This is a genomic window from Lutispora saccharofermentans, from assembly GCF_024363565.1.
Taxonomy (GTDB): Bacteria; Bacillota; Clostridia; order Lutisporales; family Lutisporaceae; genus Lutispora; species Lutispora saccharofermentans.
The window spans coordinates 1-57671 of record NZ_JAJEKE010000007.1; the positions used below are offsets into that span (position 1 = coordinate 1).

General features: G+C 37.5%; 57 protein-coding genes and 1 other annotated feature (1 of these 58 running past the window's edge). Of the genes, 49 read left to right on the forward strand and 8 right to left on the reverse strand.

Annotated features, from left to right (window positions below; all coding sequences use genetic code 11):
• Positions 1-324: 324 nt before the first annotated feature.
• Both hflC and hflK read right to left on the reverse strand, forming a co-directional pair.
• Positions 325-1239, reverse strand: coding sequence for a protease modulator HflC (gene hflC, locus LJD61_RS09240; RefSeq protein ID WP_255227247.1), 915 nt, complete (start codon positions 1237-1239; stop codon positions 325-327).
• Complete coding sequence (gene hflK / locus LJD61_RS09245) at positions 1239-2183, reverse strand: FtsH protease activity modulator HflK (RefSeq protein ID WP_255227248.1); 945 nt, start codon at positions 2181-2183, stop codon at positions 1239-1241. Before hflK ends, hflC begins: the two co-directional genes overlap by 1 nt.
• Positions 2184-2513: 330 nt before the next feature.
• Here hflK and hflX point away from each other — a divergent pair, with 330 nt between their 5' ends.
• Positions 2514-4274, forward strand: coding sequence for a GTPase HflX (gene hflX, locus LJD61_RS09250; RefSeq protein WP_255227249.1), 1761 nt, complete (start codon positions 2514-2516; stop codon positions 4272-4274).
• Between the two features lie 81 nt (positions 4275-4355).
• Here the strand turns inward: hflX and LJD61_RS09255 are convergent, their stop codons facing one another.
• Positions 4356-4706: a sulfite exporter TauE/SafE family protein gene (locus LJD61_RS09255; protein ID WP_255227250.1), complete on the reverse strand. Its 351-nt coding sequence runs from the start codon at positions 4704-4706 to the stop codon at positions 4356-4358.
• On the reverse strand, positions 4706-5065 hold the full coding sequence (locus LJD61_RS09260; RefSeq protein ID WP_255227251.1) for a sulfite exporter TauE/SafE family protein: 360 nt from the start codon (positions 5063-5065) through the stop codon (positions 4706-4708). The genes LJD61_RS09255 and LJD61_RS09260 overlap by 1 nt, the downstream gene beginning before the upstream one ends.
• 195 nt (positions 5066-5260) lie before the next feature.
• On the opposite strand from LJD61_RS09260, the gene nadE reads away from it, so the two are divergent.
• The 24 genes from nadE (at position 5261) to aspS (ending at position 28779) form a co-directional block, all read left to right on the forward strand.
• Entirely contained in the window at positions 5261-5992 is a 732-nt protein-coding gene (gene nadE / locus LJD61_RS09265; RefSeq protein ID WP_255227252.1) for an NAD(+) synthase, read from the forward strand.
• A gap of 64 nt (positions 5993-6056) precedes the next feature.
• Positions 6057-6791, forward strand: coding sequence for a YebC/PmpR family DNA-binding transcriptional regulator (locus LJD61_RS09270; protein WP_255227253.1), 735 nt, complete (start codon positions 6057-6059; stop codon positions 6789-6791).
• A 75-nt stretch (positions 6792-6866) separates the two neighbouring features.
• Positions 6867-7499, forward strand: a complete 633-nt coding sequence (locus LJD61_RS09275; protein ID WP_255227254.1) for a BofC C-terminal domain-containing protein — start codon at positions 6867-6869, stop codon at positions 7497-7499.
• A 133-nt stretch (positions 7500-7632) separates the two neighbouring features.
• The gene (gene ruvC / locus LJD61_RS09280) at positions 7633-8124 is read left to right on the forward strand and encodes a crossover junction endodeoxyribonuclease RuvC (RefSeq protein ID WP_255227410.1); all 492 of its coding nucleotides are present in this window, start codon (positions 7633-7635) and stop codon (positions 8122-8124) included.
• Positions 8125-8136: 12 nt separating this feature from the next.
• The gene (gene ruvA / locus LJD61_RS09285) at positions 8137-8721 is read left to right on the forward strand and encodes a Holliday junction branch migration protein RuvA (protein ID WP_255227255.1); all 585 of its coding nucleotides are present in this window, start codon (positions 8137-8139) and stop codon (positions 8719-8721) included.
• Between the two features lie 12 nt (positions 8722-8733).
• A complete protein-coding gene (ruvB, locus tag LJD61_RS09290; protein WP_255227256.1) occupies positions 8734-9726 on the forward strand; it encodes a Holliday junction branch migration DNA helicase RuvB in 993 nt (330 codons plus the stop codon).
• A gap of 128 nt (positions 9727-9854) precedes the next feature.
• A complete protein-coding gene (locus LJD61_RS09295; RefSeq protein WP_255227257.1) occupies positions 9855-11504 on the forward strand; it encodes a SpoIID/LytB domain-containing protein in 1650 nt (549 codons plus the stop codon).
• Between the two features lie 10 nt (positions 11505-11514).
• Positions 11515-12540 carry a tRNA preQ1(34) S-adenosylmethionine ribosyltransferase-isomerase QueA gene (gene queA, locus LJD61_RS09300; protein ID WP_255227258.1) on the forward strand — a complete coding sequence of 342 codons (1026 nt, stop codon included), beginning with the start codon at positions 11515-11517 and terminating at the stop codon, positions 12538-12540.
• Positions 12541-12560: 20 nt separating this feature from the next.
• Complete coding sequence (locus tag LJD61_RS20525; protein ID WP_255227259.1) at positions 12561-13196, forward strand: transporter associated domain-containing protein; 636 nt, start codon at positions 12561-12563, stop codon at positions 13194-13196.
• Between the two features lie 15 nt (positions 13197-13211).
• A complete protein-coding gene (gene tgt / locus LJD61_RS09310) occupies positions 13212-14330 on the forward strand; it encodes a tRNA guanosine(34) transglycosylase Tgt (RefSeq protein WP_255227260.1) in 1119 nt (372 codons plus the stop codon).
• Positions 14331-14389: 59 nt separating this feature from the next.
• Positions 14390-14656, forward strand: coding sequence for a preprotein translocase subunit YajC (gene yajC / locus LJD61_RS09315; protein WP_255227261.1), 267 nt, complete (start codon positions 14390-14392; stop codon positions 14654-14656).
• Positions 14657-14762: 106 nt separating this feature from the next.
• Positions 14763-15173 (forward strand): TIGR04086 family membrane protein, encoded by a 411-nt coding sequence (locus LJD61_RS09320; protein ID WP_255227262.1) that lies wholly within the window; start codon positions 14763-14765, stop codon positions 15171-15173.
• Between the two features lie 65 nt (positions 15174-15238).
• Entirely contained in the window at positions 15239-15421 is a 183-nt protein-coding gene (gene scfA / locus LJD61_RS09325; protein ID WP_255227263.1) for a six-cysteine ranthipeptide SCIFF, read from the forward strand.
• Positions 15422-15580: 159 nt separating this feature from the next.
• Positions 15581-16831: a protein translocase subunit SecD gene (secD, locus tag LJD61_RS09330; protein WP_255227264.1), complete on the forward strand. Its 1251-nt coding sequence runs from the start codon at positions 15581-15583 to the stop codon at positions 16829-16831.
• A gap of 12 nt (positions 16832-16843) precedes the next feature.
• Positions 16844-17725, forward strand: a complete 882-nt coding sequence (gene secF, locus LJD61_RS09335; protein WP_255227265.1) for a protein translocase subunit SecF — start codon at positions 16844-16846, stop codon at positions 17723-17725.
• 179 nt (positions 17726-17904) lie between these two features.
• A complete protein-coding gene (locus LJD61_RS09340) occupies positions 17905-18237 on the forward strand; it encodes a LapA family protein (RefSeq protein WP_255227266.1) in 333 nt (110 codons plus the stop codon).
• A 17-nt stretch (positions 18238-18254) separates the two neighbouring features.
• Positions 18255-19952, forward strand: coding sequence for a single-stranded-DNA-specific exonuclease RecJ (gene recJ / locus LJD61_RS09345; RefSeq protein ID WP_255227267.1), 1698 nt, complete (start codon positions 18255-18257; stop codon positions 19950-19952).
• A gap of 23 nt (positions 19953-19975) precedes the next feature.
• Entirely contained in the window at positions 19976-20488 is a 513-nt protein-coding gene (locus tag LJD61_RS09350; RefSeq protein WP_255227268.1) for an adenine phosphoribosyltransferase, read from the forward strand.
• Positions 20489-20626: 138 nt separating this feature from the next.
• Positions 20627-22792, forward strand: a complete 2166-nt coding sequence (locus tag LJD61_RS09355; RefSeq protein WP_255227269.1) for a RelA/SpoT family protein — start codon at positions 20627-20629, stop codon at positions 22790-22792.
• An 11-nt stretch (positions 22793-22803) separates the two neighbouring features.
• On the forward strand, positions 22804-23253 hold the full coding sequence (gene dtd / locus LJD61_RS09360) for a D-aminoacyl-tRNA deacylase (protein ID WP_255227270.1): 450 nt from the start codon (positions 22804-22806) through the stop codon (positions 23251-23253).
• Positions 23254-23268: 15 nt separating this feature from the next.
• Positions 23269-23892: an MBL fold metallo-hydrolase gene (locus tag LJD61_RS09365; RefSeq protein ID WP_255227271.1), complete on the forward strand. Its 624-nt coding sequence runs from the start codon at positions 23269-23271 to the stop codon at positions 23890-23892.
• Between the two features lie 21 nt (positions 23893-23913).
• On the forward strand, positions 23914-25392 hold the full coding sequence (gene hemZ, locus LJD61_RS09370; protein ID WP_255227272.1) for a coproporphyrinogen dehydrogenase HemZ: 1479 nt from the start codon (positions 23914-23916) through the stop codon (positions 25390-25392).
• A gap of 68 nt (positions 25393-25460) precedes the next feature.
• Positions 25461-25669, forward strand: a binding site (T-box leader).
• Between the two features lie 52 nt (positions 25670-25721).
• The gene (gene hisS / locus LJD61_RS09375) at positions 25722-26984 is read left to right on the forward strand and encodes a histidine--tRNA ligase (RefSeq protein WP_255227273.1); all 1263 of its coding nucleotides are present in this window, start codon (positions 25722-25724) and stop codon (positions 26982-26984) included.
• 4 nt (positions 26985-26988) lie between these two features.
• The gene (gene aspS / locus LJD61_RS09380) at positions 26989-28779 is read left to right on the forward strand and encodes an aspartate--tRNA ligase (protein ID WP_255227274.1); all 1791 of its coding nucleotides are present in this window, start codon (positions 26989-26991) and stop codon (positions 28777-28779) included.
• A gap of 114 nt (positions 28780-28893) precedes the next feature.
• Here the strand turns inward: aspS and LJD61_RS09385 are convergent, their stop codons facing one another.
• Both LJD61_RS09385 and LJD61_RS09390 read right to left on the reverse strand, forming a co-directional pair.
• A complete protein-coding gene (locus LJD61_RS09385) occupies positions 28894-29769 on the reverse strand; it encodes a methionyl aminopeptidase (protein WP_255227275.1) in 876 nt (291 codons plus the stop codon).
• 42 nt (positions 29770-29811) lie between these two features.
• A complete protein-coding gene (locus LJD61_RS09390; protein ID WP_255227276.1) occupies positions 29812-30159 on the reverse strand; it encodes a helix-turn-helix domain-containing protein in 348 nt (115 codons plus the stop codon).
• A 419-nt stretch (positions 30160-30578) separates the two neighbouring features.
• On the opposite strand from LJD61_RS09390, the gene LJD61_RS09395 reads away from it, so the two are divergent.
• From LJD61_RS09395 to LJD61_RS09415, 5 genes are all read left to right on the forward strand, one after another.
• A complete protein-coding gene (locus LJD61_RS09395) occupies positions 30579-30854 on the forward strand; it encodes a metal-sensitive transcriptional regulator (protein ID WP_255227277.1) in 276 nt (91 codons plus the stop codon).
• A gap of 10 nt (positions 30855-30864) precedes the next feature.
• Positions 30865-31296: a SoxR reducing system RseC family protein gene (locus LJD61_RS09400; protein WP_255227278.1), complete on the forward strand. Its 432-nt coding sequence runs from the start codon at positions 30865-30867 to the stop codon at positions 31294-31296.
• Between the two features lie 32 nt (positions 31297-31328).
• On the forward strand, positions 31329-31655 hold the full coding sequence (gene trxA / locus LJD61_RS09405; RefSeq protein ID WP_255227279.1) for a thioredoxin: 327 nt from the start codon (positions 31329-31331) through the stop codon (positions 31653-31655).
• A 122-nt stretch (positions 31656-31777) separates the two neighbouring features.
• Positions 31778-33007, forward strand: a complete 1230-nt coding sequence (locus tag LJD61_RS09410; protein WP_255227280.1) for a serine hydroxymethyltransferase — start codon at positions 31778-31780, stop codon at positions 33005-33007.
• 75 nt (positions 33008-33082) lie between these two features.
• Positions 33083-34495: a sigma-54 interaction domain-containing protein gene (locus LJD61_RS09415; RefSeq protein WP_255227281.1), complete on the forward strand. Its 1413-nt coding sequence runs from the start codon at positions 33083-33085 to the stop codon at positions 34493-34495.
• 6 nt (positions 34496-34501) lie between these two features.
• On the opposite strand, the gene LJD61_RS09420 is transcribed toward LJD61_RS09415, so the two are convergent.
• The gene (locus LJD61_RS09420) at positions 34502-35302 is read right to left on the reverse strand and encodes a histidinol-phosphatase HisJ family protein (RefSeq protein ID WP_255227282.1); all 801 of its coding nucleotides are present in this window, start codon (positions 35300-35302) and stop codon (positions 34502-34504) included.
• Positions 35303-35621: 319 nt separating this feature from the next.
• Between LJD61_RS09420 and ord the strand changes: the two genes are divergently transcribed.
• The 10 genes from ord (at position 35622) to LJD61_RS09470 (ending at position 47525) form a co-directional block, all read left to right on the forward strand.
• Positions 35622-36671, forward strand: coding sequence for a 2,4-diaminopentanoate dehydrogenase (gene ord / locus LJD61_RS09425; protein WP_255227283.1), 1050 nt, complete (start codon positions 35622-35624; stop codon positions 36669-36671).
• Between the two features lie 61 nt (positions 36672-36732).
• Positions 36733-37038, forward strand: coding sequence for a 2-amino-4-oxopentanoate thiolase subunit OrtA (ortA, locus tag LJD61_RS09430; protein WP_255227411.1), 306 nt, complete (start codon positions 36733-36735; stop codon positions 37036-37038).
• Positions 37031-38452, forward strand: coding sequence for a 2-amino-4-oxopentanoate thiolase subunit OrtB (ortB, locus tag LJD61_RS09435; protein WP_255227284.1), 1422 nt, complete (start codon positions 37031-37033; stop codon positions 38450-38452). Before ortA ends, ortB begins: the two co-directional genes overlap by 8 nt.
• Before the next feature lie 168 nt (positions 38453-38620).
• Complete coding sequence (locus LJD61_RS09440; RefSeq protein WP_255227285.1) at positions 38621-38986, forward strand: ornithine aminomutase subunit alpha; 366 nt, start codon at positions 38621-38623, stop codon at positions 38984-38986.
• Entirely contained in the window at positions 38986-41178 is a 2193-nt protein-coding gene (gene oraE / locus LJD61_RS09445; RefSeq protein ID WP_255227286.1) for a D-ornithine 4,5-aminomutase subunit OraE, read from the forward strand. Before LJD61_RS09440 ends, oraE begins: the two co-directional genes overlap by 1 nt.
• A 4-nt stretch (positions 41179-41182) precedes the next feature.
• Entirely contained in the window at positions 41183-42538 is a 1356-nt protein-coding gene (locus LJD61_RS09450; protein ID WP_255227287.1) for a GlmL-related ornithine degradation protein, read from the forward strand.
• A gap of 19 nt (positions 42539-42557) precedes the next feature.
• Entirely contained in the window at positions 42558-43619 is a 1062-nt protein-coding gene (gene orr / locus LJD61_RS09455) for an ornithine racemase Orr (protein WP_255227288.1), read from the forward strand.
• A 112-nt stretch (positions 43620-43731) separates the two neighbouring features.
• Complete coding sequence (locus LJD61_RS09460) at positions 43732-45567, forward strand: DUF2207 domain-containing protein (protein WP_255227289.1); 1836 nt, start codon at positions 43732-43734, stop codon at positions 45565-45567.
• A 23-nt stretch (positions 45568-45590) separates the two neighbouring features.
• On the forward strand, positions 45591-46136 hold the full coding sequence (locus tag LJD61_RS09465) for a LemA family protein (protein ID WP_255227290.1): 546 nt from the start codon (positions 45591-45593) through the stop codon (positions 46134-46136).
• A gap of 69 nt (positions 46137-46205) precedes the next feature.
• Positions 46206-47525: a replication-associated recombination protein A gene (locus LJD61_RS09470; RefSeq protein ID WP_255227412.1), complete on the forward strand. Its 1320-nt coding sequence runs from the start codon at positions 46206-46208 to the stop codon at positions 47523-47525.
• Between the two features lie 10 nt (positions 47526-47535).
• Here the strand turns inward: LJD61_RS09470 and LJD61_RS09475 are convergent, their stop codons facing one another.
• Positions 47536-48954: a hypothetical protein gene (locus LJD61_RS09475; RefSeq protein WP_255227291.1), complete on the reverse strand. Its 1419-nt coding sequence runs from the start codon at positions 48952-48954 to the stop codon at positions 47536-47538.
• A gap of 152 nt (positions 48955-49106) precedes the next feature.
• Here LJD61_RS09475 and LJD61_RS09480 point away from each other — a divergent pair, with 152 nt between their 5' ends.
• From LJD61_RS09480 to alaS, 9 genes are all read left to right on the forward strand, one after another.
• Positions 49107-49826, forward strand: coding sequence for a hypothetical protein (locus tag LJD61_RS09480; protein WP_255227292.1), 720 nt, complete (start codon positions 49107-49109; stop codon positions 49824-49826).
• A 457-nt stretch (positions 49827-50283) separates the two neighbouring features.
• Positions 50284-50739 carry an RrF2 family transcriptional regulator gene (locus LJD61_RS09485; RefSeq protein ID WP_255227293.1) on the forward strand — a complete coding sequence of 152 codons (456 nt, stop codon included), beginning with the start codon at positions 50284-50286 and terminating at the stop codon, positions 50737-50739.
• Positions 50726-51910 carry a cysteine desulfurase NifS gene (nifS, locus tag LJD61_RS09490; RefSeq protein ID WP_255227294.1) on the forward strand — a complete coding sequence of 395 codons (1185 nt, stop codon included), beginning with the start codon at positions 50726-50728 and terminating at the stop codon, positions 51908-51910. The genes LJD61_RS09485 and nifS overlap by 14 nt, the downstream gene beginning before the upstream one ends.
• A gap of 2 nt (positions 51911-51912) precedes the next feature.
• A complete protein-coding gene (gene nifU / locus LJD61_RS09495; protein WP_255227295.1) occupies positions 51913-52284 on the forward strand; it encodes a Fe-S cluster assembly scaffold protein NifU in 372 nt (123 codons plus the stop codon).
• A gap of 30 nt (positions 52285-52314) precedes the next feature.
• Entirely contained in the window at positions 52315-53394 is a 1080-nt protein-coding gene (mnmA, locus tag LJD61_RS09500) for a tRNA 2-thiouridine(34) synthase MnmA (protein ID WP_255227296.1), read from the forward strand.
• Positions 53395-53487: 93 nt separating this feature from the next.
• Positions 53488-53691: a rubrerythrin gene (locus LJD61_RS09505; RefSeq protein WP_255227297.1), complete on the forward strand. Its 204-nt coding sequence runs from the start codon at positions 53488-53490 to the stop codon at positions 53689-53691.
• Between the two features lie 184 nt (positions 53692-53875).
• Positions 53876-54406, forward strand: coding sequence for a PRC-barrel domain-containing protein (locus LJD61_RS09510; protein WP_255227298.1), 531 nt, complete (start codon positions 53876-53878; stop codon positions 54404-54406).
• 22 nt (positions 54407-54428) lie between these two features.
• A complete protein-coding gene (locus LJD61_RS09515) occupies positions 54429-55484 on the forward strand; it encodes an AI-2E family transporter (RefSeq protein WP_255227299.1) in 1056 nt (351 codons plus the stop codon).
• Between the two features lie 251 nt (positions 55485-55735).
• On the forward strand, positions 55736-57671 hold the 5' portion of the coding sequence (gene alaS / locus LJD61_RS09520; RefSeq protein ID WP_255227300.1) for an alanine--tRNA ligase. Its footprint extends 695 nt past the window's final position; 1936 of the gene's 2631 nt are visible here — the first part of the coding sequence; its start codon is at positions 55736-55738; its stop codon lies off the right edge, out of view.

Below are 57671 nucleotides of genomic sequence, written 5' to 3' on the forward strand. Positions count from 1 at the left end.
CCCCGGGAGAGTAGGTCGTCGCCGGGTCTTTTTTTATTTTTTGAAAAAGACGGGAACCACGAAAAGACACTGAAATTACACTAAAAAACACTGAAGGGGATGGAAATATCCGTAAAAATCAGTGTTTCTGTATTCTAGGTTTCAAAGGCATACTAAAGAGGGTATCGTATAGCAAGCAATAACTACTAAAGAATCAATCGCACAAAAAACATTTCGTGAAGTTTCGTGAACCCTTTAGTGTCTTTTCGTGGTTTCCGTATCCTCTGACTCCAGCCCTAACCCCCTGAGCTCTGAGTTCTTAATCCTGAGTCCTAAGTAAGAGATTTATTTATATTTTCCGATCAGGTATTTAGCAAAGGGCGAATCAATAGGTATTATTATTGTCGGCTTATTTATCAAAGTTTTTTTATAAGACTCTAACGTCCGCATGAATTTATAAAATTCGGGGTCTTTATTATAGCTATTGGCATATATTTTTGCAGCCTCTGCATCGGCTGAGCCCCTTATTCTTTCAGATTCAGACTGGGCTTTAGAAATAATAATTTTTACTTCCTTATCTGCTTCGGCTCTTATCTGGGTTGCTTCTTTTTCACCTAAGCTTAAATGTTGTGCTGCAATTTTTTCTTTTTCAGATTTCATTCTTGAATATACTGCGTCTTGGCTTTCCTGAGGCAAATATATATTTTTTGACCTGATGTCGATTATTTCTATCCCGTAAGGCTTCAATTCATCTTTAACATTTTCCAGTATTGCTTGGCTAACGCTGTTGATATTGCTATTCTTAATGATATCAGCATAATCAATGTTTATTAGCTTCGCTCGCATAGATGTGTAGACAGAATTTTCAATTTTGGCTTCTGCATATCCAATTGATTGCAATGTGTCTATGAAAGTTTTTGCATCATTTATCTTCCATAGAGTATAACTATCAAATAAAAGGTTCTTATTATCCTTGGTCACAAATTTTGAGCTTTGGGAATCATAACAAAATATTTTTTTTGAAATGGTGGATGTGCTATTTACAAAAGGTATTTTAAAATACAAACCAGGCTTATCAATTATTCTGATTGTTTTACCGAAGCTTCTTACAAAAACAATTTCATCCTCTTGCACTATGAGTGCGTTGAAAAAAACAGTAAGAACAACTGCTACCATGGCAATCAATATAGATACCTTCTTTAGCAACGCAACTAATTTAGTGTCTTTTTTCTTTACATTTAGGCTATTAAACTGACTCATCATTTTTCTCCTTTTATTTCTCCGGTAGGGATATTATTTAAAGTTCCGTTTTTTGTATCCATTATATATATATTCGCCCCTGGTAATATCTCTTCAAGGGCTTCTATAAGCATACGGGATTTTGTTACTTCTTTGCTCATTTTATATTCTTTATATATGGAATTGAAGCTATCTGTTTCGGCTTTAGCTTTATTTATTCTTTCCTCTTTATAGGCTTCGGCCTCTTTTATCATTTTATTTGCTTCACCTTCAGCTGCCGGCACTTTTTGATTTCTATATTCTTCAGCTTTATTGATCAGAATATTTTTCTGTTCAATGGCATCGGAAACAGCGTCAAAGGCAGGTTTAATCTCTTCTGGAGGCTTTGCATCAAGGATTTTTACACTTAGTAATTCAACGCCCAAATTATAACCGGATATATTCTTCTCAATATCTTTTTTTATATCATTCTGTACAATTGTTTTTCCATCGGATAGTATTGAATCTGCTGTGGATTTACTTGCTGCAGACTGTAAAGAAGAAAGAATGGAGTTTTTTAATATGCTTTCAGGGTCTTTAGCATTAAAAAGATAAGCATATGGGTCACTTATTCTCCATTCCACAAGCAAATCTACTAGAATAATTCCATCATCACCGGTAACTAATTGAGATTCATGGTTTTGAGGATTGCGCTTTGTATTCTCGACATCTTTAAAGCCTACTTCAATTAGGTTTGATCTGCTCACATTCATTACATCTATATCTTGAACCGGATATGGAAATTTTAAATGTAATCCGGGCTTAGTAAAGTCGGTTACTTTTCCAAAGGTCCTTAAAACGCCTACTTCCCCCTCTTTTACTGTATATATGGACGAAAAAATAAAAAATGTTATCATTATTATTAACAAAATTGCTAATAATTTTGTATAGCTGAACATCTTATATACTTCAGAAAATTTTATCATAGTGTCACTCCCTATTTAAAGCTTCGAATAATTTTATTATGGCAGAAAAGTTGTCTTTTTTCAAATAGCTGTATTCAGTAAGTTTTAGTCCTTTTAATATTAGTCAAATCATTGAAATTTTATACTATAAAGACTTATACTTGACAAAGCTAATCATATTAAATAATATTTGGATTATCAGAGATTATAAAAAAGGCTTCTAAAGAAGCATTATAAGGAAGTCTTTCTTGAAATGCATTTAACGAAAAGTGTAGATTAAGGAAATTTATACTTTCCTATGCATTATAAAATATTGTATTATTGATGAAATTGCAAAGGTGGAGATAAGCTTTGGATAGAAATTATATAAGAAAGACCATTCTAAATAGGCTGGACTCTATTAAAGGAGAGATCATTGAGAACAGCCTAATAATATCAAGTGATATATTGAACATCATATGTGAAATAACCGGAGAGACGCAGAGGGAAGTCGCTATTTACGTAAATAGAAAGGGCGAGATTATAGATGCGGTAATTGGGGATTATAACTCAGCAGCATTGAAAGAGTATACAGAAAGAAGATCTAAGGAAAGTTTAAGCGGAATAAGATGTATACATACTCATCCAAATGGACATGGTATTCTGTCTGATATGGATACTTCAGCCCTTAAAGCAATAAAACTGGATTTGATTGTAGGCATAGGTGTGTCAGATGGCTGCCCCAAGGATGCTTATATTGCATATCTGGCAGGAGAGGGTTCGAATTATAATATAATACAGATAGGACCATATTCTATAAATAAGCTTCTTTCTATTAATGCAGTAGAATTGATAAGAGGAATAGAATCAGATTTCAAAGAAGAAAAGAATACAACGGTAGACATATGTTCAGATGAGGAGAGGGCCATTCTTGTCGGAATAAGTGGCATAGAGGATTTAGATGAACTAGAGGAGCTTTTGAATACAGCAGGCGGCATTCAGGTTTGTAGGATTGCACAAAATAGGACTAACATTGACAGTGCCTTTCTGATTGGAAAGGGCAAGCTTGAAGAAATAAAAATGGAAATTCAGAAGAGAGAAGCAAATTTGGTAGTTTTTGATGAAGAGTTGTCAGGAGCTCAAATTAGAAATTTAGAGCGAGAGCTTGGAGTAAGAGTTATAGATAGAACACAAATAATATTAGATATATTTGCAAAAAGAGCAAGATCAAAAGAAGGAAAGCTGCAAGTAGAACTTGCTCAGCTTAAATATATGATGCCAAGATTAATAGGATTCGGCGTACAGATGTCCAGAACGGGAGGCGGTATTGGTACAAGAGGACCGGGTGAAAAAAAGCTTGAGATAGACAGGAGAAGAATACGAGAAAGAGTGCGCGAGCTTGAGAATGAAGTAGCCGAGATTAAAAAGCATAGAGATTTACGGAGAATAAACAGGGCAGGCAATATATTTCATGTATGTCTGGTCGGCTATACTAATGCAGGTAAATCCACTCTATTAAACTCTTTATCCAATTCAGAGGTTTATGTTGAGGATCAATTATTTGCAACCTTAGACCCTACAGTCAAAAGAGTGTGTCTTAATAGCGGGCAGGAAATAGTTATATCAGATACCGTAGGTTTTATTAAAAAGCTGCCTCATGAGCTTGTGGTAGCATTTAAATCAACTTTAGAGGAAGTTACTTATGCAGATTTACTTGTTCATGTGGTAGATGGAAGCAATGAAAACTACGAAGAACAGATTGATATTGTAAATGGTGTAATGAAAGATTTGAAGGCGGATAGTAAACCTGCTATATTAGCGATAAATAAATTGGATAAAATCATATCCGGCAGTGAAGCATACAATAGGGATGCTATGCTTGAGTCTGATGTGATATATATTTCCGCCAAAAACAAAATCAATTTAGAAAAGCTCTTGGATAGAATTGAATACTATGTAAATAAAAATTCTCAAACTCTGGAATTGTTGGTGCCTTATAATGAAGGCTCCCTGATAGCTTATTTGCATGATAACGGTAAAATATTGCATAAAGAATATAAGGACAATGGCATATACATTAAAGGAGAATTTGATGCTGTTGCATCAGCAAAGGTTAAAGATTATGTGCTTTAAGGAATAAGCAGCTACAGAAAGGTACATTTAATCGAAGATTAAAGTCCATGATTGCTGCTAATGGGGGTAGTTGAGGCACTTTTAATGCTTCTTTGAAAATATTTCATATAAGCCCATAATGAATAAGAAGCCTGAAAATAACTTCTTCAGCAATGATGGATTTAATCTTACGGCAATAACAGCGCCTATTACAGCTCCCACCATACCTGACACAATCAGTGGAACAAGGATGCTTTTTTCTATATTTTTGTTTTTATTATGAATAAACACTGCTAGAGCCGCTGCCGGAATGAAGGAGAGCAAGTTTATGCTTTGAGCTGTCTGCTGCTCTATTTTAAGCAGGAAAACAATTCCGGGAATTAAAATGGTGCCTCCTCCTATTCCCATACCTCCGATAATACCTGCGGCAATGCCTATTAATACTTCAACCATTAGATCACCATCCTTATTGCAGCTATAATCATAAATATTCCAAATAGCTTCCGCAAGATATTTATGGGAAGCTTATTGAGAAGCTTTGAGCCTATATAAGCTCCTGTTATAGAGCCTATTGTTACTTTAAGTGTAGTATTGACATCTATTATGCCGGATTTTACATATATAAAAGAACTGATGATTGTAAGGGGTAATATGACTGCAATGGCTGTGGCATGAGCCCTATGGTCTTTAACCTTGCTTAGGAATACCAGTGAAGGCACCAGGATAGTTCCTCCGCCTGATCCACAAAGGCCGTTGACTATTCCGGCAATAAAGCCTATTATGGTAAGAGCTGTTTTTGACTTGAATTTCATTGTTTTGCCTCCCTTAATTTTGAAGTGCTTTACCCGATGGATAATATCTAAAGCTCATATATAAGATTCAACTTATAAGGATACTGTTAATATAGGTTTTGATTAAAGGGTTACAATATACATGAGAATTAATTTACATCAATAATTTGCAATGATATTATAAATGTAATATGCTTTTATTTTGGAGGGATTTATGTGAAAAATATAGATAAGCAGTGCAATGAAATCTGTTCATGGCTTAGAGAGGCTGTATTTGCTGCAAAAGCAAAGGGTGTGGTTTTGGGCTTATCAGGAGGCATTGATTCTGCTGTTGCAGCTGCTTTATGCAAGAGAGCCTTTCCTGAAGACACGCTATGCCTGATTCTTCCTTGCCATAGCAATCCAAAGGATGAAGAAGATGCAAGATTGGCCGCGGAAAAGCTTGGATTAAGGCTCGAAAAGGTTGCATTAGACCCTGTATATGATATATTGACAAAGTCAATCGGTTCTGATGAATCTGATTCGAGGCTTTTGTTGGGCAATATTAAATCAAGGCTTCGAATGGTGACCTTGTATTATTATGCAGGGAAAAATAATTACCTGGTCGTAGGTCCTACCAACAAAAGCGAATTGACTATTGGATATTTTACAAAGCATGGAGATAGCGGTGTAGATATAATGCCTATTGCCGACTTTGTAAAAAGCGAAATATACGAGCTGGCTAAATATTTAGGTGTTCCTGATGAGCTTATTTATAAGGCTCCTACTGCAGGCTTATGGGAGAACCAAACTGATGAAGATGAGATGAGGATGAGCTATAAAGAGCTTGATGAATATATTGCAAATGGTAAAGCTGATGCTTCTATTAAAAATAGAGTGGATGCAATGCATAATGCAAGTAAACATAAGAGAAACATGCCCCAGATGTATAAAAGGACGGGTGTTTAATGTTTACACATTCAATTTAGATATGGTAGGATTATCTTTGTGAATTCATGAGAGGAGGATTTTTATGTCAGGTCATTCAAAATGGGCAAATATTAAGCATAAAAAAGGTAAAGCAGATGCAGCGAGAGGAAAAATATTTACCAAACTGGGAAAGGAAATATCTATAGCAGCGAAAGCAGGGGCCGATCCAGATAGTAATGGTAAGCTGCGTGATGTTATAGCAAAAGCAAAAAGTTGTAATATGCCTAATGACACAATAAATAGGGCAATAAAACGTGGTTCGGGCGAGCTAGGCGATGTGAATTATGAAGAGATAATTTATGAAGGCTATGCTTCTGGAGGAGTGGCTGTAATTGTAAATACTCTGACAGAAAATAGGAATAGAACCGCAGGCGATGTAAGGCATATATTTGATAAAAATGGAGGTAGTATGGGAAGTACCGGCTGTGTAGGCTGGATGTTCGACAAGAAAGGCCTCATAATCGTAGAGAGGTTAGATAGCATTGATGAGGAAGAACTAATGATGAAAGCATTAGAAGCCGGTGCAGAGGATTTTTCGGCAGAAGAAGATTCCTATGAGATAATAACTGATCCGGCAGCCTTTTCCGATGTGAGGCTGCAGCTTGAAAAGGGAGGGGTACCCATGGTATCTGCAGAAGTGACTATGATCCCGCAGAATACTGTATCTGTTACTGATTCGGAGGACATCAAAAAGATTAACAAAATGCTGGATATGTTTGATGACAACGATGATGTGCAGGATGTTTACCATAATGCTGAGCTGCCTGATGAGGAGTAGCACAATAGCTTTTTAATGTATAAAATATAAAATTATGGCAATAATAACCTCCATAATAGTATGGAGGTTATACTTATGTTTGAGGATAAAAGAAAAGGGAAGAAAAAGCTTGGCATACTTATAATGGGACTAATGCTTTTTGTTGCTTTTTCCATAAGCTACTATATAAACATGGGCACAGAAAATGAAGCAAATAGCTTTAATAAAATCAATGAAAACTTGAAGGTCCCAGAAAGCTTAAAGAACTTTACCAAGGGTGATGTTGATAATGTCATAAATGAAGACGAGATTGCGATGGAAGAAGATTTCCTACTGAATGAGCATCATAAAATCAATTATGTCACATCGTTTACGATATGTGGCCATAAAATTGAAAGAACAAAAAATTTGCCGCCTGTATTTATAGGATTGAGCGAAGAAGAATTTATGGAGAATAATACCGGCTGGAGTCTGGCAGGTATATATGAGGACATTATAACTTTAACCAAGGATATTGAGACCTATTGTCCCAGGCATTTCATTATTGGCATAGAAGATGAATATATAGCTATTTACGTCTACAATGATAATGGTGAAAAAATATTGAAAGAAAAAACAGATATTATTATTGATACACTAACGCCTGAAGACCAGATAATGCTACAAAGCGGTATAGTTGCAGATACCGAGGATGACATGGAACAAAAATTGGAGGGATTTAGCAATTAATAGAAATCAAAGTTAATTTTTTTATGTTTGTATGCTTTATAAAAATGAGGCAGTGATTTTGCTGCTTTATTTTTTTTCAGAAAAAGGTTATAGTATTCATAACGAATATATGTTTGGATTGGATGTGTTTTGCTTGATAATTATGGGCATTGACCCTGGGATAGCTATATTAGGTTACGGAATACTGGACTTTGAAGGGAATAAATATAAAATAATAGATTACGGTGCTTTGACCACAGAATCCGATGTATCAATGCCCGATCGTCTTACTTATCTATATAACGGATTGAGCTTACTGTTAAATAAATATAAACCTGATGCCTATGCTATAGAAGAATTGTTTTTCAATAAGAACATAAAGACTGCTCTTACAGTAGGACATGCCAGAGGGGTAGCTATATTAGCCGCCTCCAGTCTGGGTATACCAATTTTTGAATATACCCCTTTGCAGGTAAAACAAGCAATAGTAGGTTATGGAAGAGCTGATAAGAAGCAAATACAGCAAATGGTTAAGATGCTCTTGCGTTTGAATGAAACGCCAAAACCTGATGATGTAGCCGATGCACTTGCTGTAGCAATATGTCACGGCAATTCCTCGAGGTTTTCTAATTTATTTAAGTTATAAAGGAGCAACAAAATGTTTGATTATTTAAGCGGTGTTATAGCAGAGACAAGAGAAGATCATGTAGTAATTGATATTGGCGGTATAGGATATAAAGTATTTTCTTCTGCTAATACTATTTCTGATTTAAGGGTAACAAATAAAACAAAAGTGTATACCTATATGCATGTCAAAGAAGATGATTTGATACTATACGGTTTTTCCAGCAGAAATGAACTGGATATATTCAAGCTTCTTATATCTGTATCGGGAATAGGGCCTAAGGCTGCGCTATCATTATTGTCCTGCTTAAAGCCTAATGAGCTGGTCTTAGCCTTAGGCACTCAAAATATTAAAGCTCTTACGCAAGCTCCGGGCATTGGCAAGAAGACTGCAGAGAGGATATTGCTGGAGCTCAGGGATAAAATAAATATTGATTCAGAAATTCTAATGAATGTAAATGACGAGAAGGGCAACAATATGTCGGAGGTAATAGATGCATTGATGTCCTTAGGTTACAGCTATAACGAAGCATCATTGGCATTCTCTAAAATAAAGGACAAGGAAAAGCCTATAGATAATCTGATCAAAGAGGCATTAAAACAACTTTCAAGAGTTTAAGCGGGGGTAGAGATGGAAGAAAGATTAATAACTGCTAATATAATGAATGAAGATAATGAAAATGAAATAAATCTGAGGCCTAAATTTTTGGATGAATACATAGGCCAGACAGCAGCTAAAGAGAAGATGAGCATTTTTATTGAGGCAGCAAGAAAAAGGAATGAATCCTTAGATCATGTTCTGCTGTATGGCCCGCCGGGGCTAGGAAAGACTACTTTGGCTAATATCATAGCTAATGAATTGGGCTCTAATATTCGGGTTACTTCTGGACCTGCTATAGAAAAGCCTGGGGATTTAGCAGCCATATTAACCAATCTCAACAATAACGATGTACTTTTTATTGATGAAATTCACAGGTTAAACAGAAGTGTGGAGGAAATATTATATCCTGCAATGGAGGATTATGCTATCGATATTATAATCGGCAAAGGTCCTAGTGCAAGGTCCATAAGACTTGATATACCCAGCTTTACTTTGATAGGGGCTACAACCAGGGCCGGCATGCTTTCTGCTCCGCTGAGAGACAGATTTGGGGTTATATGCAGACTTGATTATTATAATAATGAAGAATTATATGAAATCGTATATAGGTCAGCGAAGCTTCTTAGAATACACATTGAAGAGGATGGAGCGGAAGAAATTGCAAGAAGATCGAGAGGTACACCCAGAATAGCAAACAGGCTGCTAAAGCGTGTGAGAGACTTTGCCCAGGTAAAAGCTGACGGTAAAATCACAAGAGATGTAGCAGATGAGGCACTCAAGCTTCTTGAAGTCGATCATATAGGTTTAGACAATATTGATCGCAAGATGCTCCTTACCATAATCAATAAATTTGGCGGCGGCCCGGTAGGGTTGGACACTTTAGCGGCTTCTATAGGTGAGGAATCAAATACTATTGAGGATGTTTACGAGCCATATTTGCTGCAAATCGGTTTTCTTAACAGGACACCCAGGGGCAGAATGGTAACTCATTTAGTATATAAACATTTTAATATTGCAGAGTAAAAAATCTTAGGCTATAAAGCCATAGTCGAGAGCATAAAAAAAATTGATATGGGTTATTAAAATTTTTGAAGGATATGTTTAGCTTTTGTAGAACTATAATAAGTGAAAAATTTAGGAAGGTATATGATATGCAGAAACATTATAAAAGTTTATATATAGTTTATATAGCTTTATTTTTAACACTAATATTTATATCACCGGTAAATGCATCACCCCTTATTCCCGAAAGGGTTAAAGTAGGCTTGAATTATAATTCTGCAAGCAGTGGGATGATCATAAGCTGTAATTCTTCTGTTGCTGTTAACTCTTTGAATGGTACAGATAAATCTGCTTTATTAAATATTTCAAAGCCTTCAAAGTTGTCTTTCAGAACAGACGGCTACTACAATATCATTGATAAAGAAATAAAAAAAATTCAATATATAAAGGCAGTCAAATATCAGGGAGACATCATTGGGCCTTACCATATACAAATTGGTGAATCTTTCGCTGATTATGATTCTGCAGAAAAATCATTGGAAAATATAAAGACAAAGCTGCCAGATTCATTCTTAGCTTACGATGGGATGTGGAGTATATGGACTGGTTTATTTCTGGATGAGAAACAATGTTTGGATCAAATAAATATTTATCAAAATAAAAGCAATTTTTATACATATAAATTGGTGGAGCCTGATCAAAGAAGAGTACAAATAGCAGATGTGAATAGCAATGATGTGATGCTTATATATAAAGCTCAGCAGGTAGAGATAAGAGCTTCAGAAAGTATGGAGAATACAAGTCCGTTAGAGGTCAATGGAGTTAAATATAGAGGGAATATATTGCTTAAAACCCAAGAAGATGGCAGCATCCTTGTTATTAATGACGTTGCCTTTGATGAATACTTGTATAGCGTAGTAGGAAGCGAAGCAAATCCCGCCTGGCCTATCGAGGCTTTAAAAGCTCAAGCCGTTGCAGCTAGAAATTATGCTGTTATCAATCTGGGAAAACATAACAAAGATGGCTATGATCTATGCAGTACCACCCATTGTCAAGCTTATAAGGGCTACAGTAAAGAGCATGACAGCACAAATAAAGCAGTAGCTCAAACGAAAAATAAATTGTTGTTTTACGGGGATGAAGTGGCGACTACTTTCTATCATTCGAGCAGCGGAGGCCATACTGAGAACTCAGAAAATATATGGAGTGAAGAAATACCCTATTTAAGAGGTGTTGACGATCCATTTTCTGTTGGGAGTCCTAATGACACATGGACCCATGCATTGGACAGAAAAGCAATGCAGCAGAAATTGATAGAAAATAATATGGATATCGGAGATATAATTGATGTAAATATTATTGAAACAAGTGAGTTTGGAAGAGCAAAGAAGGTTGAAATTACCGGCTCAAAAAGTGCTGTTATCTTGGAGAAAGAGAAAATGAGGACCATTTTTGGCACTTCAGATATAAAAAGTATATGGTATGAAATCAAGACAGATTCTGATGTGAATATTTATGATACAAATAGTAATAGCATAAGCGTAAAAAGGCCCCAGGGATTGCATATAATATCTGCATCTGGACAGACCATTATTGAACCGTCAGGTAAAAAAATTAGTATAAAAGGATTATTTGATGTACAACAATATAATATAATGCCGCAAACCTATATTTTGAACGGCAAGGGATGGGGCCATGGAGTAGGTATGAGCCAGTACGGTGCGAAGGGTATGGCTGACAGCGGATACAGCTTTATAGAAATATTAGAGCATTATTATACTGGAACAAAAGTGAAGTAGGGAGAATAGCATGAATACATCGGACTTTTATTATGATTTGCCTCAGGAGTTAATAGCTCAGGAGCCTATTTATCCTAGAGATACGTCAAGACTATTGGTATTACACAAGGAAACCGGTAATATAGAGCATAAAACCTTTAGAGATATTTTGAATTATTTAAATCCGGGAGATTGCCTGGTGCTTAATAATACAAGAGTGATTCCTGCCAGGCTGTACGGCATAAAAGAAGGAACACAGAGCAGTATAGAGTTCTTATTGCTGACCAGAAAATCCAATGATATTTGGGAAGTAATGCTCAGACCAGGGAAAAAGGCAAAACCGGGATCCAGATTTATATTCGGAGGAGGTGAATTGGTTGCCGAGGTTATGGAAATAGTCGAAGGCGGCAACAGGCTTGTAAAATTTAGCTACGAAGGTGTGTTTGAAAATATACTGGATAGATTAGGCAATATGCCTTTGCCTCCTTACATTAAGAAAGAGCTGAAAGATAAAGAACGATATCAAACAGTTTACTCAAAACATGAAGGATCTGCAGCCGCCCCTACCGCAGGATTGCATTTTACGGATGACTTGCTGGAGGAAATCGAAAAAAAGGGTGTGAAATTAGCTTATATTACACTCCATGTTGGATTAGGCACATTCAGACCTGTTAAAGTAACTAACGTAGAAGAACACAAAATGCATTCGGAGTATTATGATATAAGTCGTGAGAGCGCTGATATGATCAATTCTTCAAGAGAGAAAGGGAAAAGAATAATCTGTGTTGGAACGACATCGACAAGGACAATAGAGTCCGCAGCCGATGCTGATGGAATCATAAGTGAAAAAAAAGGCTGGACAGATATTTTTATCTATCCGGGTTATAAATTTAAATGTACTGATGCATTAATAACCAACTTTCATCTCCCGGAATCAACACTTATGATGCTTGTAAGCGCATTGGCAGGAAAGGATAAAATAATGAATGCGTATGAAGAAGCAGTAAACCTTAAGTATAGATTTTTTAGCTTTGGAGATGCGATGCTAATAATATAATTTTTGGGGGGATGTATTACGTGAATAAAAACCTGGGGTTTTTTAAGAATAAGCTTATTAAATATACATATTATCTTGAAATTATATTGGCCTTATTTATCATTGCTGCAGTTATTGTTAGTGCGGTTGATTTAGCAAAATATATATATATCATTTTAAAAACAAATCCAATCGATACATATTTGGTGTTTCAGAAGTTTTTAGGGCATATATTGCTGCTGGTAGTGGGTGTGGAGCTCGTAATAATGCTCATGTCTCATTCTACTTCCAGTGTTCTCGAGGTCGTGCTCTATGCTATCGCAAGAAAGATGCTTATTTACAGTGATACAACCCTTGACATTGCATTAGGCGTTGTCGCTATAGCGATGGTCTTTGCCATTAGAAAATATCTCTTTACAAAGGAAATAAAAATAGAAGGAAACGGGCATGTTTTTTCTGCTGCCATATCTGTACATGACGCGAATACCATCACCGGTTTAAATATACCTGAAAATTTAGGCAATACTATAGGTGGAGTAATAACAAAGATGGCAGAAGATACTCATAGGCCTGTATATGAAGGAATAGATTACAGAGTAGGAAATGCAAAGCTCAAGGTGCTTTCAATAAAAGACGGGTTGATAGAAAAAGTACTTATTGATAATTTAGATGAATAGTGAGGGAAATAATTAGTGGCAGTAAAATATGAACTAACAAAAGAAAGCAAGGATACATATGCCAGACTGGGAAAAGTTCATACACCCCATGGCGTTATTGATACACCGGCATTTATGCCTGTTGGCACTCAAGCTACTGTTAAAGCTATGAGCCCGGATGAATTAAAGGAGATTGGAGCTCAAATTATTCTTGGCAATACATATCATTTATATATCAGGCCTGGGCATAAGCTCATAGAGGATTTCGGAGGGCTTCATGGCTTCATGAAGTGGGATGGGCCTATATTGACGGATAGCGGAGGCTTTCAGGTTTTCAGCCTGAATGAGCTGCGAAAAATAAGCGAAGAAGGTGTTGAGTTCAAATCTCATCTGGATGGTTCAAAACATTTTTTTTCCCCTGAATATGTAATGGAGATCGAAGAGTCTCTTGGGGCTGATATCATCATGGCATTTGATGAATGCATACCCTACCCCTGCGAAAAAGACTATGCAAAAAAGTCTATGGAAAGGACTGTAAGATGGCTGAAGCGATGTAAAAAGGCACATACGAAAACCGATACACAAGCCTTGTTTGGAATTGTACAAGGCGGCACTTTTAAGGATTTAAGAATAGAAAGCGCCAAAATGACCATTGATATTGATCTTCCGGGATATGCAATCGGAGGTCTAAGTGTAGGCGAACCCAAAGAAGAAATGAATGAAGTATTGGAGTATACAGTTCCGGTATTGCCGAAAGGTAAGCCAAGGTATCTTATGGGTGTAGGAAGCCCTGATTCATTGATAGACGGTACAATAAGAGGAATTGATATGTTTGATTGTGTACTGCCGACCAGGATAGCTAGAAATGGCACCGTTATGACTTCGGAAGGAAAGCTTGTTGTTAGAAACGCTGAGTATTCAAGGGATTCAAAGCCGCTGGACGAAAAATGCGATTGCTATGCTTGCAGGAACTTTTCAAGGGCTTATATAAGGCATTTGATCAAAGCAGGAGAGATATTAGGAGGCCGTTTGACGACCATACATAACCTCAGGTTTTTACAGAATTTAATGAAGGATATCAGAAGCGCCATCAATGAAGATAGGCTTTTGAGCTTTAGAGAAGAATTTTTTGAAAGTTATGGCTACAAAAAATAAATGAAAAGAAGGATTTTTCACATTTTTATTGAATATACAATGCGGAGGAGGGATGCATAATGCCAGCATGGGTTTCAACAATTTTAATGTATGTTGCAATCTTGGGAATATTTTATCTTCTACTCATCAGACCTCAAAGAAAAAAGGATAAACAAATCCAGGAGATGAGAAGTAATATCAAAGAAGGAGATGAAATATTAACTATCGGAGGCATCTATGGCAAGGTTCTTAATGTTAAGGACGATGCAGTCACCATAGAAGTCGGAGCAGATAAGACCAAGCTGAAGATTGCTAGATGGGCTATCGGTAAAAAAGTAGAAGCTTAATACAGAAAGTAACTTGAAATACCTCAAGTTACTTTCTTATTTATGAATAAAAACACCTCAAATGGAATAATGTTTACTGAAAATAAATATTATTGGGGGTGCGGCTATGCAACGCTTTAAGAAGAAAGCTATTAAATCATATGATAAAGAAAGTGAAAATAAAATATTGATATTGGTAAAATCAATATTTCTTGCATTGATTATCTCATTAGTATGCATAATAATATATGCTGTAGTATTATCAATTACACCCGTGTCAGATAACACAATGTCTATAATTACACAGGTTATAACCATGATAAGCATTGTAGCAGCAGCTATGTATTGCAGCAAAAAAATCAGAAGCAAAGGATGGCTGTATGGGATAATAATAGGCATCATATTTGTGTTGATCATCATTCCCATAAGCATGATATGGGGTCAGGTCCCGGCTTTTGATAAGTACTTTATTGCAAAAGTCCTGATGGCTTCATTGGTAGGCTTTATCGGGGGAATTATCGGTGTAAATATGTCTTAAATACTTTAATAAAATTTCAGATTGTGTTATAATTTATGGGAAAAAACTATTAGGAGGCACTAAATATGAAATACATAAAGACTATAAGCAAAACAACTCACGGTGAAAGGGCCATAAACGGCGGCTGCGGAGAATGCCAGAATTCATGCCAGTCAGCATGTAAAACTTCATGCACAGTTGCAAATCAGAAATGTGAGAACTTGCTAAATTCGCGAATTGGGAAAAGTTCCTCGGTTGAAAATCGCTAAGCTAATATATTACATAAAGCAGTAACAATGATATATATGTTACTGCTTTAAAATTATATGAAGCAAATATTGTACTATTTTGATATTTCCTTTGTCATTGACTCCAAAAGCTAAAAGTAATATAATAACCATTGTGAACTTTTAAAAGGGGGAGTACAGATGAATTCGAAAAACATAGTAAAACTTTTGGCGATAGTCGCATTGATCGGTATATTAAGCTATGTTGCAGCATATGGACTTCAATTGGGAAAATATGAAGTTATACCGGTAAAGAATCTGATTAAGCTGGGATTAGATTTGAGGGGGGGCGCCGAGGTAGTACTTGAAGCCCAGGATAATCCCAACGATCCTGTAACCGATGAAAAAATAGAAAGGGCTATTGCTACTATAAGAGAGCGTATCGACTCCCTGGGAGTAACTGAGCCTACGATAACAAGACAAGGGGCAAAAAGAATACGAATAGGTTTGCCGGAAATACAGGATACACAGAGAGCCCTTGAAGTGATTGGAAAAACAGCCCAGTTGAAATTTGTCGATGAAGCTGGTAATACAGTATTAACGGGCAATGATATTAAGGAAGCCAAAGCGGTTTATGCATCACAAAGTCAGACAGGCATACAAGAACCTGTGGTATCATTGGAATTGACTTCTGAAGGAGCAAAGAAATTTGCCCTGGCAACTTCTAATAATGTAGGCAAAATAATCGCTATCTATCTTGATGAAAGTGTAATTTCTGCTCCTCAGGTTAATGAAGCTATAACAGATGGCAAATGCCAGATCTCCGGCAGGATGACTATGGAAGAGGCAGCAGACTTAGCGATGCTTATAAGAGCAGGTGCTCTGCCTGTAGAGCTTAAAACATTGCAGGTTACCAGCATAGGCCCTGAACTTGGAGCCAACTCCTTTGAAAAAAGCTTGGCTGCAGGCGGGATAGGCATTTTGCTAGTATTGGTATTTATGATTTTATATTATAGATTGCCTGGTCTGGTAGCTGATATAACTTTGGTATTATATATCTGCATAGTACTGTTTGCTTTAGCTGCGTTGCAAGCTACTTTAACGCTGCCGGGCATAGCGGGTATAGTATTATCTATAGGTATGGCGGTGGATGCCAATGTAATCATCTTTGAGAGATTGAAAGAAGAACTTAAAATGGGCAAAAGCCTCAGAGCAGCAATTGATTCCGGGTTCAGGAGAGCTTTCCTGACTATATTTGACTCAAACATCACAACCTTGATTGCAGCAGTTGTACTCTTCTACTTTGGCACTGGTCCCATAAAAGGCTTTGCTGTTACCTTATCCATCGGTATCTTGGCCAGCATGTTTACTGCAATCGTTGTAACTAAACAATTGATGAAGCTGGTATCCGGTATCAGTGCTTTATCTAATAAAAAGTTATATGGGGCATAGGGGGTAAAGCTTATGAAAAATTTTAAATTTGTTGAAAACAAAAAAATATGGTTCTCCATATCCATCATAATAATTGCAATAGGCTTGATCTTCACTTTCATCAATGGCGGTTTGAATTTTGGAATTGATTTTACCGGAGGAACAACTATTCAGGCAAAGATTGGGAGGACCTTTGAAGTATCAGAAATAAGAGCGATAATGGATAAGTATGACAAAGAAGCAACGGTAACATACGCCGGTGAGGCAAGAGACGAAGTCGTCATCAGAACAAAACTGGCATTGGATGATGCAAGCCGTAAGGAAATTTTGGATGCCTTCATTGAAAAGTATGGCATAACAACTGGTAATATCAATTTTGAAACTATAGGCCCTGCTATAGGTAATGAGCTTAAAAAACAAGCATTATGGGCTTTGGTTTTAGCTAACATCGGCATATTGATATATATTTCTTTTAGATTTGAATGGAAATTTGGGTTGGCGGCTGTAATTGCATTAATACATGATGTCATTATGATGATCGCTTTGTATGGTGTAACCAGGATTCCGGTAAATAGTTCATTTATTGCAGCAATACTGACTATAGTCGGTTATTCTATCAATAATACAATTGTTATTTTTGACAGGGTAAGAGAAAATTTGAAAAATGTTAAGAAGATTGATGATGTTCAGCTGGTTAACGAAAGTATAAGCCAGACTTTGTCCAGAAGTATCAATACTTCGCTTACTACTTTGCTGACGGTATTGGCGCTATATATTCTTGGGGTGCCGGCAATCAAGGATTTCGCTTTGCCATTGATAGCGGGCATAATAGCCGGAACCTATTCTTCAATCTTTATATCGGGTCCTTTATGGATAATTTTAAAGGGAAAGCTAAAGACAAGGACAGCTCATTGAATTTAAAGGTAACGGATAATTATCCGTTACCTTTTTTAAATGACTCCTGATTCGGCTGCAATCGTTTTCAGCCAATGCAACAGATGCTGTTAAAAGTTATCGCAGTAAAAACTTCTTTATATTTTATAATAAATAGATTATGCTATCTATAGTAACATATTGTAAAGGTGGGACTGTGCATGCAATTTATCATTGTTATTTCAATGCTCTTCGCTTTGTTTATTGCGCTTTTTGCTATTCAGAATGCGACAATCATTACTATTAATATATTGTGGTACAAGTTTAATATGTCGCAGGCTGTAATAATACTGGCTTCAGCTTTATTTGGGATTTTTATGATGCTTCCTTTTGATATAGTGAAAAGAATTAAGCATGGCATAAAAATCAATGATTTGAACAACAAGATTAAAAGGCTTGATGAAGAATTGAACATGTTTAAGGTTAAGGAAAGCACAAATAAACCTGTTGCAGAATTACAACCTGAGAACGAAAGCGATGCAAAACAGGAATAAATTATGTAGGTGATATTTTGATAAAGAGGTGGCTGGCATATAAAAAAGATTATTCTATAGTTGATGAACTGGTAGAAGAGTTAAATATTTCAGAAGTCTTGGCCAGAGTACTTATAAACAGAAATGTAGAGACGGTAGAGGATGCAGAAATTTTCTTAAATCCTTGCCTGGATGAGCTTGATGATCCAGGCATTATGAGAGGCATGGATTTAGCCGTAAAAAGAATAAAAAATGCTGTAATTTACGGGGAAAAAATATGCGTATATGGCGATTATGATGTAGATGGTATAACAAGTGTTTCAATGTTATACATGGTTTTAAAGAAAATAGGCGGAAATGTAAGCTATTATATACCTAACAGATTGGATGAAGGCTATGGATTGAATCTTCAAGCGATAAAACAGATAATTGAACAAGAGGTCCAATTGATAATAACTGTAGACTGTGGTATTCGCTCAATAGATGAAGTAGCGTTTGTAAATAACGCAGGAAGAGACATAATAATCACCGATCATCATGAGTGCGGTGAAATCATACCTGATGCTTATTCAGTAATAAACCCTAATCAAAAAAACTGCGGCTATCTTTTTAAATACCTTGCAGGAGCCGGGGTTGCCTTTAAGCTTTCTTGTGCATTAGCTCATGAATTTCAGATAAATGAGCTGCATGAAGATATTATTGATCTCGCTGCTCTTGGTACAGTAGCGGATGTGGTGTCATTGCTAGGCGAGAACAGGATAATAGTAAAAAATGGCTTGAAAAAGATAAAAACCTTGCCTAACATTGGGATAAAGGCTCTTATTGATGTTTGCGGCATAGCTATAAGCAATATTAATACTTATCATTTAGGCTATTTGCTAGCACCCAGGCTTAATGCTGCGGGCAGGCTTGGCGATCCAGCCATTGGGGTGGAGCTGCTGACAGCGACGGATGAGAAACATGCCTATAAAATTGCCGAAGAGTTAAATAATCTGAACTCGCTGAGACAAGCCATAGAAAATGACATATTAACCTTTGCATCTGAAGAAGCAGAGAAACAAAATGATATGAAGCATGGAAAGGTAATGGTTATAAGCGGAGAAAACTGGCATATTGGGGTTATTGGAATAGTTGCTTCAAGGCTGGTAGAAAAATTTGGTTTGCCTGTTGTGCTGATTTCTACGGACGGCTTTATAGGCAGAGGATCTGCAAGAAGTGTTCCCGGTTTTAATCTATATGAGGCCATGAATAAATGCAGCTCCCTTTTTGAAAAGTTCGGCGGTCATGAAATGGCAGCAGGACTGACAATAAAAAAGGAAAATATAAAACATTTCAGAGAACTGATCAACCAGGTGGCTGTAGAAATGCTCGAAGGCAGAGAGCTCATTCAAGAAATATATGTAGATTATAAAATTGATAATATTGATTCACTCCCGAGGCTTATAGAGGAAATGGATGCATTGCAGCCTTTTGGCGAAGGAAATCCGGTGCCCTTATTCGTATTCCGAAGGTTGTTGGTAAAGGATATAAAATTGGTAGGAAACGGCAAACATCTGTCGATATATTTAAATGATGGAAGCAATTCAATCAAAGGTATCGGATTCAATATAGGATTTATGATTAATTCTATTGAAGTTAACCAAAAGATTGATATAATATGTAGTGTAGAAAAAAATGTATGGAATGGCATAGAGAGTGTTCAGCTTAATATCAAAGATTTAAAAAAGGCCAAATAAAGTTAGATTTGGAGGCAGGACAAGTGGATTTAGAGAAATATATAAGGGTAATAGAAGATTTCCCAGTTAAGGGTATTAGCTTTAAAGATGTTACTACACTATTGAAGGATGGCGAAGCCTTTAAATATGCCATAAAGCATATGGCAGACAAAATAAGAAACGAAAAGATCGATTTGGTTGTGGGTCCCGAGGCCAGAGGGTTTCTATTTGGTGCTCCTATAGCATATGAGCTTGGAGTCGGCTTCGTTCCTGTAAGAAAACCGGGAAAGCTTCCGGGTGAAACTATGAAGTATGAATACCACCTGGAATATGGCAGTGATAGCTTGGAAATTCATAAAGATGCTATAAAGCCCGGGGATAGAATAGCAGTCATAGATGATTTATTGGCAACCGGAGGAACTATATTATCTGCAGTCAAGCTTATAGAGAGTCTTGGAGGCATAGTTGTCCATATTGGGTTTTTAATTGAATTAGAAGAATTGATGGGTAGAAAATCCTTATCTGAGTATAATATAAGTTCAATAATTAAGTATTAGAACTATAAAGCTCCTGGATAACCGACAGGCGTTCATGGGTATCAAACCTATTGAATTGAGTCTTTGTTGTTCAGGAGATTTTTTATATGCTATATGGAATTGATATATATAATTTTAGAAGATGAAGATGGTGTTAATATGCTCCAGGAATTAATTGATAAAATTAAAAAATATAATCCTACAGGAGACTTTACAATAATAAGCAAGGCCTATGATTTTGCCGTAGACGCTCATCAAGGCCAAAAAAGGGTCTCCGGCGAAGATTATATAATCCATCCAACAGCAGTAGCAGAAATACTTGCTGATTTGAACATGGATAATGCAGCCATAGCTGCGGGTATGCTTCATGATGTAGTTGAGGATACAAAATATAGCTATAATGATATAAAGGAACTATTTGGTGAAGAAGTTGCTATGCTGGTGGATGGTGTTACAAAGCTTGGCAAATTGGAATATAGAACAAAAGAAGAACAGCAAGCCGAAAATCTGAGAAAAATGTTTATTGCCATGGCTAAAGATATAAGAGTGATATTGATCAAACTAGCAGACAGGCTCCATAACCTTAGAACCCTAAAATATATGATTAAAGAAAAACAATATGAGACAGCAAAGGAAACAATTGAAATATATGCTCCTATAGCACACCGGCTCGGGATATATAAAATTAAATGGGAAATGGAAGATTTATCCTTAAGATATATTGATCCGGAGCGTTATTATGAACTGGTTGAAAAGGTTGCAAAAAAACGAAAAGAAAGAGAAGAATATATAAACAGTGTTATAAAAACACTGGAGGACAAAAATAAGGAAATGGGTATATTAGCTCAAATAGAAGGGCGTCCTAAAAATTTTTATAGTATCTATAAAAAAATGTATCATCAAAATAAGGCTTTTGAACAAATATTTGATCTCACCGCAGTAAGGGTTATAGTTGATACTGTAAAGGATTGCTATGGGGTCTTGGGTATAGTTCATACCTTATGGAAGCCTATTCCCGGCAGATTCAAGGATTATATAGCTATGCCCAAGCCCAATATGTATCAATCTCTGCATACCACTGTGATCGGACCGGACGGAGAACCTTTTGAAGTACAAATAAGAACCTGGGAAATGCATAAAACATCAGAATATGGAATAGCAGCTCATTGGAAGTATAAGGAGGGCAAGTCCTCCCAAAATGAGTTTGATGAAAAGCTTAAATGGCTGAGGCAGATGCTGGAATGGCAGAATGAAGTAAGAGATACCAAGGAATTCATGGAAACCCTGAAAATCGACCTGGTGATAGATGAAGTATATGTATTTACTCCAAAAGGCGATGTAATTGATTTGCCTGTTGATTCTACGCCAATAGACTTCGCATATAAAATTCATAGCGCCATCGGTAATAAATGCGTGGGAGGAAAAATCAACGGAAAAATTGTTCCTCTTGATTATAAGCTTCAAAATGGAGATATTGTAGAAATAATTACCTCTACAAACTCCAATGGACCTAGCCGGGATTGGCTTAAAATAGTTAAAAGCTCACAGGCAAAAAACAAGATACGGCAATGGTTTAAAAAAGAAAAAAGAGACGATAATATCCAAAAAGGGAAGGATATTCTTGATAAAGAAGTAAAGAAGCTAAGCAATAGTTTATCAATTCCGATAAAGAATGAATGGATGGAATCCGTTTATAAAAGATTCGGGCTTCATTCAATGGAAGATTTATATGCATCGCTAGGTTATGGCGGGCTTACCTTGAATCAAATAATGATGAAGCTTAAAGAAGAGATAAGAAAAAATCAAAAAATTGAGGTAAAAGAAGAAGAACAATTAGAAAAGCAAATCAAATCCGCTCAAAATAAGAAGAAAAGCACAAATACAGGCATACGGGTAAAAGGTGTGGAAAACATTCTTGTAAGGTTTTCAAAATGCTGCAATCCGGTTCCTGGTGATGAGATTTTAGGATATATAACAAAAGGGAGAGGGGTATCCATACACAGAAGGGATTGCCCAAATGCAAAGGATTTAATTTCAGAGCCGGAAAGGCTGGTAGAGGTTGAATGGAATACCCAAAGCACGGTTTCATACAATGCTGATATTCAGGTAAAAGCTAACGACAGGCAAGGCTTGCTGGCGGAAATAACTTCAATAGTTAATGAAAGTAAGATCAATATTGTTTCTTTCTACTCAAGAACTTCTAAAGACAAGACTGCAAATATCAACTTTATTTTAGAAATAAATGATATAGAGCAGTTAAATAAGCTCATAAGAAGATTTAGAAGGATTGAAGGAGTAGTGGATGTATTTAGAGCAAAACAGTAGGAGGTAAGTTCATGAGGGCTGTAGTTCAGAGAGTAAAAAAAAGTCATGTAGAAGTAGACGGCAAGATTACAGGCAAGATAGACAAGGGGCTGATGATTTTGCTCGGCATAAGCGAAGATGATAAAGCTGAAGATATAGATTACATGGTTGACAAAATCATTAATCTAAGAATTTTTGAAGATGATGAAAATAAAATGAATTTATCCTTATTGGATGCAGGAGGAGAACTTCTTGTTGTATCTCAATTCACGCTGTATGGAGACTGCCGAAAAGGGAGAAGACCGAGTTTTATAAAGGCTGCCAGGCCTGAAAAAGCTCAGCAGCTATATGATCAGTTTATTAAAAAAGCTGCAGATTTGAATGTTAAAGTACAGTCAGGTATTTTTCAGGCGGATATGACTGTCTATATTGAAAACGACGGGCCTGTTACGTTAATAGTTGATAGCGAAAAAATAATTTAATTGGAGGCAAATACATTGAGATTTAAAAGACTGCCTTTAGGCATATATCAAGCTAATTGCTATATTTTATGGGATGAAGATACAAGCAAAGCCGCAGTCATTGATCCGGGCGGAGATTTTGAAGAATTAAAAGAATTCGTTGAATATAATAAGCTTTTCGTTGAATATATTATTCTCACTCATGGTCATGGGGACCATATAGGCGCTGTAGCGGAAGCACGGGATTACTTTAAAGCGGAAGTTATGATTCATAGAGATGATTATGATATGTTAAAAAACAATGAAAAAAATTACTCGAGTAAACTTGGGTATGAAACTATAGAAATAGAAGCAGATAGAGAACTAAATGATGGAGATGTTATCAGCCTCGGGACAATAAATTTATACATCCTTCACACACCGGGCCATACAAAAGGAAGCATTTGCATCAAATGTGGGAATATAGTTTTTTCAGGTGATACGCTGTTTGCAGGTTCCATCGGAAGAACAGACCTGAACGGAGGTTCTTTTGAGAATATAATCAATTCTATTACTAATAAATTGCTTACCCTTTCGGACAATATTGAGGTATATCCGGGTCATGGACCTTCGACAACCATAGCTATAGAAAAAAGGAGCAACCCTTTTTTAAAAAATTAATGTTGATGGATAGAGGAAAAAATGATATTACTAAAGCTTATTGGACATGAATATCTAAATGAAATATCGGATATTATCAAGCTTTTCTTTGGAAAAGAAGTGATCAGGTTATATGATAATTTGGAAAATGATGCTATGAATGGTAAGCATGTTTTAATTGGAAGTGAGATTATCACAGCCGAAAATAAAACGTTCTATAAATCTTCATATTGTTGTCTCGCCGATAATAAGACAGATGACTATACTCTTGTTAAAGAAGGCGGCTTGTTAAATTCCAAAGAAGTGAAAAGGGCTCTAAAAGTATCCATGTATAAGCTTTTGTCAAAAACAACCGGTAAGCAATTGCCATGGGGAATTCTTACGGGTATAAGGCCTATAAAAATAGTGCATCAGCTTTTGGAAAAGAATATGGAAAAAGATGAGATAATTCACTACTTAAAAGATGAATATTATGTCAGCGATGACAGGGCTCTATTATCCATAGAAGTAGCTTTAGCTGAAGAAAAATATATAAGAAAACCAGATAAAAATCAAATAAGCATCTATATCGGCATACCTTTTTGCCCAACCAGATGCAGCTATTGCTCCTTTACTTCAAATCCCATTGATAAAAACAAAGATCTTGTCCAGCCTTACCTTGATGCATTGATGATGGAAATAAGCCAAGTTTCTCAATATCTAAAAAATAAGGGGGTCAAAGCGCAGTCTGTCTATATAGGCGGCGGTACGCCTACTTCTTTAAGCGCAGAGGATTTGAGCGAGCTGTTGGAATGCATAAATGGGTTTTGGCATGGCAGTGAAGAGTTCACCTGCGAAGCAGGCAGACCTGATACTATTACGGCTGATAAGCTAAAAGCACTGAAAAACCAGGGAATAACGCGGCTTAGTATAAATCCCCAGACAATGGATGATGAAACATTGATAAGAATAGGTAGAAAGCATGATCATGCTCAAATCATTCAAAGCTTCCATTTGGCAAGATCCTTGGGCTTTGATAATATTAATATGGACATGATTTTAGGACTGCCGGGCGAGGGCCTGGAGGAGGTAAAAAATACATTGAATTGGATGGCCCGATTGAATCCTGAAAATGTTACTGTGCATACTCTGGCTATAAAAAGGGCTTCAATATATAATGAAATAAGCCCGGATATGGGAAAGCATTGCGATGATATGATTTACGAGATGATGAAGCTGGCGAGAGAAGCGCTTGAGTGCCATGGTTATCATCCGTATTATCTATATCGCCAGAAATACATGGCTCAAAATTTAGAAAACATAGGTTTTTGCAAGAAAGACAGAGAATGCATATATAACATACAAATTATGGAGGAGAAGCAGAGCATTATCGCTTTTGGAGCGGATTCGGTCAGCAAGGTCTTTTTTCAAGAAGAAGACAGGCTGGAGAGACAGCATGATATCAAGGACTTAATACTTTATATAAAAAATATTAAAGCTCAAATTGATAAAAAGCTGGAGCTTTTAAGCAAGCTTTTCTAAGAAATAGGAAGACAAATGACGAATATGTATTGACATATTTATCATGCAATAATATAATAATAAACATTATATAAGCAATGAATGGGATAGTAGATATTTGACACTTGACAGGGAGAGGGAGCCGCTGATTGAGAGCTCCTTAAAGCAGGCGATATTGAAAGACACCCATGAGCTTCCAAGTCGAATATTATTAGATTTGGACGTATTTCTGCGTTAAGGAATAGAGATGGATTTATCCAAGCAGGGTGGCACCGCGAGATGAGCTCTCGTCCCTGACATATATGTCAGAGATGAGGGCTATTATTTTAATATGAAACGGAGGAGTATATATGATAATACAAGGGCCAAAAGGCACCAAGGATGTATTGCCTTCCCAAGCCTATAAATGGCATTATGTTGAAGGAAAGATAAGAGATTTGTGTTCTGTAAACGGATATTATGAAATAAGGACACCGGTTTTCGAACATACAGAATTATTTGAAAGAGGTGTTGGTGAGACCACGGATATTGTCCAAAAGGAAATGTATACCTTTAAGGACAAGGGTGGCAGAAGCATTACATTAAAACCGGAGGGAACAGCACCGGCCGTAAGAGCCTTCATTGAGAATAATCTTTTCAACGAACCTCAGCCAATCAAGATGTTTTATATAACCCCCTGCTACAGATATGAGAGGCCTCAAGCAGGAAGGCTCAGAGAGTTTCATCAATTTGGCATTGAAGTATTCGGCACACAAAGCCCATATGTTGATGCAGAAGTAATAAATGTAGGCATGACGCTATTTCAAAATCTGGGAGTTAAGAATCTGGAACTAAGAATAAACAGCGTGGGCTGTCCCAAATGCAGAAAAGACTATAATGCTAAGCTGAAGGCATTTCTTGAGCCTGAACTTCAGCACTTATGCAAATTCTGCCAGGACAGGTATGACACAAATCCTTTAAGAATATTGGACTGCAAAGAAGAAAAATGCAAGGAAAGATTGGTCAATGTTCCTTTTATGCTTGACAATCTATGCGATGACTGCAGGGTTCATTTTGAAGGGCTAAAAAAAGGATTGGATATTATAGGATTGAATTATATAGTTGATCCTAAGATAGTAAGGGGTTTAGACTATTATACCAAAACGGCTTTTGAGATAGTGTCCAATGATATTGGTTCCCAGGGCACCGTATGCGGCGGCGGAAGATATGACGGCTTAATTGAAATGTGCGGGGGGCCAAGCACACCGGGAGTTGGATTCGGCTTAGGTCTGGAAAGACTATTGCTTATTATGGAAAATCAAGGGATACAGATACCTGAGCAAGAAAGTCCGGATGTTTTTATAGCTGCTGTGGGTGAAAGAGCTGATGATAAAGCGCTGGAAGTACTTTTTAAATTGAGAGCAGCTTCCGTAAAGGCTGAAAAGGATTATTTGGGAAGAAGCTTAAAAGCTCAGATGAAGTATGCAAATAGGATTAATGCCAAAACAGCTATTGTCATTGGCGATGAAGAAATTGAAGAGGATATTATAAGCATAAAGAATATGAAAAGCGGCGAAGAAGTAAATGTTTCTTTGAGCGATATTTCAGAAATAATCAGAGAGATAAGGGGATGAAGTTATGGCAAAATATAAAAGAACTCATATGTGCGGAGAGTTATCCATAAGCAATTTGGGCCAGGAGGTATTCTTAACAGGCTGGGTTCAAAAGAGCAGAGATCTTGGAGGTCTGCTTTTTATAGATTTGAGAGACAGAACAGGTATCCTTCAAGTGGTTTTTGATAAGGATAAAAATTTAGAGTTATTTGAAAAGGCTCAAAAAGTAAGAGGAGAATATGTTATCGCCGTATCGGGTATCGTTGGGCAAAGAGATGAAAAGGCAGTAAATAAAAGGATGAAGACCGGTTATATTGAAATATTGGCATCCGATATAGATATAATCAGTAAAGCAGAGACGACCCCAATTTATATAGAAGATGATTTAAATGTTTCAGAAAATCTAAGGCTCAAATATAGATATCTTGACCTGAGAAGACCTTCAATGCAGAATATTTTCTTTACAAGACACAATGTAAATAAGCTTATAAGGAATTACTTTGATGAAAAGGGTTTTATCGAAGTAGAAACGCCGGTGTTAACGAAGACTACTCCCGAGGGGGCCCGGGATTATCTTGTCCCAAGCAGGGTGCAGCCAGGCAAATTCTACGCTTTGCCTCAATCTCCCCAGCTTTTTAAACAGATATTAATGGTATCGGGCTTTGATAGATATTTTCAAATCGTTAAATGCTTCAGAGATGAAGATTTGAGAGCTGACAGGCAGCCCGAGTTCACCCAATTGGATATGGAAATGTCTTTTGTTGAAGCAGATGATGTCATGTCAATAATTGAAGGATTGATGAAAAGAATATTTAAAGATATGAATGACGTAGACATATCTATACCTCTGCCCAGGCTGTCCTATAATGAGGCTATGGAAAGATATGGCTCAGATAAACCGGACGTAAGATTTGGACTGGAACTGAAAGATTTAAATGATATTTTATCTGATTCTGGATTTAAAGTGTTCTCCGATGCAATAAAAGGTGGGGGCAGTGTAAAGGCAATAAATGCTGAAGGCTGCGGTTCTAAGCTTAGCAGAAAAGAAATTGACAGTCTCGGAGAATTTGTCAAGACATACAGGGCAAAAGGCCTGGCCTGGATAAACTTTACTGAAGACGGTATAAAATCTCCTATAGCTAAATTTTTGAAGGAAGAGGAAATGAGATCAATAATTGAAAGAATGGATGCTAAGACGGGAGATATAGTATTTATAGTAGCTGATAACAAAAAAGTGGTATATGATTCATTGGGCCAGCTAAGACTTGAGCTGGGCAGAAGGTTTGATCTGATTGATAAAAATAAAATCGGCTTGCTTTGGGTTACAGAGTTTCCGCTGCTGGATTATGACGAAGAAGAAAAAAGATATGTTGCCATTCACCATCCGTTTACCAGTCCAATGGATGAAGATATAAAATTGCTGGATAGTGATCCCCTGAAGGTAAGAGCGAAGGCCTATGATATTGTATTGAACGGCTATGAGCTTGGAGGCGGAAGCATCAGGATACACGACAGTGAATTGCAAGAAAAGATGTTTAAACTCTTAGGCTTCTCCCAGGAAGAGGCGTGGAGAAAATTTGGTTTTCTGCTTGAAGCATTTAAATACGGCACGCCGCCTCACGGAGGATTGGCCATTGGTGTCGACAGGTTGGTGATGCTGCTTACCGGAACTGATAATATAAGAGATGTGGTTGCATTTCCCAAGACTCAAAGTGCAAGCTGCCTGATGACAGATGCACCGTCCTTCGCTGATGAAGGTCAATTAGCGGAGTTGAAGATCAGCACTGATAACGCTTTATCCAAACCTGAACCATAGAAGCCATTATTCAGAAACTATAAGATAAAAATAGTGGAATGAAATATACCCTGCCGTAAAAAAGCCGGGTGCATAATGGAAGAAAAAATGCTCGTCAAGATAAGTTATATGCTGTTAATACGTAAGTATTTCATACCCCGTTTCTGTGACGAGCACCATTTTTTCCCATTGTGCAGAGGGCTTTCCATCGGCAGTATAAACTGTCCAGTCATCGCTTTTATTCATTGATATTTTGGCTTTCCCCATATTTACCATAGGTTCTACGGTAAAAACAAGGCCAGGAACCAAAAGCATCCCTGTTCCTTGCTTGGCCACATGACTGACCCAAGGTTCTTCGTGAAATTGCAGGCCAATACCGTGGCCGCCGATTTCCCGAACAACAGAATATCCATTTTTCTTAGCATGGTCATTGATTGCTTGCCCCACATCTCCGAGAAATCCCCAGGGCTTTACCTGTTCAATGCCCAATTCCATACATTCTTTCGCAACATCAACAAGTCTTTGCTTTTCGCTGGAGACATCACCGACACAAAACATGCGGGAGGAATCCGAAAAGAAACCCTTGTAAATCGTGGACACATCAATATTCACAATATCTCCGTTTTTCAGGAACACATGGTCAGACGGGATACCATGACATATAACCTCATTGATTGAGATGCAAACGCTCTTGGGATATCCCTTGTAATGGAGCGTTGCCGGCGTGCCTCCCAACTCCTTGGTTTTTTCATAAATCAGCCTATCAAGTTCTTCAGTGCTTATTCCATCAGCGACATAATCGCCGATAAAATCCAGCAGGGCTATGTTAAGCTTACCGCTTTCACGGATGCCTTCAATTTGTTGTCGGGTTTTTAGCAATTTGCGCTGGGGTATTTCGTACCCTTTTGAACGATAGCTTGCCATTTTCTCCTCAAGCAAGGCATGGCATTTCTTGTATTTGAGTCCGCTGCCACACCAGCAGGCATCGTTTCTTCCAAGTTTGACAGACATTTTTTTACTCCTTACATTCACAAATTCAGAGGAAGCAATACCCTATAGACCGGGTTGGCCAGGAGAAGCGCTTGAAGCCTTCCGGTATTGGCGAGGGGAGCATTTAAATGCTGCAGCAAATGCCCTCGCCAATGATTCAGATGACGAGTATCCGTAGCGGAAAGCAATATCGGTGATTTTGTCATCGGTGCTGCAAAGATCATAGGCAGCAGCTCTTAACCTGCATTGGGCGAGAAATTGTTTATATGTCATACCCATGTGCTCTCGAAATTTTGCAGAGCAGTAAAACGGTGAATAACCAACATACGATGACATGGCTTTCAGAGTTGGATTTTCAGTTATGTTATTCTCTATCCATTTGGCCATTGTTTCTATTGTTTGAACAGACATTTGCTTCACTCCTTTCCTCAGTATATCAATCAATGCGGATGATTACCTGACATAAGTTGCACACATGATCATAAACAAAGCAATCAATAAACATCATTTATGACTTGGAAACCGAACCATTCATTGTTTTCTATTATATATCCTTTCACCAAATTTCACAATCATACTTATGCCTCAACTTGCATTTCAAGGCCTTTGAGGACAGTCATACTGAAACTTTTGAACGTATGATTCCGTATGGGACCATCAATGAGCGATGGGCATATGGTAGAATTTTCCAAGGGCGAGTTCAAAAAATACTGTGTAAAAAGCTGAAAGTTGTATATTCTAAAAGATATATTTAAAAATAACTATTGACATATATTTTGCAAGTAGTATAATTACATTAGATACGGGTAGGGGGTATGGGAGGTAAGGATTTGATAGAACAAAAAGAAGAACGAAAGCTTCAGATTTTAAGCAGATTAAAAAAGGTTGAAGGTCAGGTTAAAGGTATACAAAAAATGGTCGATGAAGGAAAATGCTGCGGAGATATTATGGTGCAAATTTCTGCAGTCAGATCCGCAATAAACAAAATCGGCGGACTTATGCTTGATGGATATATTAAAGAATGCATACCTGCTTCTTACAAAAACGATCAGTCAGAGAAAAATCTTGATGAGTTGATTGACACGATTGTTAAATACGTGAAATGAAGGTATAGACATGAAAGAGATAGGAAAAATTCTGGAAATAAATGATGAAATGGCAAAAATTCTTATAACAAGGCATACTGCCTGCGGTGATTGTGGCGCATGCCAGGTAGGCAGAGAGAATCTTAATATGATACTTTCAGCAGAAAATACTGTCAAAGGGAAACCGGGAGATAGGGTAGAAATTGAACTAAAAACAGAAAATTTTCTTTTTGCAAGCTTTATTATGTATGGAATTCCGCTTTTAGGCCTTATCATTGGATTATCAGGCGGTTACTATGGAGCGAAAGCCATGGGTTATGATGAAAACCTTGCTCAGGTTTTAGCTGCTGTAGCGGGCCTGGCTCTGATGGCTTTGAGCTATTTGGGAATAAAATTAAAAGAATCTAAAATAAGGTCTATGAGTAAATTTAAACCTGTTTTAGTAAGAATCATAAATGATTGATATAGTTTCTTTATATAGAAGGGAGAATAATTATGAGTGATAAAGTATATGCCGTAAATGAAAGCACATTTAGCCAAGAGGTATTGAGTTCAGATAAACCGGTATTGGTTGATTTTTGGGCTGCGTGGTGCGGTCCTTGCAGGATGGTTTCTCCTATTATTGATCAACTGGCCGGGGAATATGCAGAAAAAGTTAAGGTTGTTAAGGTAAATGTTGATGAAAATACAGAGCTTGCTTCTCAATATGATATAATGAGCATTCCATCAGTATTTCTGTTCAAAGGCGGAAAAAAAGTTGATGGATTGATTGGAGCAAGACCAAAACAAATGTTTGAATCAATGATAAATAAACATGTATAAAATGGCTTAATGCCATTTTTTTGTTTGCTGTAGACATACAATTAATAAATTTTATGTTTTTTGCTGGGCTTTTTATGGATAAAAATATATAATTATATCAGAAACACAAAAGGAGGTATATGATGGAACTTGAATTAATCCGAAAGGTTGACCCGGAAATAGTAGAGGTTATTGAAAAAGAGCTTAGTAGACAAAAAAGAAATATAGAGCTTATAGCTTCTGAGAATTTTGTAAGTCCTGCAGTAATGGCAGCGATGGGGACAATACTGACAAACAAATACGCTGAAGGCTACCCGGGCCATAGATATTATGGCGGCTGCGAAGAAGTCGACGTGGCAGAAAATCTTGCCAGAGAAAGGCTGAAAAAGCTTTTCAACGGTGAGCATGCTAATGTACAGCCACACTCCGGTGCAAATGCAAATATGGGGGTATATTTCTCCATTTTGGAACCTGGTGACACAGTATTAGGAATGAACCTATCCCATGGAGGCCACTTGACACATGGAAGTCCTGTCAATATATCAGGCAAATTTTTTAAATTTATTCCTTATGGTGTAGACGAAAAGACTGAGATGATAGACTATGATAAAGTTAGAGATATAGCTATAAAAAACAAGCCGAAGCTGATAGTGGCCGGAGCCAGTGCTTATCCGAGGATTATAGACTTTAAACGGTTCAGAGAAATTGCTGATGAGGCAGGGGCTATGCTTATGGTGGATATGGCACATATAGCCGGCTTAGTTGCAGCAAAGCTTCATCCAAATCCTGTTGATTATGCAGACTTTGTAACTACCACTACCCATAAAACTCTGCGGGGTCCCAGGGGCGGGGCTATCATATGCAAAGAAAAGTATGCGAAAGCGATTGATAAAGCAATTTTCCCGGGAACTCAAGGAGGGCCTCTGATGCATATAATTGCGGCTAAGGCAGTATGCTTCAAGGAAGCTATGACGGAAGAGTTTACAGAGTATCAGAAGCAAATAGTAAAGAATGCCCAGGCATTATCCCAGGCATTGAGCAATAAGGGATTCAATCTCGTTTCAAAAGGTACTGATAATCATCTTATATTGCTGGATTTAAGAAATAAGAATATAACCGGTAAAGATGCCGAGCACTTATTGGATCAGGTAGGAATTACAGTGAACAAGAATACTGTTCCATTTGATCCTCAAAGTCCGTTTGTAACCAGCGGCATAAGAATCGGTACTCCGGCTGTTACTTCCAGAGGCTTTAAAGAAGAGGATATGAAGGAAGTAGGTAGCATCATATCCCATATAATCAGTAATCCCGAGGATATAGAAGAGACATCGGCCAGAGTAAAGATATTAACTGATAAGTATCCATTGTATTAATCATTTGTACACTTCCCAAATATTGATATAATAGAAGTAGGATTATCCTACTTCTATTATTATGGGGTGTTGTAAATGGCTTTAAATATGCTGTATAAATCTATATTGGAAACCATAATTGGAAATATAGATGCAGGCATTCATGTTGTTAACAGTGAAGGTAAAACTATTTTTTATAATAAAATAATGGGCGAGCTGGAGGGCTTGGATATAGATGAGGTCATGGGGAAAAATATACTTGAGATATTTCCCAGTCTATGCGAAGATACCAGCACCGTACTAACTGTTATGAAATCTAAAAGACCTATATATAATAAGAGCCAATCCTATCTTAATAATTATGGCAAGCAAATCAATACAATAAACAGCACCATACCCTTTAAGATCTCACCTGAGAAATACGGAGCGGTTGAAATTGCAAAGGATATCACACAGGTTAAAGAGTTATCTGAAAAAGTTCAAATTTTGCAGCAGGTATTAGCCAGGAAAGACCCTGAGAAAGAAAATATTAAAGGATATACTTTTAAATCGATTATAGGAGAAGACGATGATTTTCTGAACACTATATCCTTCGCCAAAACAGCTTCAAAATCTTCTTCTACCGTATTGATTTATGGGGAAACAGGCACGGGCAAAGAACTCTTTGCGCAAAGCATTCACTATGACAGCGCCAGAAGCAATAAGCCATTTATAGCTCAGAATTGTGCAGCTCTGCCGGAATCTCTATTGGAAGGCATACTCTTTGGGACGGTCAAAGGCAGCTATACCGGCGCCATAAACAGACCCGGCTTATTCGAGCAGGCTCACGGAGGAACCTTGCTATTGGATGAGATTAACTCAATGGGCTTGCAGCTTCAGGCAAAACTGCTGAGAGTGCTTCAGGAAGGATATATACGCAGAGTGGGCGGATTGAATGATATACCCTGTGATGTAAGAATAATTGCCACAACCAATGAAGAGCCGGAGAAGGCAGTAGCATCAGGTGCCCTTAGGAGGGATTTATATTACAGGTTAAATGTAATATATTTAAGAATTCCGCCATTGAGAGAAAGAAAGATGGATATACCTCTTCTTTCTGAGCATTTTATAAAAAAATTCAATACGGTTTTAAAGAAGGATGTATGGGATATTTCCAATGAAGTAAAAAATGCCTTTTTGCATTATGATTGGCCGGGTAATGTCAGAGAACTGGAGAATCTGATAGAAAGTGCAATGAATATGGTGACTAAGGATCATATAATAAAGGCTCATCATTTTTCCAACAACATGAAACCACTCTTTGAAGGAGGGAAAACAGGAGTAAATTATAAATTGTTGAGCAATGACGGAAAAAGCTTGGTTGAGACATTGGAAATCATTGAGAAAGAGCTGATCAACAATGCATTAAAAGAGTGCTCTTACAATATAACAAAGAGTGCAAAAAAATTGGGCATTAAAAGGCAAAATCTTCAGCATAAGATAAAGAGATACAATATTAGTATAGAATAGCTAAAGCTATTCTATACTAATGAATGCTGCCTTTCTTTTTTTGAAAATACAGTAATATTTATAGTTCAATGATTTTAACAAATCCCACACTTCATCAAAGCCATAGCCTATATCTTCGGGTCTATGAGCATCAGAACCGATAGTGATTATCTCTCCTCCAAGATCCTTGTACAGACTTAGTATTTCTGTCAATGGATGAAATGAAGACAAGCCGTATCTTTTGCCGGAGGTGTTTATTTCGAGGCCTTTGCCGTTTTTGATCAAGTCTCTTAATATTTCTGCAATAAAGTCTTTATAAAGATTGTATTGAAAAGCTGTTTCTCCATTGCTTAAATACCTTCTAATTACATCAATATGGCCTAGAGAGTCGAAGTCGTTAAAAGAAGAAATACATTTTTTTAAATCATCAAAATATGCCAGTATCCCGGCTGCATCGGTTTTTCCCTGCAGGAAATCACCCCTATATAGCTCCTTTTTTCCTACTACATGAATGGAGCCTAATATAAAATCCATGCCGGGATTAGATGAAAAGGCCATATTTTCTTCAAACAGATGAGGTTGCAGGCCAAGCTCCATGCCCTTATAAACCTCAAGCCTTTTATCAAACTCGCAGATCAACTCATCCAGCTCCCGGCTGTACTTTTCAAAATCCAGAACCTCCGTGCAATCAGGGTAATCTACATCTATGTGATCTGTAAAGCATATTCCCTTTAAGCCTTTCAAAATTGCCGCGTTACACATGTTTTTCATAGTAGCCCATGGATATGAGTCGGTTGAATATGTTGAATGAAGATGTAAATCGTACATTTTTAATCTCCTTTGCTGTTCAGTTTAACAGATTAGTTAACAGCTATATTTTATGATTATTGTTATGAAAGGTCAAATCTTTTTAATCAATTTATGTGCAATAATATTTGCATGTAAGCAAATATTATTGCACATAAATTGATTTATTTGAAAATTTAGAAGAGAAAATATTTACTAAAATTTATATGTATTGAATCTCTTAAGGCAAATTAAAGCCCATAGGGATTGCTCAAGTTAATAATTATTAGCTATTATTTGGCATAAAAATTGCTTAATAATTTTATGGACAAAATAATATTTTATAATAGGGAGGATAAGTATGAAAAAAGAAAACGTAAGGGTAATTATATGGGGTTTAGGTGCTATGGGCGGTGGTATGGCAGATATGCTTCTCAAAAAGAAAGGCGTTGATATCGTCGGTGTTGTTGGCAGGGGAGCCAAGATAGGAAAAAGCATCTATGAATTCATTCAAACCGAAAGAGGAGACCGGCCTGATGTAATAATTGATACTTATGAAAATGTAATCACAGAAAAGGCAGCAGATGTTGTGCTTTTGTGCACAGACTCCTTTACAAGGAATGCTTTTGATAAAATTAAATATTGTTTGGAGAAAAAAATAAATGTGGTTTCAAGTGCTGAAGAAATGGCGTATCCGCAAGCCCAGGAGCCAGAACTGGCTGCAGAGATGGACAGGATTGCCAAGGAGAACGGTGTAACGGTTCTCGGTACAGGAATCAACCCCGGCCTTATAATGGACCTGCTTGTAGTATGCTTGACAGGAGCATGTATAGATGTGGACCACGTCACTGCAAGAAGAGTCAACAGCTTATCTCCTTTCGGTCCTGCTGTTATGCATGAGCAAGGAATAGGAACGACAGTAGAGGAATTCAAAGAAGGAGCAGCAACCGGAAAGATAGCAGGCCATGTAGGGTTTAATGAATCAATAAGAATGATTTCCGATGCCTTAGGTTGGAAGTTAAGCGGTAAGGTAGAACAAACTATGGAACCTATAGTTACCAATGTCCATAGAAAAGCTCCCTATGCCGAAGTACAGCCTGGCTATGTTGCAGGCTGCGCAATGAAAGGCTATGGATATGTAGATGGAGAACTGAAAATAGAGATGGATCATCCGCAGCAGATTGAACCTGAGACAGAAGGTACAAATACCGGAGATTATGTAATAATAAAAGGAACACCAAATATTAATATGGCTAATAAGCCTGAGGTTCCCGGAGGGATAGGGACAATCGCTATGTGTGTCAACATGATACCCCATGTAATAAATGCTAAACCGGGCCTAAAAACTATGATTGATTTGCCGGTTCCGAGAGCTATAATGGGTGACATGAGAGAGCTTATAGAGGAATAATAAGCCGCAAAAATATTTGCACTGGGATATTTAAAAGTAGGAGGGGATTATTTCAATGGATATGGTGAGAAAAGGTGACTGGGTGCAGATTCATCAAATAGTGCTAAAACCTGAAGAAAGAGCAGCGCATCTTCCTGAAGATACGAAAAAAGTTCCTTTGGAGTTATGGGTAAAAGGTTTTGCACTTGAAGACGGAAAAATAGGCGACGAGATTGAGATTCAGACGGTTACAGGAAGAAAAGTAAAGGGTGAGCTTCTAAAAGTAAATCCCAGATACATCCATGACTTTGGAGACTATGTTCCTGAGTTGACTAAGATAGATATGCAGCTAAAGGAAATAGCTTTCGGAGGTGGAAAAGATGAATAGAGATATGTCGTACTCTGCAGTGATGAGCAGAAAAAATGAAATAATGAAAAAAGCTATAGGCATAGACTACAGTCTATTTGAATCCGGCGGTATATCCTTTGATTATGAAAGGATGATGAGGGAAGCGGGATACAGCCTTGAGGAAATTCAGAGAATACAATCAGGAACAGGTGTAGGCAACACACCGATTCTGGAACTTAGAAATATTACAGCTCTGGCAAGGAAATGCGCTCCCAAAGGTAAAGGGGCCAGAATATTCATAAAGGATGAAGCAGCCAACCCGTCCGGAAGCTTTAAGGCTAGAAGAGCGGCTAATGCAGTGTATCATGCCAAAAAATTAGGCTATAAAGGCGTAATTGCTGCTACCAGCGGCAACTATGGTGCGGCTGTCGCTTCACAGGCTGCTATGGCAGGATTGAAATGCATAATAGTACAGGAATGCTATGACAGTAAAATGGTAGGCCAGCCGGAAATACTGGAAAAGCAGAGGGTTTGCGAAGCCTATGGAGCAGAAGTCGTTCAACTTTCGGTGGGGCCCGAGCTTTTCTATACCTTCTTGCGCTTACTTGAGGAAACAGGTTATTTCAATGCCTCTTTGTATACTCCTTTTGGTATTGCCGGAGTGGAGACTTTAGGATATGAGCTGGTTATGCAATTTAGAGAAAAATTGGGGAAGGATCCTGATAAAGTATTGATAACCCATGCAGGCGGTGGCAATGTAACAGGAACTGCAAGAGGCATAATAAAAGCGGGAGCAGATAAGGTAGAGGTGGTTGGAGCAAGTGTTGATCTATCAGGCTTGCATATGGCCTCGGATAAGGATTTTAACAGAAAATCCTTTACAACCGGCCATACAGGTTTTGGAATTCCGTTCGCTACATGGCCTGACAGAGCTGATGTTCCCAGAAATGCCGCAAGACCTTTGAGATATCTGGATAGATATCTGATAGTAAAGCAAGGTGAGGTTTTCTTTGTTACAGAAGCATTATCCGTGTTGGAGGGCATCGAAAGGGGACCTGCTGGAAACACTTCTTTGACAGCAGCATTTGCCCTTGCTCAGGAAATGGATGAGGATCAAACAATAGTAGTTCAGGAAACTGAGTATACCGGCGCCGGAAAACATCCTATGCCGCAAATAAGCTTCGCCAAGCAAAACGGCATTGAAGTGTTATTTGGTGACCCGGATGAAGAGATACCGGGCAAAAACATTGTTTTCCCGGATGAACCGTCAAAAATTAAGATAAGAGATTTTGATCTAAGCAAAGCGAAAGCTTCTTATATTAAAAATGCAATAAACAATTATGGAAAAACTGAAATAAACAGGAATGATTTTGATTTCCTCATAAAAGATGCGAAGAGCGATGAGGAATTTGTGCTGTCTGTATTGACTGAGCTTGGGGTAAAGATATCCTAATTGTTCAACACTGAACTAACCTGCTCTAAGACTTCCGCCTCTGTAGGCGGCGGGTGTCAAGAGCGGCTAAGTCCAGTATGGACTCGACTAACATTCAGTGGGGTTTGAATCCCCCTCTGAATGAAGTCTCGTTCAACAGGTAGTTAATTAATAATGGAGGGGTGCCAAGTGAAAAGACCGGATGATTATGAAAAGAGAAGAGAACATTTGAAGGCTTTAACAGATGAACAATTGAAAGAAAGATTTTGGGAGCTGGCCAATAAAATAGTTGAGCCTATGCTTGATATGGGATACAAATACACTACTCCTTCAATAGAAAGAAGCATCCTTTTAAGAATGGGGCTTTCCAGCATTGAGGTAAAACCCATAGTAGATGGTGTGACAAAAAAAGGCTTGATGGGTAAAGGCGCCGGCAATGTTGTATGGAGGCTTTCCAAGAAGCTGGGGATTTCCGTACGGGAAGCGGGCTTAGCTTTGGCTGAGGGCAAGTATTGGGACGAAGTTGATGCTCTTTTTGAAGGAGGGAAAAACTGATGAAGCTTGATCCTAATAAAAAGATAGATATAAAAGAACTTTTACAAGATCTAGAAAGCTATAGACCCAGAAGGAGAGGCTGGCATTGGCGTGATGGAAGGGATCAGAAGAGGCAGATCGGTGATTTTGAATATCTTGAATCTTCGGAAGGCCTTAAGAATTATGTTCCTCTCCCGGGCAGCAGAGGCTTCGGCTATATAGATCCTCAGCCTGATTGCGTTATCACAACAGAGATTGCTTCGGGCAGATTTGAGGATGATATAAGAAGGATGAGGATGGCCGCTTGGCACGGTGCAGATCATATAATGGTCATAAGGACGGCAGGACAATCCCACATCGATTCCTTGCTTGAAGGGACAAACCAAGGTATCGGCGGCATAATGGTAACCAGGAAACAGGTGAGAGCCAGCAGAAAAGCATTGGATATGATTGAAGATGAAGTGGGCAGGCCTATAAACTTTCACTCTTATGTTTCCGGTGTTGCAGGCCCGGACATAGCAGTAATGTTTGCAGAAGAAGGAATAAACGGTGCCCACCAGGATCCTCAATATAACGTGCTTTATAGAAATGTAAATATGGTAAGAAGCTTTGTTGATGCTTGTGAAGCTAAAAAAATTATGGCCTGGGCAGATATGCTGCAGATCGATGGCGCCCATAATGCCAACGCCACAGCCATGAAGGCCTGGAAGGTAATGCCTGAGCTTATGGTTCAGCATGCTATTAACTCTGCCTTTTCACAAAAAGTAGGAATAAAGCCTGAGAATATTGCATTGTCAACAGTACCTCCTACTGCGCCTCCGGCACCTTGTATGAGGCTTGACTTACCCTATGCTGTTGCTTTAAGGGATTTCTTCACCGAATACAAGATGAGAGCCCAGCAAAATACAAAATACATGGAATCCGATGCGAGGGAAGCAACCGTAACCCATACGCTGAACCTGATGATTTCCAGATTGACCGGTGCAGATATTCAGTCCACTATAACTCCTGATGAAGGGAGAAACGTGCCATGGCATTATAATAACATTGCAGCTATAAGTACGGCAAAGCAGGCATTAGACGGCATGGACGGACTGAAAGAAATGGTTAAAATCGATAGGGACGGGATACTGGGTAAAGATGTAAGGGAGCTCAAAGAAAGAGCCGTATTATTTATGGAGGAGATATTGGAAGTAGGAGGATACTTCAAATCAGTTGAAGACGGCTTCTTCATAGACAGCGGATATTATCCTGAGAGAAACGGCGATGGGATACCAAGACAAATCGACGGCGGTATAGGCGTAGGTGCGATTTTTGAAAGAGATAAGGACTATTTTGCTCCTGTATCCGTTCATTATGGATATAATGCAATTCCTGAAGGCTTTAAAAAAGCTTCTGATGCAATAGGCGGCGACACCTTTGAAGATCCTTCCAAGATCGTTTACGTTGATGAATTGGATGAATTTGATAATGTAAACGTTAGATTGGAAGAACTTGAAAGATACTATGATACAAAGATTGTTAAACCGGAAGTTGAATGGAGGGCCGATGGCGTTGTTGCAGTGACCATATTCTTTCCATTGGATGAAAGAACTGCTGAATTTGCAGCTATTAAATGCGGAGAAAAAATGGGCCTTGAAGATGTTACTGTGATCCATAAAAACGTTATGCATCCATCAGAAGGAACTCTGGTAGAGATTAAGGGTAAAGTAAAATTTGATATAAATATTGATGAATTGGTTATCCCTGAAAAGATTCCTGTATTATCCGAAGCAGAAATAAGAGAAGAAATACAGAAGAATCCTATGTTTGTTGTAGCTGCTACTGTAGGCGAGGACGAACACTCGGTTGGATTAAAGGAGACCCTTGATATAAAGCATGGCGGTATCGAAGGATTCGGTATAAAATATCTTTATTTGGGCACATCTTGTCCCGTTGAAAAGCTTGTGGACGCGGCCATAGAAACAAATGCGGATGCGATTTTGGCCAGCACTATAATAACTCACGATGATGTGCACATAAAGAATATGCGAAAGATTCATGAATTATGTATAGAAAAGGGTATAAGAGACAAAGTGATACTCGCATGCGGCGGTACTCAGGTAACTAATGAAATTGCAGTTGAAGCCGGCATGGATGCAGGCTTTGGACGAGGGTGCCATGGCATCGATGTAGCAAGTTTCCTCGTAAAAAAGAGAAGGGAAATGAAATAACAGGATGAAAATCGATGTTTTAGTTGCTGAAATTGGAAGTACTACAACTGTAATAAACGCCTTTAGAGGCATAGGATCCCCCTGTCCTGAGTTTTTAGGGCAGGGGCAAGCCCCTACCTCTGTACTGGCAGGGGATGTTACTATCGGATTAAAAGGCGCCATAGATGATTTGAAATATAATTTGAAGGCACATGATATAATCTATGATGAAATGCTTGCAACCAGCAGTGCTGCAGGCGGCTTAAGGATGACTGTGCATGGGCTCGTCTATGACATGACTGTCAGAGCTGCAAAGGAAGCTGCTCTGGGAGCCGGAGGCATCATCAAAATGGTCACTTCAGGCAAGCTGAGAAGAACGGATCTCAAAAAAGTAAAGGATATAAACCCCAATATAATACTTATAGCCGGCGGCGTTGATTACGGAGAAAGAGAAACAGCTTTGTACAATATGGAGCAACTAGTTTCTTTGGGCTTGGATATACCAATCATATATGCAGGTAATATAGAAAACCAGGAAGAGGCAGCTGAGATATGCGAGGATGCGGGGGTTAAGCTATATTTAGTAGATAATGTATATCCCAAGGTTGATATATTGAATGTTGAGCCTACGAGAAAAGTGATCCAGGATGTGTTTGAAGAGCATATAATTCATGCTCCGGGTATGAGTACGGTGCGAGAAATGGTTACCGGACCTATTATTCCAACTCCGGGAGCTGTTATGGAAGCAGCCAAGCTGTTGAAAGACGAGCTGGGGGATTTGGTAATATTTGACGTAGGCGGAGCCACTACTGATGTCCATTCTGTTACGGAAGGCTCTGAAGAAATCAATAAAATGCTCATAAGTCCCGAACCCTATGCAAAGAGAACTGTGGAAGGAGATTTGGGAGTATTTGTAAATATTAATCATATAGTAGAAAAAATAGGCTTGGAAGAATTAGAAGATGAGTTTTCCAATGTAGAAGAGCTCATTGAAAATGCAAAACCGATACCTGAAACAGAAGAAGAGAAAAGGTTTATTGAAAGGCTTACAAAAGAAGCAGTATTGACAGCCTTGGAAAGGCATGCAGGAACTCTTAGATATATATACGGACCTACAGGCAAAAAGACCATTGCAGAAGGCAAAGACTTGACAAATATAAAATATATTATAGGAACGGGCGGAGCTTTGACCCGGCTGCCTAATAGAGTAGAAATATTAAAATCTGCTGCAGATGACGGCAGAGGTCTTGAGCTTTATCCTGGTAATGATGCACAGGTACTTATTGATAACCATTATATTTTTGCTTCATTGGGAGTATTGTCTAAGAAATATCCTGAAGACGCTTTGAAGCTTATGAAAAATAGTCTTAATATAAAATAATATAATAGGGAGGATAGAAATGCGTTATCCTGCTTTAAAGATTGATTTGGCAAAATTAGAGAACAACACGAGATTCTTGGTTGAAAAATGCGCGCATTATGGAATCGGCGTTTCAGCGGTTACAAAAGTTTTTTGCGGAATCCCGGAAGTTGCTGAAGCAATGGCCAGAGGCGGTGCAGCATATTTAGCGGATTCAAGAATAGAAAATTTAATGAAAATGAGGAATATCAATCTGCCTAAAATGCTGCTCAGAATACCTATGCTGTCCCAAGTGGATGAGGTAATAGATTATGCTGATATCAGCCTTAACTCTGAGCATGAGGTTATAAGTGCTTTATCAAATGCTGCGATAAAGAAAGGGAAGACTCATGATATTATACTCATGGTAGATCTTGGTGATCTAAGAGAAGGGGTATGGGCAGATGAGGCTGTGGAATATGCAGGCAGAATTTTGGCATTGAATGGCATAAGGCTTATGGGCATAGGAACTAATCTGACTTGTTATGGTGCTGTAATCCCTAAGGCCGATAATTTATCAAAGCTGACAGATATAGCTGATCGCATAGAGCAAAGGTTTGGCATAAAGCTTTCCATCATATCCGGGGGCAACTCAAGCAGTTTATACCTTCTGGAAGAAGGAGCAATGCCTAGAAGGATTAACAATCTCAGGCTCGGAGAATCCATTGTTTTAGGCAATGAGACAGCTTATGGAAACAGGATAAAAGGAACCTTCAGCGATTGCTTTACTTTTTGTGCTGAGATAATTGAACTCAAGGAAAAGCAATCAGTGCCTGTAGGAGAAATAGGCGTGGATGCATTCGGAAACAAACCTACCTATGTTGACAGAGGAATAAGAAAAAGAGCCATACTGGCTGCAGGCAGGCAGGATTTAAAACCTGAAGGTCTTAGCCCTAAAGATGATGCAATAATCATTTTAGGAGCCAGCAGCGATCATATGATAATAGACGTAACCGACAGTGGCAGGGACTACTCCATAGGCGACATTGTCGAATTCACATTGGATTATGGAGCTCTGCTCTTGGCATCAACCTCTGATTATATAGAAAAAGTAATAGAATAATTTATTGATTGATGGGGCGTGTATGAAATACGCTCCATTTTTTTTAAAACTATTGATAATAATATGAATATAGTTATATATTATAGATATGTAAGCTAAAGGGGGTGAATTTTTGAAGAAACTGGTTTTGTTTTTAATTGTAGTATTAGTTCTAGGTTCAGGCACATCAATAGCGGAAGCCGATAGGAATTATTCAATAGATGTATTTCATGCAGAAGCACAGCTTAATCCAGATGGATCAATGGATGTTCAAGAGACCATAACATATGATTTCAAAGGTGAATTCAATGGGGTCTATAGGAAATTGATCACATCAGGCTCAAGCGGAATAGATAATATTGAAATAATGATCGGATATGACGGTCAGATCCCTATAATAGAAAATCACACGGGAAACAACAATACATATGAAATTTTAAAGGAATCTGATGGTTTAAGGATAAAGATTTATTCAAAATCAAAGGATGAGATAAAAAAATTCATCATAAAATACAGGGTCCTGAATGTTGCGGTGAAATATAACGATACCGCAGAATTATATTGGAAATTCATGGGTGAAGATACAGAGGTATATATCAGTGACTTTAAGATAAATCTAAGCTTGCCTGAAGGTGCAAGCAGCAGAGATATAAGAGCATTTGCCCATGGCCCCTTGTCTGGAAACATTGAAATTAAAGATGGCCGAAATGTAGTTTTGTCAGTAGGGGAGCTGCTGCCTCACAACTTTGTTGAAGCAAGAATATTGTTCCCGGTATCATTGATAGAAGCCTCACACAATGTTATATATAAAAATGCATTGAATGAGATCGTGAGCGAAGAAAAAAGATGGGTGGATGAAGCAAATTCAAAAAGGCGGAGAGCCAGGGCGCTTATTTTCTTTACATTTTTATATGCGGCTATTGAACTCTTGCTCATAGCTTATATATATTATAAGTATGATAAAGAGTATAAAACTGCATTTGAAGGCACTTATTACAGGGAGCTGCCCGCTGATTATTCTCCTGCGGTAATGTCTGTATTATGGAATTTTGGGAGAATAAATCCGCGAGATATAACCGCTACACTCATGGATTTAGTCAGAAGAAAATATATAAGCCTGAGCATGGAAGCAACAAAGAAAAAGGGCATATTCAGCAAATCAGATGATATAAATTATGCTTTTATATTAAATGAAAGCACAGATGCATCCGAGCTTTCAAAGCATGAGGCCTTTTTTATCGATTGGATATTCCATAATATAGGAAGCAGCAATAGGGTATCCTTAGATGATATCGAGAACTATGCAAAGAGTGAAACCGGAGCCCAGAATTTCAAATCTGATTATGATGCTTGGTTTGAGCATATCAAACAAGAAGCAGAGGCTTTTAATTTCTTTGATAAAACATCAGTTCAAGGTATGGTGCTGGGGATAATTGCTTCATTATTAGGCTTTGTTCTGGCAATATATACAATAATAGCTCACAAAAATATACTGGGCTTTGCGGCTTTATTATTAACTTCTTTGACGCTTATGATATACTCAATAACTGTAAAAAGAAGATCCAAATACGGTGTGCTTCAGTTTCAAATGTGGAAGGCGTTCAAGAGATTTCTCACCCATTTCAGCATGCTGGATAAAGCTGAGCTGCCATCGGTAATACTTTGGGAGCACTATTTAGTTTATGCAATATCTTTAGGAGTGGCAAAGGAAGTAATAAAACAGCTAAAGGTTATATTCAAAGAAGAAGATTTCAACAACAAGGGACTTACCTATATGTATTATGGATATTATGGCCGTGGATTCAATCATTTTGACGCTCTGAATACTGTAACAAGCACAGTCACAAGAGCAACGGAATCTACATATAAGCAAGCTGTCTCACAAATCTCATCATCCGGCGGAGGTGGCGGAGGATTCTCCGGTGGTGGTGGAGGCGGAGGTGGCGGTGGCGGAACAGGCGCCTTTTAAAAGATATTTAAGGAGGAATAAATATGAAATGGATTGTACTCATAATTTTAGCAGTTATATTGGGTGGAGTCATGTCTGTCTATAATGGACTTATAACCAGAAGAAACAGAGTAAAAAATTCCTGGTCTCAAATCGATGTTCAGCTTAAGAGGAGATTTGATCTGATACCAAATCTTGTAGAAACGGTAAAAGGCTATGCTTCCCATGAAAAGGAAACCTTAGAAAATGTCATAAAGGCAAGAAATACATATGTCAATGCTCAAACTCCGGAAGATGCCATGAATGCAAACAACCAGATAGCAGGCGCGTTGAACAAGCTGTTTGCACTTGCTGAAAGCTATCCTGACCTGAAGGCAAACCAGAATTTTGTTCACCTTCAGGCTGAATTGGCAAATGTAGAGGATAAAATAGGATATGCAAGACAGTTTTATAATGATACTGCGATGCTATATAATAATTTTAAGCAAATATTTCCCAATAGCTTGATTGCAAATATCTTCAATTTTAAGGATGAACCCTATTTTCAGGCAGATGAGATTGAAAGACATAATGTACAGGTCAAGTTTTAGGCAGAACAGTAATTGACCCTTAATCATTGCGTGTCCGAAAGGTTGGTATTTCTAATGAAAAAAGATCAAATAAGTATATTCGATATCAAGTTTAAGGAGGACCTAAAGAAAGAAGGCCCTTTGGCTGTGCGAATGCGGCCTGAATCCTTGGATGAATTTGTAGGGCAACGAGATATCATATCCCCCGGAAAACTTTTATATAGAGCAATAAAAGCAGATAAGCTCACTTCAATAATATTGTGGGGCCCGACAGGAAGCGGCAAAACTACTCTGGCAAGAATAATTTCAAATACTACAAAAGCATATTTTGAGCAAATAAATGCTGTGTCTTCAGGAATTCAAGAGATAAAAAGAGCTGTGGATGAAGCTAAAAGCCGAAGAGCATCGAATGGGCAGAAAACAATAATGTTTATAGACGAGATACATCGCTTTAACAAAGCTCAGCAGGATGCCCTTTTGCCCTTTGTTGAAGACGGGACTTTGATACTAATAGGTGCAACTACAGAAAACCCATATTTTGAAGTAAATAATGCTTTAATATCGAGGTCTATTGTTTTTAAGCTTAATCCGCTGTCGGAAGAAGAGATAGGAGAAATCATTATTAGATGTCTAAAGGACAAGGAAAAAGGATTGGGAGCCTTTAATGCGTCAATAACCGATGAGGCTTTGAAGCTTCTGGCTGCTTTATCAAACGGAGATGCCCGCCAGGCTCTCAATGCTTTAGAACTAGCCGTAATTTCTACTGAAAAAAATTCCCAGAATGAGATCATCCTTGACAAGGATATAATTTCTGAATGTATTCAAAAAAAAGCATTGAATTATGATAAAACGGGCGATAATCATTACGATACCATATCTGCTTTTATTAAAAGCATGAGGGGTTCCGATCCTGATGCGGCAATACATTACCTGGCTAAAATGATATATGCAGGCGAAGATCCCATGTTTATTGCCAGGAGAATTATTATTTGTGCATCAGAAGATGTCGGAAATGCTGACCCGATGGCAATTACTGTTGCAGTGAATGCAGCAGAAGCAGTAAAGATGATAGGCATGCCGGAGGGAAGGATAATACTGGCTCAAGCTGCGATTTATGTAGCAACCGCCCCAAAGAGCAATGCATCCTATCTGGCGATTAATAAAGCTTTAGAAGATGTTGCAAATAAAAATACGGGGCTTGTCCCATATCATCTAAGAAATGCCGCTTTTAAAGATGCAGAAAAGCATGGATATGGCATAGGATATAAATATCCGCATAATTTCGAACAAAATTATGTGGAGCAGCAGTATATGCCTGACGATTTATTGGGTATTACATATTACTCCCCTTCAGATAATGGCTATGAAAAGGATATTAAGAAGCATCTTATGAATTTAAAAAATAAATAGACTCAATGGATCATTTGAACCATTCAGTGAGTGCTCTTATAAACCCTTTTGGTTTATTGGGGTATTCTTCGCTGGATACCTCATTTTTTTCTTTGCTTTCCTCTATAATCATTGGCTTTTCAGATTCAACCCCAGATAGCAAAGGAGAGTGATTAAGCTTTATTGATGTAGGACTTGATTTCATAAAATTTTCTCTAAAGTTGCTTTGCTTGAGAGTCGGGGCGCTGTATTTATGAGAAGTTTCATTCATTCTTTCTTTTCTAGGCATTGCTTCCTTATAAGTATCTTTTTCTTCTAATTTATTTATTTTTCTATTCAAGATTTCTACCTTTTCTGTCAGCAGATCCATTTGATCCAGTATCATAGAAGCTCTGCCAGGGGAAATTATATTGTCATTTGATTTGTCTTCTTCTATAACCATGGATTCGTTGCAAGGGTATAGAATTTCAAGCTTATCATCTATTGAACATATTGTCTCTCTAGAATCTATGCCCAAATCGAAATTATCCTTTATTTCTTTGACAATATATAAGTTAGGAAGCTGGTTTAAAGGGATTTGATCATACTTTTCCCATTGCTTTAAAAATACATTATAGTTGTTTTCATAATAATATTCGCTGTCAGCATAGCATATTTTCAATATATCATCATTAAGCTCCATGACCATGTATGAATCTTTTGATACAATATTTAGCTTAATAATATCAATGAGCAAAAAGATAGATTCTCTTCTCAATTGCTTAGTGAAATAAAATAAGTTAAGCATATTATTATCCAAGCTATAGCAAAACAAATTCAGGTTATTTTCATGAATCAGCATCTTTATATATATGTTATTGCGGTTTAGATTAATTATAGGAGTTTTAATCCATTTTCCGCTCTTTGCATTATAATTGCAATAATTTAAGGATGAGGTTTCGCCATCGTATAATGTTGATACCAGATGAAGCATATCAAAGCCTGTTGATTTAATATCTATTGAAAATTCCATCGCTTTGAGGTATATCTCAGATATGAAGTTTTTTTCCCAACCATCCTTTGTCCTTCTTAATTGAAACAAGTCATAATAGTAATCAAGTGATAATTTCTTTGCGTATACGATATGTATACCGTCAGTCAATGCGAATAGTCCCATAGGAATAATGCTCCCAAAGTCTTTGCGGAGAGATAGTTCTTCCATATTCCATCCTTCACCGTCGAAGGTTAAAAGCAAGAAAGTCTTGTTTCGCCCCTGACACAGCAAATATATATCATCCTCCTGAGATTTAGCGCAGAAAAAGCTATCATATACGCTGTCTATTAATATGGTTTCTTTTGTATCTCCATCAAAATCTAATGCTTTGCAATATATTGCTGAGTTATCATAGTAAATTAAAAATTTATTTCCTTTAGCTTCTAAAATAACTCTATAAGCATAAGCGTTGAACATCTTACTACCACCTTTTTTAATAACCTACAAAATTATATGGTTTTGGTTAAAATTTTATGTTGCTTATTAAAGTCAAATTCTTTACACAAAAAAGAGAACTTTACATATTATGTACTATGAAAGATATAATCATGTAAGGAAGGTGTTCATATATGCCATTGCCTCAGGTAGAATGCACTGGTTCAATAAGCATAGGGGGAACCACGATATTCAAAGAGTGTGTAAAGGTTAAAAAGGTATTTGATGAATTCGTTTTAAGAGAATGCGTAGAAGGCATTGAATTTGAAGTTGATGAATGCCATGAGAATTTCAGAGGAAGCATTGAGCCCACATTGATACTAAGAAATTGTGTTATCATTAATCCTCAAATCAAGAATGCCTCCACAAATTCGGAGAAAAGACTTAGATTTTCAGGAAAGTGCTGCTGCCAAGTATTTGCTAAAGACTCAAAGGGAAATATAATCAGACTTAGGGTAAAAAGTATACCATCAGGAACAGCACTATCAAAAGGACCAAACGGAGAATTGTGCTTTAGCTTCAGTGTCAGAAGAATATATCCGGGAGTAACAGAGGAGACATTTAACAGATTGCTTCACTTTATTGATCAAGAGGCCTTTGAATTGCAATGCTTAAGTGAAGCAGTTATTGATGAAGAAAACAACGAATTTACAGGCGATACCCTCATAACAAATATAGGAATTTTTGTTGCTATTAAATTTGATGCTGAGGTTCAATTATGCATACCTGTATTTGGAACCTGTGAAATCACTGATGAGTGCTCAGAAGAAGAGTTCTGTGATACTTTTGAGCTCATAGATATTCCAAACTTTAATCCTCCTCAAATAAATGATGAAAACCCCTACTGCGATTAATAGAATACTATGCATAGGGATATGATCACAAAAAACTCAGTTATAGCCGATGTAATAAAACAATATCCTAAATCTCTAAAAGTCTTCAGATTTTATCACGTTGATAGACTTGGGTGCGGCTGAGGAGGATTCTCAAAGTTAACGATTGAGCAGGCTGCTCAAATGAGAAGAATAGATATAGATAAACTACTTATAAGACTGAACAAATCAATAAAAGGTTAGAACTTTCTAACCTTTTATTGATTATTATACATCAGGTATTGCTGATACACATTTGTATCGGCAATTTAATATAGATTGGCGCAGCTCAAGGCTATAGGTCTTAGGCTGCGCCTTAATATATTATTAGAAATTACAAATAATATGTAAAAAATAATTGACAGCATTTATATAAAGTGATAAATTTAAAGAAGAAATCCTAGTTTATTAGTAGGAATTCAAAAAGGAGGTTGATATTTTGATACTGTCAACTAGAGGCAGATATGGTCTAAAAATGATGCTTGAATTAGCATTAAACTATGGAAAAGGTGCAATGCCTCTGAAAGATATAGCGAATAAACAATCACTTTCAGATACATACCTTGAACAATTGATATCACCTCTAAGAAAAAGCGGTCTTGTTACCAGTACCCGAGGAGCCCAAGGGGGTTATGAATTAGCAAAGGAGCCGTCAAGAATAAAAGTAGGAGAAATTATAAGAATTCTGGAAGGTTCGCTGGCTCCGGCGGAATGTGTATTGGAAAGTGAACCTGAATGCAGCAAAGCAGATTACTGTGCTACAAGACTCTTATATGAGAAGATTACAGAGGGCATCAACAACGTTATTGACTCGATAAACCTTCAGGATATGGTCGATGACTATCATAGGCTTAATAACAATACAAATATAAAGAGGAGAAATGAAGATGAATAAAAGAATATATCTTGATCATTCAGCAACAACAGGGACCAAGCAAGAAGTTTTGGAAGAAATGCTGCCAGTATTTACAACCAATTATGGGAACCCCTCCAGTGTTCACAGCTTTGGAAGAGATGCCAAAAAACTTGTTGATCAAGCTAGAATGAGAGTTGCCAAGGCTTTAGGCGCCTTGCCTGAAGAGATATTTTTTACTGCCGGAGGTACTGAAGCAGATAATTGGGTATTGAAAGGTGTCGCCTATGCAAACAAGAATAAAGGGAATCATATAATAACAACTGCCATAGAGCATCATGCGGTTCTGCATACCTGTGAGCAATTAGAAAAAGAAGGATATAAAGTAACCTATCTTCCAGTAGACAGTTACGGAATGATAAGCCTTGAAGATTTAAAAGCGTCAATAACTGATGAGACTATTCTCATATCAATAATGTATGCCAATAATGAAATAGGCACCGTACAACCCATAGAGGAGATTGGGAAAATTGCAAGGGAGAGAAAAATATATTTTCACACTGATGCAGTTCAAGCAGTTGGAAATGTTAAAATAGATGTAAAAGCACAGAATATCGATATGCTGTCCCTTTCCGGCCACAAATTTTATGGCCCTAAAGGTATAGGCGCACTATATATCAGAAAAGGGACCAAGATATTGAACCTGATTTTAGGCGGAGGACAGGAAAGAGGTAGGCGTGCAGGAACAGAGAATGTGCCGGGAATTGTAGGGCTCGGTAAAGCGATAGAATTAGCAACGGAAAATATTGATAGCCATAATGAGAAGCTGCTAAAGATGAGAAAAAAGCTCATAGATGGGGTTATGGAAAAAATACCTTATACAAGATTGAATGGTCATCCGGAAAAGAGGCTGCCCAACAATGCAAATTTCTGCTTTCAATACATTGAGGGAGAATCTTTGCTTCTGAATCTTGATATGAAGGGGATTGCCGGTTCAAGCGGTTCTGCATGCACATCCGGTTCATTGGATCCGTCTCATGTGCTCTTAGCCATAGGCTTGTCCCATGAAATAGCCCATGGATCTTTAAGATTGACTTTGGGCGATGATAATACGGAAGAGGATATAGATTATGTTTTGGAAGTTTTGCCTGAGATAGTACAGAGGCTCAGAAGCATGTCTCCGTTGTATGAGAAAGTAAAGGGAGGAAAATAATAATGTACAGTGAAAAAGTAATGGATCATTTTACTGCACCTAGAAATGTAGGTGAAATAGATAATGCTGACGGCATAGGCGAAGTAGGCAATGCAAAATGTGGAGATATAATGAAGATATACCTGAAAATAGAGGATGATGTTATTGAAGACGTCAAATTTAAAACCTTTGGATGTGGAGCAGCTATTGCTACAAGCAGCATAGCCACAGAAATGATAAAAGGCAAAACCATAGATGAAGCGCTCCAACTCACTAATAAGGCTGTGGTTGAAGCTTTGGATGGTTTGCCGCCTCAAAAGATACATTGCTCTGTATTGGCAGAAGAAGCAGTTAAAGCTGCTATAGAGGATTATAAAAAGAAAAATAATAAATAACGATAGAAAACAATATAGTAGGTGCAACGGATGAAGGAAAGGGTAATTATCGGTATGAGCGGCGGCGTTGATAGCTCTGTGGCTGCTTACCTTTTGAAAGAACAGGGCTATGATGTTGTTGGAGTAACGATGAAGCTTAGAAGTAATGAGGATTTTGAAAAGGACAGCGGAAGAGACAACTGCTGTTCTCTTTCTGCTGTAGATGATGCCAGGCGGGTATGCAACAAGCTTGGCATCCCTTTCTATGTAATGAATTTTACTGAGATATTTGATCAAAAAGTGGTTAACTATTTTATTGATGAGTATTTCAAAGGAAGAACTCCCAATCCATGTATAGCCTGCAATAAATATGTGAAATTTGATGCGTTGTTAAGAAAAGCCGAAGCCCTGGAAGCTAAATATGTGGCAACAGGTCATTATGCAAGAATCATGCATGATGAGAATCTTGGCAGATATTTGATCAAAAAATCAGCAACTGCTGCAAAAGATCAAACTTATGTACTATACAACTTGCTTCAAAATCAGCTGGAACACATTCTTATGCCTTTAGGCGATTATACAAAAGAAGAAACGAGAAGGATTGCTGCAGAGCTGGACCTAGAAGTGGCCGATAAACCTGACAGCCAAGAAATTTGCTTTGTAGAAGATAATGACTATGGGAAGTTTCTGGAGCAAAAACGAGGGCAGCATATTAAACCGGGCAAATTCTTGGATACAAAAGGCAATGTGCTGGGAACGCATAAAGGTATAGTGTATTACACTGTGGGGCAGAGGAAGGGCCTTGGTATAGCTCTTGGAAAGCCGATGTTTGTTGTGGATATCATAGCCGAGAAAAACCAAGTCATACTGGGTGAAGAAAGTGAAGTGTTTAAAGATGAGCTTATAGCAATAAATACAAATTTTCTTCCCTTTGATCGACTTCAAAATCCAATGAGAGTCAAAGCAAAAATAAGGTACAGCGCAAAAGAAAGCAGTGCCTGGGCTATGCCTATTGCAGAAAACCGTATAAAATTGATTTTTGATGAAGCTCAAAGAGCTATAACACCAGGTCAAGCTGTGGTATTTTATCAGGATGATTATTTGATCGGCGGAGGAGTAATACTGAAATAATAACTCTAAAAGTATAAAATAACACTAATAGGCTAATATTATTTGTAGATACGAGACTTCGTTCAGTGTTAAAAAGCTTTTGGAGGTGTATTCATGTCTGATGATAAAATGAACACAAGAGATTGCTTGCAGAGAGCCTGGATGAATACTATGGAGCAGGTTCGTGATTTTGAAATGTATTCTAAAAGAATAGAAGACGAAAAAGTTGCGGATGTTTTCAAAAAATTTGCCGAAGAGCAAGGGATGCAAGCTAGCAGCTTAAAGGAAATGTATAATAAATATGAGCAAGATCAATAAAGACCGTTGTACGGTCTTTATTTTTTATAATTCATAGAAATCATAAATTCCCTTAGTTTTAATTTGACCTGATGAATTTTAAGAAAGGCTTCCAATGGAAGCCTTTCTTACATTATATTTCAATCATTTTTTTTTACCGACTACAAATGATAATGATAAGCAAAATATTTAGGGGGTTTTATCATTGATCAGATGCAGCGAAATATTAGAAAAGCCTATCTTTAACAATAAATCTAAAGAGATGTTCTCTTTAGTATATGATGTTATATTAAAAAAGAATAGCAATAAAATACTAGGCTTTGTCTGGAGAAGAAAAATTCTCAAAAAAGAATTCTCCTTAATTTTATATAACGATTTATTATCTGTAAACAAAGATGGATTATATGTCAAAAGCAGTTATGTGCCTCATGACTTTGATTATAATAATAGTTTATATTTTGGTTTATCATATAAACATGACTTTTCAAATAAAATAGTCTTAAATAGAGATAATGAGCTTATCGGTATTATCAGAGATGCATTGTTAGATATGGAAACAGGATCCTTTACATGCTTTGAATTTTCAGAAGGCTATATAGACGATATTTTTACAGGCAGAAAACTTATTGCAGCAGGGTCCGGCTATAAGATTGATTCAAATGCAGTAACTCTTTTCTATAAAGATATAGTGCAGGAACAAGGCAGAGGCTTGCTCAATATGAATAAGCTTATTTAATAAATTTAATGGGTTGATATATATGATAAATCATATAAACAATATAAACAATAAAAAAGTCTTATATAAGCTGATCAAATATTTAATTATATTTATTATTTTGTTGCTTGCTTATAAATATAGGGCATTTTTGTCCAATATTCTAAACCCATTTCTTATATCGGCACTGCTTGCCTATCTTCTTAATCCAATAGTGCATTTTTTTCAGAAGAAAGGCCTAAAAAGGCTTAATAGTGTTATTTTAGTATATACCATATTTCTATCATTAGTTATATTCTTCGGTTTATTTATAATCCCAAAGCTATTTAAAGATATTTCTGTTTTAGTAGAAAGCATACCTATATACGCACAGCAGTTCAAAAATCTGTATAAAAAGTTTCAGGACGGATATATCAATAGTGATTTGCCTCAAGGACTTAAAGATATAATTGATGATAATATGCTGCTTGTTCAGAATATGATTCTCTCTTTTTTGCAAAATGCTGCTGATTCAATAATAAATTTTTTTTCAAAAGCATTCAATTTCATTATAGTGCCTGTGCTTACTTTTTACATGCTTAAGGACTCTGAATACTTTAAGAACCAGCTCATACTAATATTGCCGAAATCAAAAAGGAATAAAGTTCTTCAACTATTTAAAGATATTGATAATGTTTTCGGCAAATATATAAGAGGGCAGATATTTATTTCATCGGTTGTAGGAGTGCTGACAACCATAGCATTGGTTTTAATCAGGGTCAAGTACTCTTTGACTCTGGGAATATTTGCAAGCATCTCTAACATCATACCATATTTTGGCCCAATAATAGGTATGATACCAACTATAATATTTGCTTTTCTAGATTCACCGACAAAAGCACTATATGCAGCAGGAGCTTACCTGTTAGTACAGCAAATTGAAAGCGGCATTATAACACCTAAAGTAATAGGAGAAAGCGTTGGTATACATCCTATATATGTGATCATGGCTTTGCTTATAGGCGGTAAAATTTTCGGCGTTACAGGCTTAATAATAGCCGTGCCCGTTGCTGCAGTAATAAAGCTGTGCATGCGTCATTTTTTGAAAAATATTATTTAAAAAACTGCATATAATACCAGGAAGTTGACAAAATTTGTACAGTAATATATAATTTTTGTTATTAATAATTACATATTATGCTGAAAAGAAATATAATGAAGTCCCGTGGAATTGGCTTCATCCCATTAGGGATGAAGATTTTTATAATTCATAGAAAAGTATGAATTTAAAGAAAGGCTCCCCTTATAGTTAAAATGCTTCCCAAGGAAGCCTTTCTTATTACCTACATTTACTTTAAGAGGAGGATAACTATGGAGAAGCTAGGCTTAAATGAAATAAGAGAGAAATTTCTTAGTTTTTTTGAAACGAAAGCCCACCTAAGGCTTAAAAGCGCATCTCTGGTCCCTGAAAAGGATAAGAGTCTTCTATTGATAAATTCAGGTATGGCACCATTAAAACCCTTTTTTACCGGTCAGGAAACGCCCCCCAATAAAAGAGTGACGACCTGCCAAAAATGCATAAGGACTCCTGACATTGAGAGAGTAGGAAAAACAGCTCGGCATGGAACTTTCTTCGAAATGCTGGGAAATTTTTCTTTTGGCGATTATTTTAAAGAAGACGCGATCGCTTGGGCATGGGAGTTTTGTACAAAATGGCTGGAGCTGCCGGAAGATAGGCTTTGGGTTACTATTTATCAGGATGACGATGAAGCTTTTGAAATCTGGAATGAAAAAATAGGAGTAGCACCTGAAAAGATTGTAAGAATGGGTAAGGAAGATAATTTCTGGGAAATTGGATTAGGACCTTGCGGACCCTGTTCTGAGATTTATTTTGATCGCGGGGAAAAATATAGCTGCGGCAAACCTACCTGCAAATTCGGATGCGATTGTGACAGATATATTGAGTTCTGGAATCTGGTCTTTACCCAGTTCGATAAAGATGAGGAAGGCAATTATAACAGATTGGCTAACCCAAATATTGATACAGGCATGGGTTTGGAAAGAATGTCTGCTATAATGCAAGAGGTCGATAATATTTTTGAAGTAGATACAATAAAATATACCTTAGAATATATATGCAGCCTGGCTGGAGTAGAATACGGAATGGATGAAAAGACTGATGTATCTATAAGGGTTATAACTGACCATATCAGAAGCGTTACTTTCATGGTTTCTGATGGAGTATTGCCGAGCAATGAAGGCAGAGGGTACGTTTTAAGGCGGCTTCTTAGAAGAGGTGCAAGACATGGCAAGCTGCTAGGGCTTAAAGGAGCCTTCCTGAGCAAGGTTTCAAAGAAAGTGATTGAACTGTATCATAATGCATATCCTGAGTTAAAAGAAAAAGAAGAATATATTGAAAATATAATTGACATAGAAGAAGAGAGATTTGAGGAAACCTTAGAGCAAGGCCTGGAAAAATTACAGGAATATATCGAGCTTATGGGTGACAGCGACACACTTTCAGGGGAAGCTGCATTCAAGCTTTATGACACCTACGGATTTCCTCTGGACTTAACAAAGGATATTCTGGAAGAACAGGGACTGAAGGTTGACGAATATTCCTTTGCCAATGAGATGGAGCTTCAAAGAGAGAGGGCTAGGACAGCTAGAGGTGATAATGAGGCAGAAGGCTGGAAAGAAGATATATATTCCAAATTGGATAAAGATGTAAAGACGGATTTTGTAGGATATGATAAATTGACCGTCCACAGTATTATTAAAGCAATTATTGCAGATAATATCATAGTTGATAAAGGTAAAAAAGGAGATAATATAAGCGTTATATTGCCTGAGACACCTTTTTATGCAGAGAGCGGAGGCCAATTAGCAGATTCTGGGTTTATTGAAGGAGAAAGCTTCAAACTCCAGGTTGTAGACTGTAAAAAAGTAGTCGGAGGAAGATATGCGCACAGTTGTGTAGTTTTAGAAGGCGAGGTTTCTGTAGGTGACAAATGTGTCGCTACGGTAGATAAGAAGCAAAGATTGGCTACAGCAAGAAATCATTCAGTGACACACTTGCTTCATAAAGCCCTTAGAAATATACTGGGATCTCATGTAGAGCAAGCGGGCTCCCTTGTGGAAAAGGATAGGCTAAGGTTTGATTTCTCTCATTTTAAGGCGATGACTGAAGATGAGATCAAAAAGGTGGAAAGAGAAGTAAACGCCAACATATGGAAGGGAATGGACATAACCATAACCGAAACAACGATAGAGGAAGCTAAGAACATGGGTGCCATGGCTCTGTTTG

What these genes read in the sequence shown, in the direction of transcription:
- LJD61_RS09320 (WP_255227262.1), top strand. Translation starts at nt 14,763, where the DNA reads ATGCAACGCTTTAAGAAGAAAGCTATTAAATCATATGATAAAGAAAGT.
- LJD61_RS09275 (WP_255227254.1), top strand. Translation starts at nt 6,867, where the DNA reads ATGTTTGAGGATAAAAGAAAAGGGAAGAAAAAGCTTGGCATACTTATA.
- aspS (WP_255227274.1), top strand. Translation starts at nt 26,989, where the DNA reads ATGGCAAAATATAAAAGAACTCATATGTGCGGAGAGTTATCCATAAGC.
- ord (WP_255227283.1), top strand. Translation starts at nt 35,622, where the DNA reads ATGAAAAAAGAAAACGTAAGGGTAATTATATGGGGTTTAGGTGCTATG.
- LJD61_RS09505 (WP_255227297.1), top strand. Translation starts at nt 53,488, where the DNA reads ATGTCTGATGATAAAATGAACACAAGAGATTGCTTGCAGAGAGCCTGG.
- LJD61_RS09385 (WP_255227275.1), bottom strand. Translation starts at nt 29,769, where the DNA reads ATGTCTGTCAAACTTGGAAGAAACGATGCCTGCTGGTGTGGCAGCGGA.
- LJD61_RS09270 (WP_255227253.1), top strand. Translation starts at nt 6,057, where the DNA reads ATGTCAGGTCATTCAAAATGGGCAAATATTAAGCATAAAAAAGGTAAA.
- LJD61_RS09400 (WP_255227278.1), top strand. Translation starts at nt 30,865, where the DNA reads ATGAAAGAGATAGGAAAAATTCTGGAAATAAATGATGAAATGGCAAAA.
- hflK (WP_255227248.1), bottom strand. Translation starts at nt 2,183, where the DNA reads ATGATAAAATTTTCTGAAGTATATAAGATGTTCAGCTATACAAAATTA.
- LJD61_RS09450 (WP_255227287.1), top strand. Translation starts at nt 41,183, where the DNA reads ATGAAAATCGATGTTTTAGTTGCTGAAATTGGAAGTACTACAACTGTA.
- LJD61_RS09340 (WP_255227266.1), top strand. Translation starts at nt 17,905, where the DNA reads ATGCAATTTATCATTGTTATTTCAATGCTCTTCGCTTTGTTTATTGCG.
- LJD61_RS09410 (WP_255227280.1), top strand. Translation starts at nt 31,778, where the DNA reads ATGGAACTTGAATTAATCCGAAAGGTTGACCCGGAAATAGTAGAGGTT.
- LJD61_RS09465 (WP_255227290.1), top strand. Translation starts at nt 45,591, where the DNA reads ATGAAATGGATTGTACTCATAATTTTAGCAGTTATATTGGGTGGAGTC.
- yajC (WP_255227261.1), top strand. Translation starts at nt 14,390, where the DNA reads ATGCCAGCATGGGTTTCAACAATTTTAATGTATGTTGCAATCTTGGGA.
- nifU (WP_255227295.1), top strand. Translation starts at nt 51,913, where the DNA reads ATGTACAGTGAAAAAGTAATGGATCATTTTACTGCACCTAGAAATGTA.
- LJD61_RS09255 (WP_255227250.1), bottom strand. Translation starts at nt 4,706, where the DNA reads ATGGTTGAAGTATTAATAGGCATTGCCGCAGGTATTATCGGAGGTATG.
- ortB (WP_255227284.1), top strand. Translation starts at nt 37,031, where the DNA reads ATGAATAGAGATATGTCGTACTCTGCAGTGATGAGCAGAAAAAATGAA.
- LJD61_RS09480 (WP_255227292.1), top strand. Translation starts at nt 49,107, where the DNA reads ATGCCATTGCCTCAGGTAGAATGCACTGGTTCAATAAGCATAGGGGGA.
- LJD61_RS09295 (WP_255227257.1), top strand. Translation starts at nt 9,855, where the DNA reads ATGCAGAAACATTATAAAAGTTTATATATAGTTTATATAGCTTTATTT.
- secF (WP_255227265.1), top strand. Translation starts at nt 16,844, where the DNA reads ATGAAAAATTTTAAATTTGTTGAAAACAAAAAAATATGGTTCTCCATA.
- hflC (WP_255227247.1), bottom strand. Translation starts at nt 1,239, where the DNA reads ATGAGTCAGTTTAATAGCCTAAATGTAAAGAAAAAAGACACTAAATTA.
- ruvB (WP_255227256.1), top strand. Translation starts at nt 8,734, where the DNA reads ATGGAAGAAAGATTAATAACTGCTAATATAATGAATGAAGATAATGAA.
- LJD61_RS09515 (WP_255227299.1), top strand. Translation starts at nt 54,429, where the DNA reads ATGATAAATCATATAAACAATATAAACAATAAAAAAGTCTTATATAAG.
- LJD61_RS09415 (WP_255227281.1), top strand. Translation starts at nt 33,083, where the DNA reads ATGGCTTTAAATATGCTGTATAAATCTATATTGGAAACCATAATTGGA.
- LJD61_RS09390 (WP_255227276.1), bottom strand. Translation starts at nt 30,159, where the DNA reads ATGTCTGTTCAAACAATAGAAACAATGGCCAAATGGATAGAGAATAAC.
- ruvA (WP_255227255.1), top strand. Translation starts at nt 8,137, where the DNA reads ATGTTTGATTATTTAAGCGGTGTTATAGCAGAGACAAGAGAAGATCAT.
- orr (WP_255227288.1), top strand. Translation starts at nt 42,558, where the DNA reads ATGCGTTATCCTGCTTTAAAGATTGATTTGGCAAAATTAGAGAACAAC.
- secD (WP_255227264.1), top strand. Translation starts at nt 15,581, where the DNA reads ATGAATTCGAAAAACATAGTAAAACTTTTGGCGATAGTCGCATTGATC.
- LJD61_RS09420 (WP_255227282.1), bottom strand. Translation starts at nt 35,302, where the DNA reads ATGTACGATTTACATCTTCATTCAACATATTCAACCGACTCATATCCA.
- scfA (WP_255227263.1), top strand. Translation starts at nt 15,239, where the DNA reads ATGAAATACATAAAGACTATAAGCAAAACAACTCACGGTGAAAGGGCC.
- LJD61_RS09260 (WP_255227251.1), bottom strand. Translation starts at nt 5,065, where the DNA reads ATGAAATTCAAGTCAAAAACAGCTCTTACCATAATAGGCTTTATTGCC.
- LJD61_RS09475 (WP_255227291.1), bottom strand. Translation starts at nt 48,954, where the DNA reads ATGTTCAACGCTTATGCTTATAGAGTTATTTTAGAAGCTAAAGGAAAT.
- queA (WP_255227258.1), top strand. Translation starts at nt 11,515, where the DNA reads ATGAATACATCGGACTTTTATTATGATTTGCCTCAGGAGTTAATAGCT.
- trxA (WP_255227279.1), top strand. Translation starts at nt 31,329, where the DNA reads ATGAGTGATAAAGTATATGCCGTAAATGAAAGCACATTTAGCCAAGAG.
- hemZ (WP_255227272.1), top strand. Translation starts at nt 23,914, where the DNA reads ATGATATTACTAAAGCTTATTGGACATGAATATCTAAATGAAATATCG.
- oraE (WP_255227286.1), top strand. Translation starts at nt 38,986, where the DNA reads ATGAAGCTTGATCCTAATAAAAAGATAGATATAAAAGAACTTTTACAA.
- nifS (WP_255227294.1), top strand. Translation starts at nt 50,726, where the DNA reads ATGAAGATGAATAAAAGAATATATCTTGATCATTCAGCAACAACAGGG.
- hisS (WP_255227273.1), top strand. Translation starts at nt 25,722, where the DNA reads ATGATAATACAAGGGCCAAAAGGCACCAAGGATGTATTGCCTTCCCAA.
- mnmA (WP_255227296.1), top strand. Translation starts at nt 52,315, where the DNA reads ATGAAGGAAAGGGTAATTATCGGTATGAGCGGCGGCGTTGATAGCTCT.
- ortA (WP_255227411.1), top strand. Translation starts at nt 36,733, where the DNA reads ATGGTGAGAAAAGGTGACTGGGTGCAGATTCATCAAATAGTGCTAAAA.
- LJD61_RS09355 (WP_255227269.1), top strand. Translation starts at nt 20,627, where the DNA reads ATGCTCCAGGAATTAATTGATAAAATTAAAAAATATAATCCTACAGGA.
- dtd (WP_255227270.1), top strand. Translation starts at nt 22,804, where the DNA reads ATGAGGGCTGTAGTTCAGAGAGTAAAAAAAAGTCATGTAGAAGTAGAC.